The sequence below is a fragment of the Kitasatospora sp. NPDC057692 genome, from assembly GCF_042799475.1.
Classification (GTDB): Bacteria; Actinomycetota; Actinomycetes; order Streptomycetales; family Streptomycetaceae; genus Kitasatospora.
Genome location: NZ_JBHVIV010000037.1, coordinates 1 through 57,066 on the forward strand (window position 1 = coordinate 1; position 57,066 = coordinate 57,066).

At 72.6% G+C, this 57,066-nt stretch carries 49 protein-coding genes and 1 riboswitch (1 of these 50 only partly in view); of the genes, 31 read left to right on the forward strand and 18 right to left on the reverse strand.

What is annotated here, in order from left to right; all coding sequences use genetic code 11:
* Window positions 1-31 precede the first annotated feature (31 nt).
* Window positions 32-1,582: an MDR family MFS transporter gene (locus tag ACFVFS_RS21395; RefSeq protein WP_380626180.1), complete on the reverse strand. Its 1,551-nt coding sequence runs from the start codon at window positions 1,580-1,582 to the stop codon at window positions 32-34.
* Between the two features lie 119 nt (window positions 1,583-1,701).
* Window positions 1,702-2,187, reverse strand: a complete 486-nt coding sequence (locus ACFVFS_RS21400) for a MarR family winged helix-turn-helix transcriptional regulator (protein WP_380626181.1) — start codon at window positions 2,185-2,187, stop codon at window positions 1,702-1,704.
* Between the two features lie 112 nt (window positions 2,188-2,299).
* Between ACFVFS_RS21400 and ACFVFS_RS21405 the strand changes: the two genes are divergently transcribed.
* Window positions 2,300-3,391, forward strand: a complete 1,092-nt coding sequence (locus tag ACFVFS_RS21405; RefSeq protein WP_380626182.1) for a DUF3533 domain-containing protein — start codon at window positions 2,300-2,302, stop codon at window positions 3,389-3,391.
* 10 nt (window positions 3,392-3,401) lie between these two features.
* Here the strand turns inward: ACFVFS_RS21405 and ACFVFS_RS21410 are convergent, their stop codons facing one another.
* The 4 genes from ACFVFS_RS21410 to ACFVFS_RS21425 form a co-directional block, all read right to left on the reverse strand.
* Window positions 3,402-4,622 carry an ROK family protein gene (locus ACFVFS_RS21410; RefSeq protein WP_380626183.1) on the reverse strand — a complete coding sequence of 407 codons (1,221 nt, stop codon included), beginning with the start codon at window positions 4,620-4,622 and terminating at the stop codon, window positions 3,402-3,404.
* Window positions 4,615-5,193 (reverse strand): GtrA family protein, encoded by a 579-nt coding sequence (locus ACFVFS_RS21415; protein ID WP_380626184.1) that lies wholly within the window; start codon window positions 5,191-5,193, stop codon window positions 4,615-4,617. The genes ACFVFS_RS21410 and ACFVFS_RS21415 overlap by 8 nt, the downstream gene beginning before the upstream one ends.
* 78 nt (window positions 5,194-5,271) lie before the next feature.
* Window positions 5,272-7,686: an endopeptidase La gene (lon, locus tag ACFVFS_RS21420; protein ID WP_380626185.1), complete on the reverse strand. Its 2,415-nt coding sequence runs from the start codon at window positions 7,684-7,686 to the stop codon at window positions 5,272-5,274.
* Between the two features lie 137 nt (window positions 7,687-7,823).
* The gene (locus ACFVFS_RS21425; RefSeq protein ID WP_380626186.1) at window positions 7,824-8,612 is read right to left on the reverse strand and encodes a rhomboid-like protein; all 789 of its coding nucleotides are present in this window, start codon (window positions 8,610-8,612) and stop codon (window positions 7,824-7,826) included.
* Window positions 8,613-9,161: 549 nt separating this feature from the next.
* Here ACFVFS_RS21425 and ACFVFS_RS21430 point away from each other — a divergent pair.
* The 7 genes from ACFVFS_RS21430 (at window position 9,162) to ACFVFS_RS21460 (ending at window position 19,961) form a co-directional block, all read left to right on the forward strand.
* Window positions 9,162-9,899, forward strand: coding sequence for a response regulator transcription factor (locus ACFVFS_RS21430; RefSeq protein ID WP_344337269.1), 738 nt, complete (start codon window positions 9,162-9,164; stop codon window positions 9,897-9,899).
* Between the two features lie 84 nt (window positions 9,900-9,983).
* Window positions 9,984-11,114 carry a sensor histidine kinase gene (locus ACFVFS_RS21435; protein ID WP_380626187.1) on the forward strand — a complete coding sequence of 377 codons (1,131 nt, stop codon included), beginning with the start codon at window positions 9,984-9,986 and terminating at the stop codon, window positions 11,112-11,114.
* A 334-nt stretch (window positions 11,115-11,448) separates the two neighbouring features.
* Window positions 11,449-15,219: a multifunctional oxoglutarate decarboxylase/oxoglutarate dehydrogenase thiamine pyrophosphate-binding subunit/dihydrolipoyllysine-residue succinyltransferase subunit gene (locus ACFVFS_RS21440; RefSeq protein WP_380626188.1), complete on the forward strand. Its 3,771-nt coding sequence runs from the start codon at window positions 11,449-11,451 to the stop codon at window positions 15,217-15,219.
* A 277-nt stretch (window positions 15,220-15,496) separates the two neighbouring features.
* The gene (locus ACFVFS_RS21445; RefSeq protein ID WP_380626189.1) at window positions 15,497-17,512 is read left to right on the forward strand and encodes a serine/threonine-protein kinase; all 2,016 of its coding nucleotides are present in this window, start codon (window positions 15,497-15,499) and stop codon (window positions 17,510-17,512) included.
* A 48-nt stretch (window positions 17,513-17,560) separates the two neighbouring features.
* Complete coding sequence (locus ACFVFS_RS21450) at window positions 17,561-17,740, forward strand: DUF6104 family protein (RefSeq protein WP_030309148.1); 180 nt, start codon at window positions 17,561-17,563, stop codon at window positions 17,738-17,740.
* A 216-nt stretch (window positions 17,741-17,956) separates the two neighbouring features.
* Window positions 17,957-18,874 carry a DUF4097 domain-containing protein gene (locus ACFVFS_RS21455; protein WP_380626190.1) on the forward strand — a complete coding sequence of 306 codons (918 nt, stop codon included), beginning with the start codon at window positions 17,957-17,959 and terminating at the stop codon, window positions 18,872-18,874.
* Window position 18,875: 1 nt separating this feature from the next.
* Window positions 18,876-19,961 (forward strand): PadR family transcriptional regulator, encoded by a 1,086-nt coding sequence (locus ACFVFS_RS21460; RefSeq protein WP_380626191.1) that lies wholly within the window; start codon window positions 18,876-18,878, stop codon window positions 19,959-19,961.
* A 63-nt stretch (window positions 19,962-20,024) separates the two neighbouring features.
* Here ACFVFS_RS21460 and ACFVFS_RS21465 read toward each other — a convergent pair whose 3' ends face one another.
* A complete protein-coding gene (locus ACFVFS_RS21465; RefSeq protein WP_380626192.1) occupies window positions 20,025-20,987 on the reverse strand; it encodes a zinc-binding dehydrogenase in 963 nt (320 codons plus the stop codon).
* Window positions 20,988-21,110: 123 nt separating this feature from the next.
* Window positions 21,111-22,307 (reverse strand): NADP-dependent malic enzyme, encoded by a 1,197-nt coding sequence (locus ACFVFS_RS21470; protein WP_380626193.1) that lies wholly within the window; start codon window positions 22,305-22,307, stop codon window positions 21,111-21,113.
* Window positions 22,308-22,934: 627 nt separating this feature from the next.
* On the opposite strand from ACFVFS_RS21470, the gene ACFVFS_RS21475 reads away from it, so the two are divergent.
* From ACFVFS_RS21475 to ACFVFS_RS21495, 5 genes are all read left to right on the forward strand, one after another.
* Entirely contained in the window at window positions 22,935-23,861 is a 927-nt protein-coding gene (locus ACFVFS_RS21475) for an ABC transporter substrate-binding protein (protein WP_380626194.1), read from the forward strand.
* Window positions 23,862-24,269: 408 nt separating this feature from the next.
* Window positions 24,270-25,205, forward strand: coding sequence for an ABC transporter substrate-binding protein (locus tag ACFVFS_RS21480; protein ID WP_380626195.1), 936 nt, complete (start codon window positions 24,270-24,272; stop codon window positions 25,203-25,205).
* A 58-nt stretch (window positions 25,206-25,263) separates the two neighbouring features.
* Window positions 25,264-26,214 carry an amino acid ABC transporter permease gene (locus ACFVFS_RS21485; RefSeq protein ID WP_380626196.1) on the forward strand — a complete coding sequence of 317 codons (951 nt, stop codon included), beginning with the start codon at window positions 25,264-25,266 and terminating at the stop codon, window positions 26,212-26,214.
* A complete protein-coding gene (locus ACFVFS_RS21490) occupies window positions 26,211-27,011 on the forward strand; it encodes an amino acid ABC transporter ATP-binding protein (RefSeq protein ID WP_380626197.1) in 801 nt (266 codons plus the stop codon). The genes ACFVFS_RS21485 and ACFVFS_RS21490 overlap by 4 nt, the downstream gene beginning before the upstream one ends.
* Window positions 27,012-27,132: 121 nt before the next feature.
* Window positions 27,133-27,726: a CGNR zinc finger domain-containing protein gene (locus tag ACFVFS_RS21495; protein ID WP_380626198.1), complete on the forward strand. Its 594-nt coding sequence runs from the start codon at window positions 27,133-27,135 to the stop codon at window positions 27,724-27,726.
* Window positions 27,727-27,731: 5 nt separating this feature from the next.
* On the opposite strand, the gene sodX is transcribed toward ACFVFS_RS21495, so the two are convergent.
* Window positions 27,732-28,109 (reverse strand): nickel-type superoxide dismutase maturation protease, encoded by a 378-nt coding sequence (sodX, locus tag ACFVFS_RS21500; RefSeq protein ID WP_380626237.1) that lies wholly within the window; start codon window positions 28,107-28,109, stop codon window positions 27,732-27,734.
* A gap of 297 nt (window positions 28,110-28,406) precedes the next feature.
* Here sodX and sodN point away from each other — a divergent pair, with 297 nt between their 5' ends.
* The 8 genes from sodN (at window position 28,407) to ACFVFS_RS21540 (ending at window position 34,960) form a co-directional block, all read left to right on the forward strand.
* The gene (gene sodN, locus ACFVFS_RS21505; protein ID WP_380626199.1) at window positions 28,407-28,802 is read left to right on the forward strand and encodes a superoxide dismutase, Ni; all 396 of its coding nucleotides are present in this window, start codon (window positions 28,407-28,409) and stop codon (window positions 28,800-28,802) included.
* A gap of 133 nt (window positions 28,803-28,935) precedes the next feature.
* Window positions 28,936-29,011: riboswitch (cobalamin riboswitch) on the forward strand.
* A gap of 116 nt (window positions 29,012-29,127) precedes the next feature.
* Window positions 29,128-30,216 carry a FecCD family ABC transporter permease gene (locus tag ACFVFS_RS21510; protein ID WP_380626200.1) on the forward strand — a complete coding sequence of 363 codons (1,089 nt, stop codon included), beginning with the start codon at window positions 29,128-29,130 and terminating at the stop codon, window positions 30,214-30,216.
* 35 nt (window positions 30,217-30,251) lie between these two features.
* Window positions 30,252-31,022: an ABC transporter ATP-binding protein gene (locus ACFVFS_RS21515; protein ID WP_380626238.1), complete on the forward strand. Its 771-nt coding sequence runs from the start codon at window positions 30,252-30,254 to the stop codon at window positions 31,020-31,022.
* A 35-nt stretch (window positions 31,023-31,057) separates the two neighbouring features.
* Window positions 31,058-32,056 carry an ABC transporter substrate-binding protein gene (locus tag ACFVFS_RS21520; protein ID WP_380626201.1) on the forward strand — a complete coding sequence of 333 codons (999 nt, stop codon included), beginning with the start codon at window positions 31,058-31,060 and terminating at the stop codon, window positions 32,054-32,056.
* 113 nt (window positions 32,057-32,169) lie between these two features.
* Window positions 32,170-32,553, forward strand: coding sequence for a nuclear transport factor 2 family protein (locus ACFVFS_RS21525; RefSeq protein WP_380626202.1), 384 nt, complete (start codon window positions 32,170-32,172; stop codon window positions 32,551-32,553).
* Between the two features lie 10 nt (window positions 32,554-32,563).
* A complete protein-coding gene (locus tag ACFVFS_RS21530; RefSeq protein ID WP_380626203.1) occupies window positions 32,564-33,040 on the forward strand; it encodes a GNAT family N-acetyltransferase in 477 nt (158 codons plus the stop codon).
* 279 nt (window positions 33,041-33,319) lie between these two features.
* The gene (locus ACFVFS_RS21535) at window positions 33,320-33,730 is read left to right on the forward strand and encodes an anti-sigma regulatory factor (protein ID WP_380626204.1); all 411 of its coding nucleotides are present in this window, start codon (window positions 33,320-33,322) and stop codon (window positions 33,728-33,730) included.
* 273 nt (window positions 33,731-34,003) lie between these two features.
* On the forward strand, window positions 34,004-34,960 hold the full coding sequence (locus ACFVFS_RS21540; protein WP_380626239.1) for an RNA polymerase sigma factor SigF: 957 nt from the start codon (window positions 34,004-34,006) through the stop codon (window positions 34,958-34,960).
* A gap of 76 nt (window positions 34,961-35,036) precedes the next feature.
* Here the strand turns inward: ACFVFS_RS21540 and ACFVFS_RS21545 are convergent, their stop codons facing one another.
* Window positions 35,037-35,465, reverse strand: a complete 429-nt coding sequence (locus tag ACFVFS_RS21545) for a hypothetical protein (protein WP_380626205.1) — start codon at window positions 35,463-35,465, stop codon at window positions 35,037-35,039.
* 50 nt (window positions 35,466-35,515) lie between these two features.
* Between ACFVFS_RS21545 and ACFVFS_RS21550 the strand changes: the two genes are divergently transcribed.
* Both ACFVFS_RS21550 and ACFVFS_RS21555 read left to right on the forward strand, forming a co-directional pair.
* A complete protein-coding gene (locus ACFVFS_RS21550) occupies window positions 35,516-36,487 on the forward strand; it encodes a diacylglycerol/lipid kinase family protein (protein WP_380626206.1) in 972 nt (323 codons plus the stop codon).
* Between the two features lie 370 nt (window positions 36,488-36,857).
* Entirely contained in the window at window positions 36,858-37,109 is a 252-nt protein-coding gene (locus ACFVFS_RS21555; protein WP_014138019.1) for a WhiB family transcriptional regulator, read from the forward strand.
* Between the two features lie 450 nt (window positions 37,110-37,559).
* On the opposite strand, the gene ACFVFS_RS21560 is transcribed toward ACFVFS_RS21555, so the two are convergent.
* From ACFVFS_RS21560 to ACFVFS_RS21590, 7 genes are all read right to left on the reverse strand, one after another.
* Window positions 37,560-39,080, reverse strand: a complete 1,521-nt coding sequence (locus ACFVFS_RS21560; RefSeq protein ID WP_380626207.1) for a sensor histidine kinase — start codon at window positions 39,078-39,080, stop codon at window positions 37,560-37,562.
* A 437-nt stretch (window positions 39,081-39,517) separates the two neighbouring features.
* The gene (locus ACFVFS_RS21565) at window positions 39,518-40,570 is read right to left on the reverse strand and encodes an SIS domain-containing protein (RefSeq protein WP_380626208.1); all 1,053 of its coding nucleotides are present in this window, start codon (window positions 40,568-40,570) and stop codon (window positions 39,518-39,520) included.
* Window positions 40,571-40,805: 235 nt separating this feature from the next.
* On the reverse strand, window positions 40,806-42,101 hold the full coding sequence (locus tag ACFVFS_RS21570; protein ID WP_380626240.1) for an extracellular solute-binding protein: 1,296 nt from the start codon (window positions 42,099-42,101) through the stop codon (window positions 40,806-40,808).
* A gap of 444 nt (window positions 42,102-42,545) precedes the next feature.
* Window positions 42,546-44,099, reverse strand: a complete 1,554-nt coding sequence (locus ACFVFS_RS21575; protein ID WP_380626209.1) for a glycoside hydrolase family 3 protein — start codon at window positions 44,097-44,099, stop codon at window positions 42,546-42,548.
* Between the two features lie 6 nt (window positions 44,100-44,105).
* A complete protein-coding gene (locus ACFVFS_RS21580; protein WP_380626210.1) occupies window positions 44,106-44,933 on the reverse strand; it encodes a carbohydrate ABC transporter permease in 828 nt (275 codons plus the stop codon).
* Window positions 44,930-45,892 carry a carbohydrate ABC transporter permease gene (locus ACFVFS_RS21585; protein WP_380626211.1) on the reverse strand — a complete coding sequence of 321 codons (963 nt, stop codon included), beginning with the start codon at window positions 45,890-45,892 and terminating at the stop codon, window positions 44,930-44,932. The genes ACFVFS_RS21580 and ACFVFS_RS21585 overlap by 4 nt, the downstream gene beginning before the upstream one ends.
* 155 nt (window positions 45,893-46,047) lie before the next feature.
* Window positions 46,048-47,346 carry an extracellular solute-binding protein gene (locus ACFVFS_RS21590; protein WP_380626212.1) on the reverse strand — a complete coding sequence of 433 codons (1,299 nt, stop codon included), beginning with the start codon at window positions 47,344-47,346 and terminating at the stop codon, window positions 46,048-46,050.
* 337 nt (window positions 47,347-47,683) lie between these two features.
* Between ACFVFS_RS21590 and ACFVFS_RS21595 the strand changes: the two genes are divergently transcribed.
* From ACFVFS_RS21595 to ACFVFS_RS21610, 4 genes are all read left to right on the forward strand, one after another.
* The gene (locus ACFVFS_RS21595; RefSeq protein WP_380626213.1) at window positions 47,684-48,475 is read left to right on the forward strand and encodes a GntR family transcriptional regulator; all 792 of its coding nucleotides are present in this window, start codon (window positions 47,684-47,686) and stop codon (window positions 48,473-48,475) included.
* Window positions 48,476-48,766: 291 nt separating this feature from the next.
* Window positions 48,767-49,048, forward strand: coding sequence for a DUF3311 domain-containing protein (locus ACFVFS_RS21600; protein WP_380626214.1), 282 nt, complete (start codon window positions 48,767-48,769; stop codon window positions 49,046-49,048).
* Between the two features lie 59 nt (window positions 49,049-49,107).
* The gene (mctP, locus tag ACFVFS_RS21605; protein WP_380626241.1) at window positions 49,108-50,658 is read left to right on the forward strand and encodes a monocarboxylate uptake permease MctP; all 1,551 of its coding nucleotides are present in this window, start codon (window positions 49,108-49,110) and stop codon (window positions 50,656-50,658) included.
* A 166-nt stretch (window positions 50,659-50,824) separates the two neighbouring features.
* Window positions 50,825-51,640 (forward strand): histidine phosphatase family protein, encoded by an 816-nt coding sequence (locus ACFVFS_RS21610; protein ID WP_380626215.1) that lies wholly within the window; start codon window positions 50,825-50,827, stop codon window positions 51,638-51,640.
* 71 nt (window positions 51,641-51,711) lie between these two features.
* Here ACFVFS_RS21610 and ACFVFS_RS21615 read toward each other — a convergent pair whose 3' ends face one another.
* Window positions 51,712-52,683 (reverse strand): helix-turn-helix domain-containing protein, encoded by a 972-nt coding sequence (locus ACFVFS_RS21615; RefSeq protein ID WP_380626216.1) that lies wholly within the window; start codon window positions 52,681-52,683, stop codon window positions 51,712-51,714.
* A 440-nt stretch (window positions 52,684-53,123) separates the two neighbouring features.
* Between ACFVFS_RS21615 and ACFVFS_RS21620 the strand changes: the two genes are divergently transcribed.
* The 4 genes from ACFVFS_RS21620 to ACFVFS_RS21635 form a co-directional block, all read left to right on the forward strand.
* A complete protein-coding gene (locus ACFVFS_RS21620) occupies window positions 53,124-53,618 on the forward strand; it encodes a GNAT family N-acetyltransferase (protein WP_380626217.1) in 495 nt (164 codons plus the stop codon).
* 99 nt (window positions 53,619-53,717) lie between these two features.
* On the forward strand, window positions 53,718-54,746 hold the full coding sequence (locus ACFVFS_RS21625; RefSeq protein WP_380626218.1) for a DUF2510 domain-containing protein: 1,029 nt from the start codon (window positions 53,718-53,720) through the stop codon (window positions 54,744-54,746).
* Between the two features lie 199 nt (window positions 54,747-54,945).
* Window positions 54,946-56,940 carry a glycosyltransferase family 2 protein gene (locus ACFVFS_RS21630; RefSeq protein WP_380626219.1) on the forward strand — a complete coding sequence of 665 codons (1,995 nt, stop codon included), beginning with the start codon at window positions 54,946-54,948 and terminating at the stop codon, window positions 56,938-56,940.
* A protein-coding gene (locus ACFVFS_RS21635) for a glycoside hydrolase family 26 protein (protein WP_380626220.1) crosses the window boundary here: on the forward strand, window positions 56,940-57,066 show its 5' end (the start). Its footprint extends 1,265 nt past the window's final position; the window shows 127 of its 1,392 coding nt (coding positions 1-127); it begins with the start codon at window positions 56,940-56,942; its stop codon lies beyond the right edge, outside the window. Before ACFVFS_RS21630 ends, ACFVFS_RS21635 begins: the two co-directional genes overlap by 1 nt.

Here is a 57,066-nt window from a genome sequence, read left to right on the forward strand (position 1 = left end):
CCCGGCCCTCCGGCGTTCCGCCGCGCCCCGCTCAGTCCTGACCGGTGCGCAGCACCGTCTCGCGGATGAACAGCACGGTGAAGAAGGCCAGCAGCGCGAACGGCGCCGCGACCAGGAAGACCACGCCGACACCGTGCCCGAAGGCGTCGGTGACCAGCGGCACCAACGGCGCGGGCAGCCGGTGCAGGTCCGGGATGCCGCCGCCGAGCGAGCCGCCGCCCGCCGGGACGTGCGCGGCGGCCAGGTTCTCGGCGAGGTAGTGGCCGACCCGGTTGTTCATCAGCGCGCCGAGCGCCGAGACGCCCATCGCGCCGCCCATGGTGCGGAAGAAGGTGACCACCGAGCTGGCCGCGCCGAGCTCCGCGCGCGGCACGGTGTTCTGGACGGCGAGCACGAGGTTCTGCATGGTCAGGCCGAGGCCGACGCCGGTGACCGCCATGTAGACGGAGAGCAGGCCGTAGTTCGTGTCGGCCCGGGCGGTGCCGAGCAGGCCGAAGCCGACGGCCAGCAGCAGCGTGCCGCTGACCAGGTAGGCCTTCCACTTGCCGTACTTGGTGATCATCTTTCCGGCGACGGTGGAGGAGACGGCCAGGCCGAGGATCATCGGCAGGGTCATCAGGCCGGCCACGGTCGGGGACTTCTCCCGGGCGAGCTGGAAGTACTGGCTGAGGAAGGTGGTCGCGCCGTACATCCCGATGCCGACCAGGACGCTGGCCAGCGCGGCGAGGGTGACCGTCCGGTGCTTGAACAGGTGCGGCGGGATGATCGGCTCGGCCGCGCGGCGCTCGACGACGACGGCGATCGCGCCGAGCAGCAGGCCGCCGCCGACCATGGCCGCGGTCTGCCAGGAGAGCCAGGCGTAGTTCTTGCCGGCCAGGGTGATCCAGATCATCAGCAGGCTGACCGCGCCGGTGATCACCAGCGCGCCCAGGTAGTCGATCTTCACCGTGCGCTTGACCACGGGCAGCTTCAGGGTGCGCTGCAGCACCAGGATCGCGGCCAGCGCGAACGGGATGCCGACGTAGAAGCACCAGCGCCAGCCGAGCCAGGAGGTGTCCACGATGACACCGCCGATCAGCGGGCCGCCGATGGTGGCCAGCGCGAAGACGGCGCCGAAGTAGCCGCTGTACCGGCCGCGCTCGCGCGGCGGGACCATCGCGGCCAGGCAGATCTGGGCGAGGGCGGTGACACCGCCGGCGCCGATGCCCTGGAGGGCGCGGCAGGCGATCAGCTCGCCGGTGTTCTGGGAGAGGCCGGCCAGCGCCGAGGACGCGATGTAGATCACCAGGGCGATCTGCAGCAGCAGCTTCTTGCTGGCGAGGTCGGAGAGCTTGCCCCAGATCGGGGTGGAGGCGGTCAGGGTGAGCAGGGTCGCGGTGATCACCCAGGTGTAGGCGGACTGGCCGCCGTGCAGGTCGGTGAGGATCCGCGGCAGCGCGTTGGAGACGACGGTCGACGAGAGCACGGCGACGAAGAGGCCGAGGAGCAGGCCGGAGAGCGCCTCCATCACCTGCTTGTGCGTCATCGGTTGGTCGGTCGTGTCGGCGGCTCCGGTCGCGGCAGGCGTGGCGGTGACGGTCATCGAGGTCCTTCGAATAGTTGCCTGTAGCAACCATAGGGCCGATGGTTGACTTAGGCAACATTCGTCAAGAACAAGTAAAGCCCGGACCGGAACCGGCCCGGGCCCCGCACGCGCATCGCTCAGACGGCGGGTACCGCCGCCTCGCCGACCACGTCGTTGAAACGGTGCAGCAGCTCGGCGAAGCGGACCACGTCCTCCTCCGGCCAGTCCTCCATCAGCTCCCGCACCCGGCCCATCCGGGCGGTCCGGGCGGCCAGGAACCGCCGCCGGCCGTCCTCGGTGAGCGAGACCCGCGCGGAGCGGCGGTCCTGCGGGTCGGCCTCCCGGGCCAGCAGGCCCAGCTCCTCCAGCGCCCGGATCTGCCGGCTGACCGTCGCCTTGCCGACCGCGAAGTGCACGCCGACGTCGGTCACCCGGACCGACCCGGTCTGCTCGATGTGGCTCAGCAGGCTGTACGCCATGCCCTCCAGCTGCGGGTGGACCCGCCGGGACAGCTCGGACATCCGCGCCCGGCCGCGCCGGAACAGCACCCCCACCTCGCGCTCCACCGCCAGCAGCGGGTCCTCGTCCAGATCCTCGGCGCGATCCTCGTTCGGCGTACTCACCGCGCCAGTATCCCGCAGCACACCCGGGCCGCCCCCGGCGCGGGAGAAACCTCCACGAAACTAGTTCATGCTATTAAGTACCCGGTTTCCCCCGATACGCAAGGAGATGTGCATGACCGCCCCAGGGCAGCAGGGACCAGAGCCCGTCGCGGCGCCGGAGCACGCCGCCGAACCGGCACCGAGGAAGGGCTTCGCGGCCGAGCTGAAGGGCGCGGTCACCCCGCGCGCGGCGCTGCTGGTGATCGGCGTGCTGCTCCTCCAGCTGGGCTTCGTCACCTCGTACGTGGGCGCGCTGCACCAGCCGAAGCCGCACGAGCTGTCGATCGCGGTGGTCGCCCCGCCGCAGGTCGCCCCGAAGCTCGTCCAGGGCCTGGAGTCGGTCCCGGACGAGGCCGTGAAGGCCGTGACCGCGCCGGACGCGGAGAGCGCCACCCAGCAGATCAAGGACCAGAAGATCTACGCCGCGCTGGTGGTGAACCCGGCGTCCACCGAGGACGTGCTGATGGTCGCCAACGCGCGCGGGCCGTCCGCCGCCCGGGCCGCCGAGACCATCGTCACCGGCCTGGAGAAGACCCAGGGCCGCACCGTCGTGGTCCAGGACGTCGTGCCGCTCGCCAAGGGCGACGCCAACGGGCTCTCCTCCTTCTACCTGGTGATCGGCTGGTGCGTCGGCGGCTACCTGGTCGCCTCGATCCTCGGCGTCAGCGCCGGCGCCAAGCCCGCCAACGCCAACCGGGCGCTGATCCGGCTCGGCACCCTGGCTCTGTACTCGGTCGCGGCCGGCATCGGCGGCGCGATCATCGTCCAGACCGCCCTGGACGCGCTGCCCGGCCCGTTCTGGGCGCTGTCCGCCGTCGGCGCGCTGGTGGTCTTCGCGGTCGGCGCGTTCACCATGGCCCTGCAGTGCCTGTTCGACATCATCGGCATCGGCATCGCGGTGCTGATCTTCGTGGTGCTCGGCAACCCGAGCGCGGGCGGTGTCTTCCCGCCGCCGATGATGCCGCCGTTCTGGCGCGCGATCGGCGCCTGGTTCCCGAACGGCGCGGGCACCGACGCGACCCGCTCGATCGCCTACTTCGACAGCACCAACCTGACCCAGCCACTGCTGGTCCTGCTGGCCTGGGCGCTGGTCGGCGTCGGCATCACCTTCGCCGCCGTCCTCGGCCGGCCCTCGCACCTGAGCCGCGAGCTGGTCAAGGACTGACCGGAGGCGGTCACGGCTCCTCCAGCCGGCCCGGGTCGGCGAGCAGCGACCGGACCACGCCGACCGCGGCCCCCAGCAGGGGGCCGCGGCGGCCCAGCCGGGAGACCGTCAGCCGCTCGTCCGACCAGGGCCGGACGGTCACCCGGGCGGCCAGCTCGGCCCGCATCGCGGGCAGCAGCCAGGGCGCCAGCCCGGCGTAGCCGCCGCCCAGCACCACCTCGGCCGGGTCCAGCAGGTTGACCGCCCCGGCCGCCGCGATGCCCAGCGCGGCCCCGGCGCCCGCGAGCGCCGCCCGCACCTCCTCGTCCCCGGCCCCGGCCCGCTCGGCGAGCAGCGCCACCCAGTCGCCCCGGACGCCCTCCAGCCCGGCCGCGCGCAGCACCGCCGACTCCCCCGCGTACTGCTCCAGGCAGCCGTGCGCCCCGCACGCGCAGCGCGGCCCCTCCGGATGCACCGGGACGTGGCCCAGTTCGCCCGCGTAGCCGCTCGCCCCGCGCAGCAGCCGACCGTCGACGACGATCGCCGAGCCGATCCCGGCCTCGGCGGAGACGTGCAGGAAGTGCTCCGCCCCGCCGCCCAGCCAGAGCTCGGCGAGCCCGCCGAGATTGGCCTCGTTGTCGGCCCGCACCGGGAGCTCGGCCAGGTCGCCCGCACTGGCGGCGCGCAGCGCGAGCCGCAGCTCGGCGGCGACCCCGACGTCCCGCCAGCCCAGGTTGGCGGCCCGCTGGAGCAGCGCGCCGTCGGCGCCGACCAGTCCGGGCACGGCCAGCGCCAGTCCGGCCGGGCGCAGTCCGGCGTCGGCGGCGGCCCGGCGCAGCAGTTCGGCGAGGTCGGCCATCACGGCGGCGGGCAGTCGGCCCCGGTTGCGGATCTCCTGGCGGCGCCAGGCGCGGACCTCGCCGCGCAGGTCGACCACGCAGGCGCCGAGGTGCTCGACCCCGATCTCGGCGCCGAGGCCGGCCGGACCGTCCCGGTTGAGCCCGAGCGCGGTGCCGGGCCGGCCGACCTTGCCGCTGGGGGCGGCCGGGCCCTCCTCGACCACCAGTCCGGCCGCGATCAGCTCCTCGGCGAGCGAGGAGACGGCGGCCCTGGTCAGCCCGGTCCCGGCGGCCACCTCGGCGCGCGAGCGCGGGGTGCGGGAGATGGCCCGGAGCACCAGGGCCAGATTGCTCCGGCGCATCCCCTGCTGGCTCGCCGGCCCGCCCGCCCCCGGACCCCGGGGCTCACGCATCGCGCTCCCCCGCCCCGGCCTCCGCCGACCGCACCCGCGCGCCCAGCGACGGACCCGGCTGCGGGCCGGCGGCGGCGCCCCTCGCGCCGGGCTGCTCCGTCCGGGTGAAGACCCAGCGCTGCATGGCCCAGAAGCGGAACAGCATCGCCACGAAGGTGCCCAGCACCATCCCGCTCAGGAAGTCGGCGAGTTCCTGGGTGACCGGGCTGACCCACGGCTCGCGCAGGTCGAGCAGGTAGCGCGAGGCGATCAGCGGCAGCACGTTGACGGCGATGGCGGCGGCGCTCACCAGCAGGAACAGCAGCGGCTCGCGCCGCCGCCAGGAGGAGCGGAAGCTCCACCGCCGGTTGAGCAGGTAGGAGACGGCGGTGCCGACCACCGTCGCCGCGGTGAGCGCCACCACCGGCTTGCGCTCCAGCACGGTGAGCCGCAGCGCGTAGTTGATCACCAGCGTCAGGGCGAAGCAGCCGCTGCCGACCAGCAGGAACTTCACCAGCCGCCGGTGCCGGACCAGGAGGGGGCGCACCCCCTGCGGCACCCGGGCCAGGACGCGCTGGGTCAAGGACGGCACCTTCGCAGTCTGGCACGCACCCCGCGGCCCGTCCCGTCCGGCGGTCCACCGGACGGGACGGGCCGCGGGCCGCCGCCGTCAGGCCGCCGCCACCAGCACGCCGGCCGGCTCCAGGGCCAGCTCCAGCACCTCCCGGACGTCCGCGACCGGGTGGACGGCCAGCCGCTCCAGCACCTCGGCGGGGACGTCGTCCAGGTCGGCCTCGTTCCGCTTGGGGATGATCACCGTGGTGATCCCGGCCCGGTCGGCGGCGAGCAGCTTCTGCTTCACCCCGCCGATCGGCAGCACCCGCCCGGTCAGCGACACCTCCCCGGTCATCGCCACGTCGGTGCGCACCTTGCGCCCGGAGAGCAGCGAGGCCAGCGCCGTGGTCATGGTGACGCCGGCGCTCGGCCCGTCCTTGGGGACGGCCCCGGCCGGGACGTGCAGGTGCACGCCGCGGTCGCGCAGCGAGGTGACCGGCAGCTCCAGCTCGGCGCCGCGCGAGCGCAGGTAGGAGAGCGCGATGTGTGCGGACTCCTTCATGACGTCGCCCAGCTGGCCGGTCAGGGTCAGCCCGGTGCCCCCGGTCTCGGCGTCGGCGAGCGAGGCCTCGATGTAGAGGACGTCGCCGCCGGCCCCGGTGACCGCCAGGCCGGTGGCCACGCCGGGCACCGCGGTGCGCCGCTCGGCGGGTTCCTGGGCCGCCTCCGGGACGTGGTGCGGCCGGCCGATCAGGGCGCGCAGGTCCTCGGCGCCGATCGCGGCGGGCAGCTCGCGCTCGCCCAGCTCGTTCTGCGCGGCGACCTTGCGCAGCACCCGGGCGATCGCCCGTTCGAGGTTCCGGACGCCGGCCTCGCGGGTGTACTCGCCGGCCAGCCTGCGCAGCGCCGGCTCGTCGACCGCGACCTCCTCGTCCTTGAGCCCGGCCTTCTCCAGCTGGCGCGGGAGCAGGTGGTCGCGGGCGATGACGACCTTCTCGTCCTCGGTGTAGCCGTCCAGGCGCACCAGCTCCATCCGGTCGAGCAGCGGCTCGGGGATGGCCTCCAGCACATTGGCGGTGGCGAGGAAGACCACGTCGGAGAGGTCCAGCTCGACCTCCAGGTAGTGGTCGCGGAAGGTGTGGTTCTGCGCCGGGTCGAGCACCTCCAGCAGGGCGGCGGCCGGGTCGCCCCGGTAGTCGGAGCCGACCTTGTCGATCTCGTCCAGCAGGACGACCGGGTTCATCGAGCCGGCCTCCTTGAGGGCGCGGACCAGCCGGCCGGGCAGCGCGCCGACGTAGGTGCGCCGGTGGCCGCGGATCTCCGCCTCGTCCCGGACGCCGCCGAGCGCGACCCGGACGAAGGAGCGGCCCATGGCGCGGGCCACCGACTCGCCGAGCGAGGTCTTGCCGACGCCGGGCGGGCCGACCAGGGCCAGCACCGCGCCGCCGCGGCGGCCGCCCACCAGCCCGAGCCCCTGGTCGGCCCGGCGCTTGCGGACCGCCAGGTACTCGACGATGCGCTCCTTCACGTCGGCCAGGCCGGCGTGGTCGGCGTCCAGCACCGCGCGGGCGCCCGCGATGTCGTAGGAGTCCTCGGTGCGCTCGTTCCAGGGCAGCTCCAGGACGGTGTCCAGCCAGGTGCGGATCCACGAGCCCTCGGGCGACTGGTCGCTGGAGCGCTCCAGCTTGTCGACCTCCTTGAGCGCGGCCTCGCGGACCTTCTCGGGCAGGTCGGCGGCCTCGACCCGGGCTCGGTAGTCGCCCTCCTCGTCGGCCGGGTCGCCGTTCAGCTCGGCGAGCTCCTTGCGGACGGCCTCCAGCTGGCGGCGGAGCAGGAACTCCTTCTGCTGCTTGGCCACGCCCTCCTCGACGTCCTTGCGGATGGTGTCGTTGACCTCCTCCTCGGCGAGGTGGTCGCGGAGCAGGCCGAACGCGTACTCCAGTCGCGCGACCTGGTCGGCCTCCAGCAGCACCTTGAGCTTCTGCTCGGCGGTGACGAAGGAGGCGTAGCCGATGTTGTCGGCGAGCTCGCCGACGCCCTCGATGGCGGCCACCCGGTCGACGATCTGCCAGGCCCCGCGCTTGCGCAGCCACTGGGTGGACAGGCTCTTGTACTCCCGGACCAGCTCGGCGGCGCGGCCCGCCACCGGGGTGCCGACCGAGGACTCCCGGAACGGCGTGGTCTCCACCCAGAGCGCGGCACCGGGGCCGGTGGTGCCGACGCCGATGCGCACCCTGCGCACCGCGCGGACCAGCGCGGCCGGCTGCCCGATCGCGTTGGGGCCGTCGGCCAGCCGGCCGACCTGCTCGACGGTGGCGAGGGTGCCGACCGCCGCGTACGAGCCGTCCACCCGCGGGACCAGCAGGACCTGGGGCTTCCCGGTGCTGCCAGTGGCGGCGGCGCGCGCGGCCTCGACGGCGGCGCGGACCTCGGTGTCCTTCAGGTCCAGCGGAACGACCATGCCCGGCAGGACGACCTCGTCGTCGAGCGGCAGCACGGGCAGGGTGAGCGGAGTGGACGTCGATGCCATGATCTCTCCCCGGTCAGCGAACTTGAGTCGACCTGACTAAGGATTTGCGGGCGCCGGATGTTCCCGGGCTTCCGTTCGCCGTGAGCGAACGGTGAAGAAGTCCTGGGGAGCCTGTCAAAACCGGGGCCGAACCGGGCTCAGAGCCGGTCCAGCACCGCGGCCCGGCGCGGCGCGGACGCCCGCGCGGACGCGGACCGGGGGCGCGCGACGGATACCCCGAGCCGGGTGCGGCACGACCCGCGCCCGTCCCGGCGGCGCAGCCACCGCCACAGCGCCACCCCGGCGAGCAGCGCCGCCGGATGGCCGACCCCGGTGACGAGGTCCCGGTCCTCGGCGATCTGCCCGGCGATCAGCGCCGCGGCCAGCCCGAGCGCGACCACCCGCCCGGCCGGCCGCAGCAGCCCGGCCAGCGCGCCGAGGCTGGCCAGCACGCCGTAGCTGACGCCGATGTCCAGGTAGTCCATCGCGGCCGGCTCCAGCCGCCCGCTCTCCACCCCGGCGATCACCACGCCCTGGGACAGCAGGGTGGCGCCGATGTGCCCGGCGGCGAAGACGGCCGCCGCCCGGGCGGGGCCGACCCGGCGCTCCAGCGGGGCGACGGTGAGGGCGAAGGCCCACAGGTAGGGCACCCAGTCCGGGCCGGCCACCCAGAAGCCGCTGAGCAGCAGGGCGCGCAGCGGGTGCTGCAGCAGGTTGCGCCCGTCCGAGCTGGAGGCCTCCTGGAGCCGGAGCACGAGGTCCGGGTCGGCCAGCCCGGCGAAGGTGGTGGTGGCGCCGACCACGGCGAGGTAGCCGAGCGCGAAGGGGTTGCGCCGCGGGGTCGGCACCCGGGCGAGCAGCCAGTCGACCGCCCCGGCGCGCAGACCGTGCCGGAGCAGCCCGTACGGCGGCCCGCCGCGCCCGGCGCGCGCCTGTCGCTCCGTCATGCCGCCTCCGCTCCAACGCCCGCGGCCGTCGCCTCCGGCGTGTCCAACGTACCGGTGCGTACCGGAAATCCCACCCCCCGTGATTTGTCGTGGCCACGGTACGGCCGGCTCCTGGGAGCCGGCTGGGAGAACGCTGGGCGCGGGGGGATCGGAGGGTGGCCGAATTGGTCCAGACCTTCTCCGCCTATATGTGCGCCCATCCCTGCTGACCGGCGGCTTGGCGCGAACCGATGTGCATACGTACCGTTACGGAGTGAAAAAACGCCGGGTAAGGTATCGGCCCGTGCCCACTTCCGAGTGGGCCCGACAGTCGGCCCGGCAAGCCGGTCCGCGGGCCGGAAATGCCCGGTCCACCTGCCGGGAATCACCCGCTGTCCGTACGCTGCGAGGTGTGCGGGAGAGGTGAGCGGCGCACACCCGCTCGCCCGACACCGCGCACGCGACGGGACGGCGGACCCGGCACAGTCCACGACGGAACAAGACTACGAGCGGAGCCTTCGCCATCCCCACAGATGGCCGGCCCGCAGCCCTGGGGGCGGTGGCGTGACCGTGACAGAAATTCAGCAGGACAACCAGAACGCCGGCGGCACGGTGAGCAGTCAGCGCAGAGTGCTGGTGGTCGAGGACGAGCCCACGATCGCCGAGTCCATCGCGGCCCGGCTGGGCGCGGAGGGCTTCAAGGTCGCCGTGGCCCACGACGGCCCGGGCGCCGTCGACGGCTTCCACACCTGGCAGCCGGACCTCGTCGTCCTCGACATCATGCTGCCCGGCTTCGACGGCCTGGAGGTGTGCCGCCGGATCCAGGCCCAGCGCCCGGTACCGGTCCTGATGCTCACCGCGCGGGACGACGAGACGGACCTGCTGGTCGGCCTCGGCGTCGGCGCCGACGACTACATGACCAAGCCCTTCTCCATGCGCGAACTGGCCGCCCGGGTCAACGTGCTGCTGCGCCGCGTCGAGCGCGCCCAGCAGGCCGCCCGCACGCCCGCGCTGGGCAGCCTGCGCTTCGGCGAGCTGGAGATCGACCACGTGCAGCGCCGGGTCCGGCTGGCCTCGGGCGACGTCCACCTGACGCCGACCGAGTTCGACCTGCTCGCCTGCCTGGCCGCCCAGCCGCGCGCCGTGCTCACCCGCGAGCAGCTGCTGGCCGAGGTCTGGGACTGGACCGACGCGTCCGGCACCCGCACCGTCGACAGCCACGTCAAGGCACTGCGCCGGAAGATCGGCGCCAGCTGGATCCGCACCGTGCACGGCGTCGGATACGCGCTGGAGGCCCCGCTCTCGTAGCGGCGCACCTTCGGACACCGGGCCGCCGGGGGGCCCGTGTCCCGGACCGCCGTGCGCACCCACGCGGGGGATCACAGGGGACCAATGACCTTTCCACAGCAACGCAACGGGGACCTCGACGGCAGTCGGCCGCCCACGCTGGCCGCCCGCGCCGCGAAACGGGTCTGGGCCGACATCCGGCCGCTCGACCCGGTCCGCTCGATCAAGGGCAAACTCGCCCTCCTGGTGATCGTGTCCGTCTTCCTGGCCACCGGCATGGTGGTCGTGGCGATCCGGTCCGAGACCCAGATCCGGATCATCATGATCTTCTCGATGATCGCCTCGCTGCTCTTCATGCAGTTCCTCGCGCACGGGCTGACCGCCCCGCTGCGCGACATGACCGCCGCCGCCCGCGCGATGGCCTCCGGCGACTACAGCCGCCGGGTCGAGGTGAACTCGCGCGACGAGATCGGCGAGCTGGCCGCCACCTTCAACCAGATGGCGGCCGACCTGGGAGCGGCCGACCGGCACCGCCGCGAGCTGGTCGCCAACGTCTCGCACGAGCTGCGCACGCCGATCGCCGCGCTGCACGCCGTGCTGGAGAACGTGGTCGACGGCGTCGTCCAGCCGAACCCGGCGACCCTGGGTGCCGCGCTGGAGCAGACCGAGCGGCTCGGCCGGCTGGTCACCCACCTGCTGGACCTCTCCAAGATCGACGACGGCGTGGTCGACCTGGACGCCCGCCCCTTCGAGGTGCGCGAGTTCCTGGACGGCGTGCTGCGCGGGGTCACCGTGGACGGCGCGACGGCGGGCGGGGCGTTCTCCCGGCGCGGCGACGTCCGGCTCGCGCTGGAGGTGAGCCCGGCGGGCCTGACCGGCGTCGCCGACCCGGAGCGGCTCCACCAGGTGGTCGCCAACCTGGTCGACAACGCCTGCAAGCACTCCCCGCCCAACGGCACCGTGACCGTCCGCGCCCGGCCCGGCGAAGGGCCCGGCGCACTGCTGCTGGAGGTCGAGGACGAGGGCCCCGGCATCCCCGCGGCGGACCGGACCCGGGTCTTCGAGCGGTTCGGCCGCAGCGGCACCGCGACCGCCTCCGGCCCGGGCTCCGACGGCGGGACCGGACTGGGCCTGGCCATCGCCCGCTGGGCGGTGGACCTGCACGGCGGGCGGATCGAGGTCGCCGAGGCCGCCCGCGGCTGCCGGATCGAGGTCCGGCTGCCCGGCCCGCGCTGAGCACCGCGCGGACCGGGCGTCCGGCCCGGCCGCAGTGCGGGCGGCGGGCCGGACGCCGGGGAAGAGGACAAATGTCACAGATCCGACACAGAGCCGGTCGCGGGGCGCATGCCCCACCTTGTCCGCTTTTACCTGCATTTGGGTGGCGGTCGGAACCGGTCGGTTCCCCTCCGATGCGCGTTTCTAACGCACATTTTCAGCCAAACCGCAGGTCAGGACTGTGATCTGGGCGACGCCTGCCCCCCGGGGACTGCGCGATCACTGGTCGGAGGCGTAGCCTTAATCCCCGCTGTCCAAACATCCCAAAAGGAAGCGGAAGAGGGCGGTTGCCGCCGTGTCGCCACAGTCCCCTGAACACCCCAACAGCTCGGCAAGCTCCACTGGCTTCGGCCCCAATGAGTGGCTCGTCGACGAGATCTACCAGCAGTACCTCCAGGACCCGAACTCGGTCGACCGAGCCTGGTGGGACTTTTTCGCCGACTACAAGCCCGGTACCGAGGTGACCCCAGTGACCCAGGCCGCGACCCCGGTCGGCGCTACGCCGACCCCCGCCGCCGCCCCCGCGCCAGCTGCCGCTCCGGCCGCCCAGGCCCCCGCCGCTCCGGCCCCCGCGCCGGTGCAGCCGGCCCCGGCCGCCCCGGTGACGCCCGCCCCGGCCCCCGCGCCGCTCGCCGCCGCTCCCGCCGCCCCGCCGGCCCCCAAGGCCGCCGCCCCGGCGCCCGCGCCCGCCGCCGTGCCCGCCGGCCCCGAGCTGGTGCAGCTGCGCGGCCCGGCGAAGGCCGTCGCGACCAACATGGACGCCTCGCTCGAGGTGCCGACCGCGACCTCGGTGCGCGCCGTTCCGGCCAAGCTGTTGATCGACAACCGCATCGTCATCAACAACCACCTGCAGCGCGCCCGCGGCGGCAAGGTCTCCTTCACCCACCTGATCGGCTACGCCCTGGTCCAGGCCGTCAAGGCCTCGCCGGGCATGAACCACAGCTACAAGGTGGAGGACGGCAAGTCCTACCTGGTCAAGCCCGAGCACGTGAACCTCGGCCTGGCCATCGACCTGGTCAAGCCGAACGGCGACCGCCAGCTCGTCGTCGCGGCCATCAAGAAGGCCGAGACCCTCGACTTCTTCGGCTTCTGGCAGGCCTACGAGGACATCGTCCGCCGGGCCCGCGCCAACAAGCTGACCATGGACGACTTCACCGGCGTCACGGTCTCGCTGACCAACCCCGGCGGCATCGGCACCGTGCACTCCGTGCCGCGCCTCATGCAGAACCAGGGCACCATCGTCGGCGTCGGCGCCATGGAGTACCCGGCCGAGTTCCAGGGCTCCGCCCCGGAGACCCTGGCCCGCCTCGGCGTCTCCAAGATCATGACGCTGACCTCGACCTACGACCACCGCGTCATCCAGGGCGCGGCGTCGGGCGAGTTCCTGCGCACGATCCACCAGCTGCTGCTCGGCCAGAACGGCTTCTACGACGAGATCTTCGAGTCGCTGCGGATCCCGTACGAGCCGGTCCGCTGGGCCACCGACGTCGCCACCACCCACGACGACGAGGTCAACAAGACCGCCCGCGTCATGGAGCTGATCCACTCCTACCGGGTCCGCGGCCACCTCATGGCCGACACCGACCCGCTGGAGTACAAGCAGCGCAAGCACCCCGACCTGGACGTCGTCCAGCACGGCCTCACCCTGTGGGACCTGGAGCGCGAGTTCGCGGTCGGCGGCTTCGGCGGCCAGCGGATGATGAAGCTCCGCGACATCCTCGGCCTGCTGCGCAACACCTACTGCCGCACCGTCGGCATCGAGTACATGCACATCCAGGACCCGAAGCAGCGCAAGTGGCTGCAGGAGCGCCTGGAGAAGCCGTACACCAAGCCGGAGCGCGAGGAGCAGCTGCGCATCCTGCGCCGGCTGAACTCCGCCGAGGCCTTCGAGACTTTCCTGCAGACGAAGTACGTCGGCCAGAAGCGCTTCTCGCTGGAGGGCGGCGAGTCGCTCATCCCGCTGCTCGACGCCACCATCGACGCCGCCGCCGAGCACCGCCTCGACGAGGCCGTCATCGGCATGGCCCACCGCGGCCGCCTGAACGTGCTGGCCAACATCGTCGGCAAGCCGTACGGCAAGATCTTCGGCGAGTTCGAGGGCAACCTCGACCCGAAGTCGATGCACGGCTCCGGCGACGTGAAGTACCACCTGGGCTCCGAGGGCACCTTCACCGGCCTGGACGGCGAGACCATCAAGGTCTCGCTGGCCGCCAACCCCTCCCACCTGGAGGCCGTGGACCCGGTCGTCGAGGGCATCGCCCGCGCCAAGCAGGACATCCTGGACCAGGGCGGCACCACCTTCCCGGTGCTGCCGATCCAGATCCACGGCGACGCGGCCTTCGCCGGCCAGGGCGTCGTCGCGGAGACCCTGAACATGTCGCAGCTGCGCGGCTACCGCACCGGCGGCACCGTGCACATCGTGGTGAACAACCAGGTCGGCTTCACCGCCGCCCCGGCGTCCAGCCGCTCCTCGATGTACTGCACCGACGTGGCCCGCATGATCGAGGCCCCGATCTTCCACGTGAACGGCGACGACCCGGAGGCCGTGGTCCGCGTCGCGCGGCTCGCCTTCGAGTTCCGCCAGGAGTTCCACAAGGACGTGGTGATCGACCTCATCTGCTACCGCCGCCGCGGTCACAACGAGGCCGACAACCCGTCGTTCACCCAGCCGCTGATGTACGACCTGATCGACAAGAAGCGCTCGGTGCGCAAGCTGTACACCGAGGGCCTGATCGGTCGCGGCGACATCACCATGGAAGAGGCGGAGCAGGCGCTCCAGGACTTCCAGGGCCAGCTGGAGAAGGTCTTCGCCGAGGTCCGCGACGCGGCCCAGGCCCCGGCCGCCGCCACCAGCGGCAAGCCGGTCGCCGACTTCCCGGTCACCATCCGGACCGGCATCTCCCAGGAGATGGTCAAGCGGATCGCCGCCTCCCAGGTCAACCTGCCGGACTGGCTGACCGTCCACCCGCGCCTGCTGCCGCAGCTGCAGCGCCGCGCCGGCTCGGTCGAGGACAACACCATCGACTGGGCGATGGGCGAGACCCTCGCCATCGGCTCGCTGCTCATGGAGGGCCACCCGGTCCGCCTGGCCGGTCAGGACAGCCGCCGCGGCACCTTCGGCCAGCGGCACGCCGTCCTGATCGACCGGGCCACCGGCGAGGACTACACCCCGCTGCAGTACCTCACCGAGGACCAGGCCCGCTACACCGTGTACGACAGCCTGCTGTCCGAGTACGCGGCGATGGGCTTCGAGTACGGCTACTCGCTGACCCGCCCGAACGCGCTGGTCATGTGGGAGGCGCAGTTCGGCGACTTCGTCAACGGCGCGCAGACCATGGTGGACGAGTACATCGCCTCCGCCGAGCAGAAGTGGGGCCAGCACTCGGGCGTCACCCTGCTGCTGCCGCACGGCTACGAGGGCCAGGGCCCGGACCACTCGTCCGCCCGCCCGGAGCGCTTCCTCCAGCTGTGCGCGCAGAACAACATGACGGTCGCCATGCCGACCCTGCCGTCGAACTACTTCCACCTGCTCCGCTGGCAGGCGCACAACCCGCACCACAAGCCGCTGGTCGTCTTCACCCCGAAGTCGATGCTGCGTCTCAAGGCCGCGGCGAGCGCCACCGAGGAGTTCCTGTCCGGCTCCTTCCGCCCGGTCATCGGTGACACCACCGTCGACCCGGCGCAGGTCCGCAAGGTGGTCATCACCGCCGGCAAGTTCTACTACGACGTCGAGGCGGCCCGCACCGAGCGCGGCGTCACCGACACGGCGATCGTCCGGGTCGAGCGGCTCTACCCGCTGCCGGTGGCCGAGCTCCAGGAGGAGCTGGCCCGCTACGGCGACGACGTCCAGTTCATCTGGGCGCAGGAGGAGCCGGCCAACCAGGGCGCCTGGCCGTTCATCGCGATGAACCTGGTCGACCACCTGCAGGTCGTCGTCGGCCGCAGCGCCAACGGCGCCCGGCTGCGCCGCGTCGCCCGCACGGCCTCCTCCGCCCCGGCGGTCGGCTCGGCCAAGCGGCACGGCGCCGAGCAGCAGCAGCTGCTGGAGGAGATCTTCACGATCTGACCCCCGGTCGGCCGCGTGATCCACGGCACCACGGCCCCCCGTTCCCCCGACCCCGGGGGAACGGGGGGCCGCCGCCGTTCCCGGGCCGGTGCGGTCCGGTGCGGTGTGCGCCGGATGTGTGCGAAGGTCCCAGCTCTGCAACCAAACGCGCACCCACCTGCGCGCCCTCCTGACGGGTCGATAGGTTAGGGCCCGCCGGACCGCCGCCCGGGCGCCCCTCGCGCGCCCGCCGTCGGCGGTCGGTGGACCTCACCGCTCTCCCAGGGGGATCAACCGCATGACCGCCGACACGCCGCCCTCCGCACCGCTGCCACCGGTCTTCCAGCCGCTGCTACCGGACGACCCGCGGGAGGTCGGCGGCTACCGGCTGTTCGCCCGGCTCGGGGCCGGCGGCATGGGCCGGGTCTACCTCTCGTACACGCCCGGCGGCCGGCCGGTGGCGCTCAAGGTGGTCCGCCCGGAGTTCGCCGAGGACGGCGAGTTCCGCCGCCGGTTCGCCCAGGAGGTGTCCAACGCCCAGCGGATCCACGGCCTCTACACCGCCCAGGTGATCGACTCCGGCGGCCTGGACGGCGACGCCCCGTGGCTGGTCACCGCGTACGTCCCCGGCCCCTCCTTGCAGCAGGTGGTGCGGGAGAACGGCGCGCTGCCGGTCCGCACCGTGCTGCTGCTGGTGGGCGGCATCGCCGAGGCGCTCCAGGCGATCCACAGCGTCGAGGTGGTCCACCGCGACCTCAAGCCGGCCAACGTGCTGGTGGCCGGCGACGGCCCGCGGGTGATCGACTTCGGCATCGCCCGGGCCGCCGACGCCACCGCGCTCACCGGTACCGGCTACCGGATCGGCTCGCCCGCCTTCATGTCGCCCGAGCAGGCCCAGGGCCGCCCGGTCACCCCGGCCACCGACGTGTTCGCGCTCGGCGCGCTGGCCGCGTACGTGGCCGGCGGCGCCGCTCCGTTCGGCGACGGCCCGGACACCGCCGTGCTCTACCGGGTGGTGCACGAGCAGCCCGACCTGGACGCCGTCCCGGCCGGACTGCGCGAGCTGGTCCTGCGCTGCCTCGCGAAGTCCCCCGAAGACCGGCCCCGGCCGGCCGAGATCATCGACATCGCCCGCGACCACCCGGCCGTCGGCGGACAGCTGCGGTTCTCCGACGACTGGCTGCCCAAGCAGGTCAACACCGAGATCACCCGCCGCTCGGACCTCCCGAAGACCCCGCCCACCCCGCTGCCGGCCGCGCCCGCCGCCCCGCCCGCGCCCCCGGCCGGTCCGCCGACCGGCGCGCACACCGCCGCGGTGCCGCCGCCGGCCGCGGCACCGGTCCACCAGCCCGCCGCGCCGTCCTTCGGTCCGCCGCCGCCCGGCTTCGGCCCGGCCCGCCCGGACACCCCGCCGCCCGGCTTCGTCCCGCCGCCGCTGGGCGCGTACGGCGCCGCGCAGACGCCCGACGAGGCGCCGACCGGCCCGCTGCTCGGCACCCCGCCCACCGTCCAGCTGCGCTCGGAGCCGCCGTCCTACGACACCCCGCCGCCCGGGCCGGTGGTCACCGACACCCCGGCCCCCGCCCCGGAGCCGGCCCGCAGGGGCGGCGTCTCCTGGAAGGTGCTGCTGACCGTCGCCCTGGTGATGGCGCTCGGCGGCACGGTGGGCGGGGTGGCGCTGTCCAAGATGGGCAAGGACGACGACACGCAGAGCTCCGCCCAGAGCGCCCCGTCGGCCACCCAGCCCGCCGCCGCGCCGCCGGCCACCACCCCCGCGGCGGCCGCCACCACGCCGTCCGCCGCGGCCGGCTCCCCGACCTCGGCCCCGGTGGTCGCATCGCCGAGCAAGTCGGCCACGGCCGGCGGGGTCACCGCGCCGGCCCGGCCGGTCGGCTACCAGCCGGTGATCGACAAGAAGGCGCTGGCGATCCCGGGCGCCGAGTACTCCAGCGAGGCGTACCGGATCGACCTCACGGCCGGCACCGTGGTGCCGCGCGGCGGCGACCTGAAGTGGGGGCTCGGCCTCAGCCGGGAGTCCACCTCCAGCGGCAGCCGGGCCGACTCCTTCGAGAGCGCGGGCGACAACAAGTCCGACTTCGCGGTGATCACCGACGCCGCCGTCACCCCGGAGCAGTGCGTCGCCGCGATCGACTCCCGGCCGGACACCGACCTGACGTTCAACCGGGTCACCCCGGGCCGGCTGCTGTGCATCCGCGACCGGACCACCCGCAACATCGCCATCGCCGCCGTGGAGGTCGCCGACCCCACCACCGGCGCCGCCAAGGTCACCCTGTCCACCTGGCGGGCGAGCTGACCGGGTCTATCCTGACCAGGTCGAATCCCCATCGGACCGGAGCGAACCGTGTACTTCACCGACCGCGGCATCGAGGAACTGGAGAGCCGGCGCGGCGACGAGGAGGTCACCTTCGAGTGGCTCGCCGAGCGCCTGCGCGAGTTCGTCGACCTCAACCCGGACTTCGAGGTCCCGGTCGAGCGGCTGGCCACCTGGCTGGCGCGGCTCGACGACGAGGACGACGAGTGACCGGCTGACCCGGTGAACGGCCGCCGTGAGGGCCCGGAGGCACCCGCCTCCGGGCCCTCGCGCGCGCTCCGGGCGCGCTCCCCCGTAGGGGCGGACCTCCGGGTCCGCTCCGGGTCGGCCTCGGGGTAGGGATCCCTTGACTTCGCCGTCACGCGATATATCGTCTTTGAGGAGAGAACGCGATACATCGCGAGTCCGAAACGGGAGGCGGCAGAGATGAGCCAGTGGACGGTCGAAGGACCCGACAGGATCACCATCGAGGAGACGGTCCGGACCCTGCAGGTGCGCACCGTCGACGGCGCGGTCAACGTGGTCGCCGCCGAGGGCCCGGCCCGCCTGGAGGTCACCGAGCTCAAGGGCGAGCCGCTGCACGTCACCCTGGTCGACGGCGTCCTCACCGTCACCTACAAGGACCTCAGCAGCTGGAACGACTTCGGCGACGTCCTCAAGTCGGTGGACTCGGTGAAGGGCTTCCTCTCCTCCTTCAAGCGCAAGCGGACCGCCGAGGTCACCCTGACCGTGCCGGCCGGCACCGAGGTCAAGGTCGGCGCCGTCTCCGCCACGACGACGGTCTCCGGGATCACCGGGCACGTCTCGGCCCAGACCGCCAACGCCGACATCACCCTGGTCGGCCTGACCGGCCGGACCGACGCCAGGACCGTCACCGGCGACGTGGACGCCCAGTCGGTGGCCGGCCAGCTGCGGCTCAACACCGTCTCCGGGCGGCTCACCGTGGTCGCCGCCACCGCCGAGAAGGTGTCCGCCAACGCCGTCACCGGCGCGGTCACCCTGGACCTCGCGGCCGCCGCCCCGACCGAGATCAAGGTCAACACGGTCAGCGGCGCGGTCGGTGTCCGGCTCCCCTCGCTGGCCGACACCCGGGTCGAGGCCGGCACCACCAGCGGCGACCTCTCCTCCAGCTTCGAGCAGCTCAAGGTCGGCGGCAGCTGGGGCACCAAGCGCCTCTCCGGCCAGCTCGGCGACGGCAAGGGCAGCCTCTCGGTCACCACCGTCTCCGGCGCGGTCACCGTGCTGCACCGGCCCGACGCCGAGGACGACGCCCAGGCGGCCGTCCGGGAGCTGCCCGCCGGGGACGGCCCGTCCACCGGCCCCGACCTCACCAAGGAGGCCTGACATGACCCCCGTCTTCGGCCACGGCCGGCTCCGGCTCTACCTGCTCAAGCTGCTCGACGAGGCCCCGCGCCACGGCTACGAGGTCATCCGCCTGCTGGAGGAGCGCTTCCAGGGCCTGTACGCGCCGTCCGCCGGCACCGTCTACCCCCGGCTGGCCAAGCTGGAGCAGGAGGGGCTGGTCGCGCACAGCACCGAGGGCGGCCGCAAGGTCTACCGGCTCACCGACGCGGGCCGCGCCGAGCTCGCCGCCCGGCAGGGCGAGCTCGACGAGCTGGAGCTGGAGATCCACGACTCGGTGACCCAGCTCGCCGGGGCGATCCGCGAGGACGTCCGGGACAGCGCCCAGGACCTGCGCGAGCAGCTCTGGGGCGCGGCCGAGCAGGCCCGGCGCAACGCCCCGCAGCCGGAGGACGGGGGCGGGGACGGGGACGGGGGGACCGGCAGCCCGTGGGCCGGGCCGTGGGGCGACCAGGCCGCCTGGCAGCGCGCCAAGGAGGAGTTCGCCCAGTTCAAGCGGCAGGCCAAGGAGCAGGCCAAGCGGGCCAAGGAGCAGGAGAAGGCGGCCAAGGCCAAGGCCAAGGCGGCCGAGGAGGAGGCCCGCCGGCTGCGCGAGCAGTCCAGGGCGGCGCGGACCGCGGCCCAGCAGGAGGCGCTGCGGATCAAGCGCCGGGTCGAGCAGCAGGTGCGCGACCACGCGGCCCGCGGCGACTGGTCGACCGGGCTGGCCGAGGGGCTCTCCGAGCTGACCAAGGGCCTGGCCGGGCTGGCCGACGCGGCCCGCTGGGGCCACCCGGCCGACGAGCCGGCCGGGCCCGCCGCCGGTGCGCCGGCCGCCGAGCGGGTCACCGTCACCCGGATCGACCTGGACAAGGACGAGCCGGCCGGCGGGGCCGCCGCCGACCTGCCGCCGTGGGCCGCCACCGACCCGGCCGGCGACCCGGCCCGGGAGCTGGAGCGGCTGCTGGACCGGTTCCGCGACCAGGTCCGCGACGCGGCCCGGGACGGCGGAGTGACGCCCGAGCACCTCGCCGCGGCCCGCGCCGTGCTGGGCGCGGCCGGGGAGCGGCTGAAGCGCCTGCTCGGCTGAGCCGGACCACGGACGCCCGGTACCCCGCGCGGGGTACCGGGCGCCGCCGTCCCCGGGGGCTCGTCAGGGGGTGAGGACCAGCTTGCCGAAGACCTCGCCCGCGGCCAGCCGGGCGAGCGCGTCCGGCGCCGCGGCCAGCGGCAGCACCGAGTCGATCACCGGCCGGACGCCGGTGGTGGCGCAGAACGAGAGCAGCCCGGCCAGCTCGTCCTTGGTGCCCATGGTCGAGCCGACCACCTTCAGCTCCAGGAAGAAGATCCGGTTCAGCTCGGCCGCCGGCGGGTTGGGGCCGGAGGTGGCGCCGGAGATGACGACGGTGCCGCCCGGGCGGAGCGACTTCACCGAGTGCGACCAGGTGGCCGCGCCGACCGTCTCCATCACCGCGTCCACCCGCTCGGGCAGCCGCGCCCCGCTCGGGAAGGCCGCGTCGGCACCCAGCTCCACCGCCCGGGCGCGCTTGGCCTCGTCCCGGCCGGTCACCCAGACCCGCAGGCCCGCCGCCTTGGCGAGGACCACCAGCGCGGTGGACACCCCGCCGCCGGCGCCCTGCACCAGCACGGTGTCACCGGGCTTCACCCCGGCGTTGGTGAACAGCATCCGATAGGCCGTCAGCCACGCGGTGGGCAGGCAGGCGGCCTCCTCGAAGGAGAGCCCGGCGGGCTTGGGCAGCAGGTTCCAGGTGGGGACGGCCACCTGCTGGGCGAAGGTGCCCTGGTAGCGCTCGGTCAGGATCGAGCGCGGCTCGTCCGGGCCGACCCCGTGCCCGCTCTGGCCGATCACGGAGTGCAGGACCACCTCGTTGCCGTGCTCGTCGACGCCGGCCGCGTCGCAGCCGAGGATCATCGGCAGCCTCCCCGCGGGCAGGCCGACCCCGCGCAGCGACCAGAGGTCGTGGTGGTTCAGACTCGCGGCCCGGACGGTGACCACGCTCCACCCGGGGCGGGCCTCCGGCTCGGGGCGCTCGCCCAGCTCCAGCCCGCTCAGCGGGTCGTCGGCGTCGATTCGTGCGGCGTAGGCAGCAAACATGCCCCGGACGATAGCCAGAAGGGCCCCGGGCCCGGAACAACGCGAAGCTGTGACGCGTGTCCCGGGGCTGTGCCCCCCTGGGCCGAAGGGCGGCCCAGGGGGGGGCTACGGTCCTCCGAAGGGCTACCGGCGCGCGACGCCCTCGGCGCGGGCGGCCTCGGCGACGGCCTTGCTGACGGCCGGCGCGACCCGCTCGTCGAACGGCGAGGGGATGACCTTCTGCGGCGTCAGCTCGTCGGCCACCACGCCGGCCAGCGCCTTGGCGGCGGCCAGCTTCATGCCCTCGGTGATCCGGGTGGCCCGGACCTGCAGCGCGCCCGCGAAGATGCCCGGGAAGGCCAGCACGTTGTTGATCTGGTTCGGGAAGTCGCTGCGCCCGGTGGCCACCACGGCCGCGTACTTGTGCGCGACCTCGGGGTGGATCTCCGGGTTCGGGTTGGCCATGGCGAAGACGAACGCGCCCTCGGCCATGGTCGCGACGACCTCCTCCGGCACGGTCCCGCCGGAGACGCCGATGAAGACGTCGGCGCCGGCCAGCGCGTCGGCCAGGCTGCCCTCGATGCCGGTGCGGTTGGTCAGCCCGGCGATCTCCGCCTTGACGTCGGTGAGGTCCCCGCGGCCCTCGTGCACCACGCCCTTGCGGTCGCAGACGGCCACGTCGCCGATGCCCGCGGCGAGCAGCATCTTGGCGATGGCGATGCCGGCCGCGCCGGCGCCGGAGATGACGGCCCGCAGCGCGCCGATCTCCCGGCCGGTCACCTTGGCCGCGTTCCAGAGCGCGGCGGTGGTGACGATGGCGGTGCCGTGCTGGTCGTCGTGGAAGACCGGGATGTCCAGGGCCTCCTGGAGCCGGCGCTCGATCTCGAAGCAGCGCGGGGCGGAGATGTCCTCCAGGTTGACGCCGCCGAAGGAGGGGGCCAGCCGGACCACGGTCTCGACGATCTCGTCCACCTCGGTGCAGGCCAGCGCGATCGGCACCGCGTCCACGCCGCCGAACTGCTTGAACAGGATCGCCTTGCCCTCCATGACGGGCAGCGAGGCCTCCGGGCCGATGTCACCGAGGCCCAGCACGGCGGTGCCGTCGGTGACCACGGCCACCGTGTTGGCCTTCCAGGTGTAGTCGTTCACCAGCTCGGGCTGCTCGGCGATGGCCGTGCAGACGCGGGCGACACCGGGGGTGTAGGCGAGGGACAGGTCGTCCGCGTCGCGCACCGGGACGGTCGCCCGGACCTCCATCTTGCCGCCGCGGTGGAGCGCGAACACGGCGTCGACCGGGTCGTCGGTGTCCTGGGTAGTGCTGTGGATGATCTCCGCTGCCACGATGACCTCTTCGTCATTGATCGAGCGAGGACACCCGGCCGACGACGGAGCGGACGACCCGGCCGCCCACCGGCATCCGGTGACCGTTGGCCGGTAACCGGAACCCGGGAACGCCGAAGCGCCCCCGGGGGGAGGACTGGGTCGGGGCGCCGCCGTCGGACGAGCGCCCTCGGATGAGGGTTTATGGATTTGTCTGCGTCTGGTCCGCGCTGTGCTTCCGGGCCGAGCGTAGGTCGGACGAGGGCATCGCACCCATGCCTTTTCGTCCAAGTCACATGGTTGTCATACGCCTCACAGCCACCTGGTGGCACCAGGCGCCGTGAGAACCGGGCCCCGGCTACGGCAATGGCGAACGCGCACGCGCACTCGCAGGAGTGAACGCAGACACGGAGGGGAGGCCGGTGCCTCGGATACGGAGTCGTCGTCCTGGACTTCCGTTCCTGCGCACCCCGAGCCTGTTTGCGGCCCGGCGGTCTGGTTCGAGCGTCGGGGATCACCCGGTACCGAATTCTGACACACCCGGCCACGGGCCCGGCAGGTCGGGATGGGAGGATCCGTTCTTCCGCCATCTCGCGTACACCTCCGCGACGCCGCGGCGCCTCCCCCTCCCTCCCACAGGAGCAACCGATGCACCACCGTGCACAGTCCCGCCGTCCGGCCGTCGCAGCACTCGCCCTCACCACCGCCGGAGGGCTGTTGCTGAGCGGCTGCGGAAGCGGCGGCGGGACCGCGGCCCAGGACCCGGTCCAGGAGCTCCGGGCGCAGCTCCCGAAGGCCCAGCAGTCCGCCAAGGTGCTCCGCATCGGCATGGACGTCAACTACCCGCCGGTCGAGTTCCGGGGCGCCGACGGCAAGCCGGACGGCCTGGACCCGGACCTCGCCGCGGCGCTCGGCCGGATCCTGGACCTGCGGATCGAGTACGTCGACACACCCTTCGACAAGCTCCTACCGGATCTCCACAACAAGCAGTACGACGTGGTGATGTCCGCGCTCAGCGACATCCGCCAGCGCCGGGAGGGCGTGGACGAGACCGGCAAGGTGACCGGGCCGGCGGTGGACTTCGTCGACTACTTCATCGCCGGCACCTCGATGGTGGTCGCCAAGGGCAATCCGAAGGGCATCCGCACCCTGGACGACCTCTGCGGCAAGACCGTCGCGGTGCAGTCCGGCACCACCCAGGACGAGATCGTCGCCCGCCAGGTCACCGCCTGCACCCGGGCCGGCAAGCCGCTCACCGTGCACAAGTTCGACACCGACGCCAAGGCGCTGGCCGAGGTGGCCGCCGGCGGCGCGCAGGTGGGCCTGAACGACTTCCCGGTGGCCGCCCACGCGGCGAAGAACACCGACGGCGGAAACCGCTTCGAGGTGACCGGCTCGCAGTCGCGCTCCAACCCGTACGGGATCGCGCTGCGCAAGGAGGACGCCGCGCTGCGCGACGTGCTGGCGAAGGCGGTCGACCAGCTGATCCGCAGCGGCGAGTACGACAGGATCCTCGCCAAGTGGAACGTCACCGCGGGCGCGGCCCAGAACGCGGTGGTCAACGGGGGCATCTGAGCGGGGCCGGGCCGGACACCGGGCGGGGTCCGGCCCGTCGCGCGGCGGATGGCGGAACGCTCCGCATACCTATGCGCAGAGTGACAGGGACACGGTATTCGTCCGAATAGCGGACAGCACGACCCCTCGTTATCCGATTTTGATCTGAATCAGGGCCACCCGACCGTTCTCAGATGGCAGGATTCCCCCCATCTCGGATCGAGCCGGCCACTGGTCGAGGCGGCTCGGTCGACGCCCACCTCGGCGGACGGTGGCGGAGACGCAGTACCCGGATCCACCCCTGTACCCGGAACCACCCCTGCGCAGTTCTCCCAGCCCCACCCGTACAGCGCCGTACGGCTCTGCTGCCCCTGCACGCCGCTCCCCCGCGGCTCCCCGCCCGACCTCTCCCTCAGGAGGAGATCCCCCATGACCGTCCGTACCCAGCGCACCCGCCTCCTCGCCACCGCGGCGGTGCTCGCGTCCGCGTCGCTCGTGCTGACCGCCTGCGGCAGCAGCAAGTCCTCCTCCAACAGCGGTGCCGCCGGCGCCAATCCGAGCGCCAGCGTCGCGGCCGTGACCGCCGACCCGGCGCTGGCCACGCTGGTCCCGGCCGACGTCAAGAGCTCGGGCAAGCTCATCGTCGCCGCCGACGCCTCCTACGCGCCCAACGAGTTCAAGGACGACAAGGGCAACATCGTCGGCCTGGACGTCGACCTCGCCGACGCGATCGCCAAGAAGCTCGGCCTGACCGCCGACGTGCAGAACGCCGACTTCACCTCGATCATCCCGGGCATCACCGCGAAGAAGTACCAGCTCGGCATGAGCTCCTTCACCGACACCAAGGAGCGCGAGCAGACCGTCGACATGGTCACCTACTTCAGCGCCGGCAGCGCCGTCGCGGTGAAGAAGGGCAACCCGGACAAGATCGACCCCAAGGACCTCTGCGGCAAGAAGGTCGCCGTCCAGACCGGCACCACCCAGGCCCAGGAGATCACCGACGTCCGCAACCCGGACTGCGCCAAGGCCGGCAAGCCGACCATCCCCAACGACGGCGACAAGTTCACCCTGCAGACCGACGTGACCACCGCGCTGGTCTCCGGCCGCGACCAGGTGATGATGGCCGACTCCCCGGTCGTCGACTACGCGGTCAAGCAGACCAACGGCCAGCTGGAGAAGCTCGGCGAGACCTACGACAGCGCGCCCTACGGCGTCATCGTCGACAAGGGCTCGCCGCTCGCCCAGGCCGTCCAGGGCGCCGTCCAGTCGCTGATCGCCGACGGCACCTACAAGCAGATCCTGGCGAAGTGGGGCGTCGAGGCCGGCGCGATCGACAAGTCCGAGATCAACGCCGCCAAGAGCTGACCGCCGCTCCACCACACCCCCCTGAGGCCCCAAGGTGAAATCTTCCGAGCAGGGGGCGGTGAAATCGCGACGGCCCGAGACCATCAAGGCCGTCCCGGTCCGCCACCCCGGACGCTGGGCCGGAGCCGCCGTCATCGCCGTCCTCGCGGCGATGCTGCTCCACGCCCTGATCTTCAACCCCGCGTTCCAGTGGGACGTCGTCAAGGACACGCTGCAGAACGAGCAGATCCTCCGCGGCATCGTCACGACGCTGGAGCTGACCGTCCTGTCCATGCTGATGGGCGTGGGCGGCGGCGTACTCCTCGCGATCATGCGGCTCTCGCCGAACCCGCTGCTGTCGGGCACGGCCTGGTTCTACATCTGGGTCTTCCGCGGCACGCCCGTCCTGGTCCAGCTGGTGTTCTGGAACTTCCTGGGCGCCCTCTGGCCGAGGCTCTCGATCGGCGTCCCCTTCGGCCCCGAGTTCTGGTCCGAGTCGACCAACACCCTGATCCCCACCTTCACCGCCGCCCTGCTCGGCCTCGGCCTCAACGAGGCGGCGTACATGGCGGAGATCGTCCGCGGCGGCATCCAGTCGGTGGACGAGGGGCAGACCGAGGCCGCCCACGCCCTGGGCATGAGCCGCGCGGCCACGCTGCGCCGGATCGTGCTCCCCCAGGCCATGCGGGTCATCATCCCGCCGACGGGCAACGAGACCATCTCGATGCTGAAGACCACCTCGCTGGTCCAGGTGATCTCGCTGTCCGAGCTGTTCACCGCCGGCCACGACATCTACTCGCGGACCTTCCAGACCATCCCGGTCCTCGTCGCGGTCAGCATCTACTACCTGCTCATGACCTCGATCCTCACGGTGGGGCAGTACTACATCGAGCGGCACTACGCTCGTGGTGCGAACCGGACGCTGCCGCCCACCCCGCTCCAGCGGCTGCGGCTGCTGTTCGGCGGCAGGCCCGCCCCGAAGGCCAAGAACGACGTGGTCCCCGGACTCGAGGGAGGCGGCCACGTATGACCGACCTGACCAAGACCCCCGCCACCGCCCGCCCCGGCGGCCCCATGGTGAAGGCCGAGGCCGTCCACAAGTCGTACGGCCAGGTCGAGGTGCTCAAGGGCATCGACCTGGAGGTCAAGCAGAACGAGGTCTTCTGCCTCGTCGGCCCCTCCGGCTCCGGCAAGTCGACCTTCCTGCGCTGCATCAACCACCTGGAGAAGATCAACGGCGGCCGCCTCTGGGTCGACGGCGAGCTGGTCGGCTACCAGCAGCGGGGCGACAAGCTCTACGAGCTCAAGGACCGCGAGGTCGCGCTCAAGCGGCGGGACATCGGCATGGTGTTCCAGCGCTTCAACCTCTTCCCGCACATGACCGCGGTGGAGAACGTCATGGAGGCGCCGGTCCAGGTCCGGAAGGAGTCCAGGGCCGAGGCGAAGGAGCGCGCCATGGCCCTGCTGGAGCGGGTCGGCCTGGCCGCGAAGGCCGGGAACTACCCCTCCCAGCTCTCCGGCGGCCAGCAGCAGCGGGTGGCCATCGCCCGGGCACTGGCCATGAAGCCCAAGCTGATGCTGTTCGACGAGCCGACCTCGGCGCTCGACCCCGAGCTGGTCGGCGAGGTGCTGGACGTCATGCGCGGGCTCGCCGAGGAGGGGATGACCATGATCGTGGTGACCCACGAGATGGGCTTCGCCCGCGAGGTCGGCGACGCGCTGGTGTTCATGGACGGCGGCGTGGTCGTCGAGTCCGGCAACCCCCGCGAGGTCCTCACCAACCCCCGGCACGAGCGCACCCGCGCCTTCCTCTCCAAGGTGCTCTGAGCGCACCGCTCCGCGGCGCCCGGCAGGCCGGTCCTGCCGGGCGCCGCCGCTTTCCCGCTTTCGCCCCGCGGGTAATAGGCTTGAGGCAGTAAGCCTGTTACCGAACTCTGGAAGGACCACCGTGGAGCTCGCCTCGTACGCCGATCTGGCCGTCCGGCTGGTGAACACCGAGGAGCCCGAGCGCGGCACCGACTCGCTGACCTCGGTGGACGCGGTGCGCGGCCTGTTCTCGGACGCCGCCCGGGCCCGCGACCTCGCCGACGAGTCCGACCTGCCCCGGCTGCGGGCCGTCCGCACCCGGCTGCGCGGGGTCTTCGAGGCCGCCGCCGAGGGCGAGGAGATCCGCAGCGTCGACCTGCTGAACAGCCTGCTGATGGAGTTCCCGGTCAGCCCGCTGGTCTCCGGCCACGACTACCTGGACGAGGCCGGCCGGCCCCGCTGGCACCTGCACCTCGCCGACAACTCCCCCACCGCCACCGCGCACTTCAGCGCCGTCGCCTGCATGGGCCTGGCCGTCCACCTGACCGAGCTGGGCGCCGACCGGCTCGGCATCTGCCAGGCCGCGCCCTGCCGCAACGCCTATCTGGACACCTCCACCAACCGCTCCCGCCGGTACTGCTCGGACCGCTGCGCGACCCGCGCCAACGTCGCCGCCTACCGCGCCCGCAAGCGCCTGGAGGCCGCCGCCGCGGCGGCCGGCGACCCGCAGGAGTAGCACCGTCAGGAGCCCGGCAGCTCCTCCGGGCGCACCCAGACGCCGAGGCGGCGGGCCAGCCCGGGGACCCGGGCCAGCGGGCCGGAGAGCAGCAGCCGCTCCAGCCGGGGGCCGGGCGCCAGCCAGGCCGGGCGCGGGCGCAGCCGCAGCAGCACCCGGCCGAGCACCAGTTCGTCCGGCACCGCGCCGTAGCTGCGGCTGTCGCTGTCCACCGGCCGGTTGTCGGAGAGCAGCCACCAGCCCTTGGGCCGCCGGCCGTCGGCCCGCTTCACCACCAGCAGGTTCTGCTGGAACGGGTGGCGGAAGACCACCACCGCGCCGGGCCGGATCCGCGCGCCGTACCGCACCAGCAGCTGGTCGCCGTCGCGCAGGGTCGGCACCATCGAGTCCCCCGCCACGTCGATCAGTCCGAACGGCGCGCCGCCCGCTGACGCCCCGTCCTCCGGTTCCTCCGGATCCGCGCTCCGTGCCACGACTCCTCCTCCTGGCCCGTGTGCCGCCGTGTCCCGCCGCGTCCCGCGGTCGCACACCAGTCTGCCGCACGGACCGTCACCCGCCGATGTCCGGATTCACCCGGTTCCGGCTCCGCCTTTTGCCCTAGGCCCGCCGCCCGGCCGAGAAACCGGAAGGCCCGAGGGGTAACCTCGGGCGCGGGAAGACGATCTAAGGAAGGACTCCCCATGCTCTCTCGTCTGTTTGCGCCGCGTGCCACCGCCCACGCCCACTGTGACCTGCCCTGCGGCGTGTACGACCCGGCCCAGGCCCGCCTCGAGGCCGAGTCCGTCAAGGCCACCCAGGAGAAGTACCAGGCCAACGAGGACGCGCACTTCCGCGCCCGCGCCATCATCATCAAGGAGCAGCGCGCCGAGGCCGTCAAGCACCACATCTCGGTGCTGTGGAGCGACTACTTCAAGGCCCCGCACTTCGAGAAGTACCCGCAGCTGCACCAGCTCGTCAACGACACCCTGAAGGCCGCCTCGGCCGCCAAGGCGTCCACCGACCCGGCCACCGGCCAGGCGCTGCTCGACCTCATCGCTGAGGTCGACAAGATCTTCTGGGAGACCAAGCAGGGCTGATCCCCGCACACTCCCGCCGAGCGCCCCCCGTCCGCACCGCGAACGGGGGGCGCTCGCGTGTGTGTCCGTCGCCACACTCCGGCGAGTAAGGGTTGCCTGCCCTCAGTGCTTGTTATGCTGCCAAGGCGTCCCGAGGGGGAAGCCGGTGCGAATCCGGCGCTGACCCGCAACGGTAAACGGTGCCCCGCGCCCCGTGAGCCCGATCGCCCGAAGACGCCGACCTCCCGACAACTCGCCGCGGACTGCGAGGGGATGGCGCCCCGGCGGAGCCGTGCCCGGGCGCGCCGCCCCGCGCCGTCCCCGGCCCGAGGCAAGGCGTGCCACCGTGAGCAGCACCGCGACCGCACCGGTCACCGCCGCGGCCCCACCCGGCCCGCGCCGCACACCCGCCGTACCGCTGGCCGCCGTCCTCGCGGCGGCGCTGCTCGCCTCCCTGGTCTGCGCCGTCTCCGTCGGCTCCTCCGGACTCGGCTGGGGCCGGGTCCTGCGGCTGCTGCACGCGGGGCTGACGGGCGGTCGGCTGGAGGCCGACGAGGCCGCCGCCTACGCGATCGTCTGGGAGATCCGGCTGCCACGCGCCGTACTGGCCGCCGTGGTCGGCGCCGGACTCGCCGCCACCGGGGTCGCCGTCCAGGCGATGGTCCGCAACGCGCTCGCCGACCCCTTCGTGCTCGGCATCTCCTCCGGCGCCTCGGTCGGCGCCAACGCCGTGCTGATGCTGGGCGCCTTCGCCTCGCTCGGGGTCTGGGCGATCTCCGTCTCCGCCTTCGCCGCCGCCCTGCTCGCCATGGTGCTGGTCTACCTGACGGCCCGTACCACCCACGGGCTCACCCCGCTGAGGCTGGTGCTCACCGGCACCGCGATGTCCTACGGCTTCTCCGCGCTGACGGCGCTGATGGTGTTCGCCGCCGCCCGCGGCGAGGCCGCCCGCTCCGCCATGATGTGGCTGCTCGGCAGCCTCGGCGGCGCCACCTGGGGCTCGGTGCCGATCGCCGCCGCCACCGTGCTGGCCGGCCTGGCCTACCTGGCCTGCGCCGCCGGGCGGTTGGACGCGCTGGCGATGGGCGACGAGACGGCGGCCTCGCTCGGCGTGGACCCGGACCGGCTGCGCCGCGAGCTGTTCGTGGTCACCGCGGCCGTCACCGGCACCGTGGTCGCGGTCAGCGGGGCGATCGGCTTCGTCGGGCTGATGGTCCCGCACCTGGTGCGGATGCTGGTCGGCGCCGGCCACCGCCGGGTGCTGCTGGTCGCCCCGCTCGCCGGGGCGCTGCTGCTGGTCTGGGTGGACATCGTCTCCCGCACCCTGCTGGCCCCCGCCGAACTGCCGGTCGGCGTGGTCACCGCGGCCGTCGGGGTGCCCTGCTTCCTGCTGCTGATGCGCCGCCGCGGCTACACCTTCGGCGGCGGCCGGTGACCGCCCCCGCCACCCCCGCCGCCGGCCCCGCCGCGCTGGACCTCGCCGTCGACCGGGTCTCGGTCGACCTGGCCGGCGTCCGACTGGTCCACGACGTCACACTGAGCGCCGCCGCCGGCCAGGTGGTCGGCCTGATCGGCCCGAACGGCAGCGGCAAGTCCACCCTGCTGCGCTGCGTCTACCGGGCGCTGCGGCCCGCCGCCGGCACCGTCCTGCTGGGCGGCGAGGAACTGCACGGGCTCTCCCCGCGCGAGGCCGCCCGGCGGGTGGCGGCGCTGCCGCAGGAGCACTCCGCCGAGTTCGACTTCACCGTGGCCGAGGTGGTCGGCATGGGCCGGCTGCCGCACCGGCGCGGCGCCCTGGCCGGGCCCTCCGCCGGGGACGGGGAGCGCTGCGCCGAGGCCCTGCGCCGGGTCGGCGCCGCGCACCTGGCCGCCCGGGGCTTCCTGAGCCTGTCCGGCGGCGAGAAGCAGCGGGTGCTGATCGCCCGCGCGCTGGTCCAGGAGCCCAGGGTGCTGGTCCTCGACGAGCCCACCAACCACCTGGACATCGCCCACCAACTGGAGGTGCTGTCGCTGGTCCGGGAGGCCGGGCCGACGGTGCTCACCGCGCTGCACGACCTCAATCTGGCGGCCGGGCACTGCGATCTGCTCCACGTGATCGCGGACGGCCGGATCGTCGCCTCCGGGCCGCCCGCCGAGGTGCTCCGCCCGGAGCTGCTGGCCGAGGTGTTCAAGGTCCGCGCGACGCCCGTGCGGCACCCGGTCACCGGTGCCGTCCAGCTGCTCCTCGACCGCCTGCCGTGACCCCCGCCCCGCCCGTCCCGACCCCGAGGATCCCCATGCGCACCAAGGCCGTTGCCGCCGCCGCCCTGCTCGCCCTCGCGCTCACCGGCTGCGGCGCCGAGATCGCCCCGAGCGGCGACGGCGCCGCCACCGCCTCCGCCCACTACCCGGTGACCGTCACGAACTGCGGCGCCGCGGTCACCTTCAAGGCGAAGCCGGCCCGCACGGTCACCAACGACGTCGGCATCACCGAACTGATGTTCGCCCTCGGCCTGGAGGACCGGATGGCCGGCTACGTGATGCCCGACGACAAGGGCCAGGTCGACAAGGTCGCCTGGAAGGACGGCTACCAGCGGGCCACGTGGCTCTCCAAGGACCAGATCACCAAGGAGACCGTGCTGGACGCCAGGGCCGACCTGGTCTTCGCCGGCTGGCACTACGGCTTCGACGAGGGGAAGGGCTTCACCCCGCAGACGCTGTCCGGCCTGGGCATCGGCTCCTACGTGCTCACCGAGTCCTGCCGCAGCGGCAAGGGCACCGAGCGCGGGGTGATGTCCCCGCTCGACGCGCTGTACACCGACCTCGCCAACCTGGGCGAGATCTTCGACGTCCGGGAGCGGGCCGACCGGCTGGTCGCCGAGTTCAAGGCGCAGATCGCCGCCGTCCCCGAGCCCGCGCACCGCCCGGGCGTCTTCCTGTACGACAGCGGCGAGGACAAGCCCTACACCTCCGGCCGCTTCGCCGCCCCGGAGGAGATCATCGCCAAGGCGGGCGGCCGGAACGTGATGGGCGACATCGCCGACTCCTGGACCACCGTGGGCTGGGAGAGCGTGGTCCAGCGCGACCCCGAGGTGATCCTGATCAACGACTACGGGACGCCCGACGCCGAGGCGAAGCGGAGGTTCCTGAAGTCCTTCCCGCCGCTGGCCGGCGTCTCGGCCGTCCGCAACGACCGGATCTTCGTGCTCGACTACGTCGACCTGGTCGAGAGCCCGCGCAACCCGGCCGCGATCACCGCCCTGGCGGAGTACCTGCGGACCGTCCCGGCGCGCTGAGCCGAGGCCGCCCGGCCCGCTCCCGGCCCTCGCTCCGGCCCGCTCTCCGGCCGGTTCCGACCGGCGTACGCTCAACAGTACGAGCCGTCGGAACCGACCGGAGGAGCGAGAACATGACCACCATGGCCGCACCGTCCGCCTTCGACGTCCGGGCCCTGCGCGAGGGCATCGAGCGCGCCGACGCCCGGGCCCTGCTGGCGCTCTACGCGGACGACGCCGAACTGCGCGTGGTCGACCGCAAGACCCAGCCCAGCCACCCCCTGGTGATGCACGGCCGGGACGAGATCGGCGCCATGCTGGACGACCTCTACGCCCGCGAGACGAGCCACACCCTGGAACAGGTGGTGGTCCAGGCCGACCGCCTCGCCTTCCTGGAGTCCTGCCGCTACCCGGACGGGGTCCGGGTGCTGGTCAGCTCCACCGCCGAGCTGCGCGACGGGCGGATCGTCGACCAGACCTCCGTCCAGGCCTGGGACGAGAACGAACCGGCCCAGTAGGCTCGGAGTCATGATCCGCACCGCCCTCCCCGCCGACGTCCCCGTCGTCCACGCCATGATCCGCGAACTCGCGGACTACGAGAAGGCCCTCGACGAGGTGGTCTCCACCGAGGAGCAGCTGCACGCCGCGCTCTTCGGCCCCGCCCCCGCGCTGTTCGGCCTGATAGCCGAGGACGACACCACCGGCGAGCCGGTCGGCTTCGCCCTCTGGTTCCTCAACTACTCGACCTGGCGCGGCACCCACGGGATCTACCTGGAGGACCTCTACGTCCGCCCGACCGCGCGCGGCGGCGGCCACGGCAAGGCCCTGCTGCTGGAACTCGCCCGGATCGCCGTCGAGCGCGGCTACGCCCGGTTCGAGTGGTCGGTGCTGGACTGGAACCAGCCCTCGATCGCGTTCTACAAGGCGCTCGGCGCCGTGCCGATGGACGGGTGGAGCGTCTACCGGCTCGCCGGGGACGCGCTCACCGCCGCCGGCACCCGCTGAGACCCGGCGCGCGGTCGGCGCGCGCAGGAGGCGTGCAGGGGCCCTGCCGGGACCACTGCCACCCTGTGTCGCGATGCCTTACCATGAGTGACTCCCGCACCGGGGCAGGAACGCGGTAACGTCTCGGGCGGACGGCGGCGTCCGGCCACCCCCCGAGGGGTATGACCGGTACGTACCGCACCACCCCTCTGGACAGTTGGGGCGAAGCAGTTGAGCCAAGCAACAGACAGTGCCGCGGCCACCGGCCCGGAAGCACAGCGCGTCACCCAGGAGGTGAGGGTGTCCCAGATCGACGGCGAGCCCGGAGTGCAGGACTTCGTGGAGGTCCGGCTGCCCGCGGCCGGGGCCTACCTCTCGGTCCTGCGGACGGCCACGGCGGGCCTCGCGGCCCGGCTGGACTTCACGCTGGACGAGATCGAGGACCTGCGCATCGCGGTCGACGAGGCCTGCGCCATCCTCCTCCAGCAGGCCGTCCCCGGCTCGGTCCTCTCCTGCGAGTTCCGGCTGGTCGGCGACTCCCTGAAGGTGATCGTCTCGGCGCCCACCACCGACGGCCGGGCGCCCGAACGGGACACCTTCGCCTGGACGGTGCTCTCCGCGCTCGCGGGCGAGGTCGAGTCCGCGGTCGCCGAGGACAGGACCGTGTCGATCAGCCTGCACAAGAAGCGCGGCGGCCCGACCGCCCACTAGGTCCGCGGCAGCGCGGCAGCAGCACCGAACAAGGGCCGTCCGCCCGGCACCACCGGGCCGGACGGACGGCTCCCGGTACCGCCCACCCGGCGGTACGACCAACGAGACGAACCGGGACCGACGGTCCCGGTGCTCCCGGAACGGAACGGGGGAATGGCCGTGAGTGATCTGGACCGTACCGGCCTCGCGACGGCGGGCCCTGCCGTACCGACCCAGGCGAGCGTTCCCGGCCTCGCCGCCAACGACGAAGCGCACCCGAAGGACGCCCACCGGATGAGCCAGCCGACCGAGCCGACGCCCCAGTCGTCGCCCGATCCGTCGCCCCCGCCCGTGCCGTCGGCCGCGGACCTCCCGGACGCCGAGGACACCCGGGATCCGGCGGACGCCGAGGACGCGGAGGAGGCCGAGAACGCCGCCGAGGCGGCCGAGGCGCTGCGCGCGGCGGTGCCCGCCCAGGGCCCGCAGCGCTCCGGCGCACCGGACCGCGAGGCGGCCCGGGCCCTGTTCGTACGGCTCTCGGCGCTGCCCGAGGGCTCCCCGGAGCGGGTCGAGCTGCGCAACCAGCTGGTGCGCATGCACATCCCGCTGGTCGAGCACCTGGCCCGGCGGTTCCGCAACCGGGGCGAGCCGCTGGACGACCTGACCCAGGTCGCCACCATCGGGCTGATCAAGTCGGTGGACCGGTTCGACCACGAGCGCGGGGTCGAGTTCTCCACCTACGCCACGCCGACCATCGTCGGCGAGATCAAGCGGCACTTCCGGGACAAGGGCTGGGCGGTCCGGGTGCCGCGCCGGCTCCAGGAGCTGCGGCTGTCGCTGACCACGGCGACCAGCGAGCTCTCCCAGCGGCACGGCCGCTCCCCCACGGTGCACGAGCTGGCCGAGCACCTGGGGATCTCCGAGGAGGACGTCCTGGAGGGGCTGGAGTCCGCCAACGCGTACTCCACGCTCTCGCTGGACGTGCCGGACAGCGACGACGAGTCGCCGGCCGTCGCGGACACCCTGGGCGCCACCGACGAGGCGCTGGAGGGCGTCGAGTACCGCGAGTCCCTCAAGCCGCTGCTGGCCCAACTTCCGCCCCGCGAGCAGAAGATCCTGGTGCTGCGGTTCTTCCGGAACATGACGCAGTCGCAGATCGCCGCCGAGGTGGGCATCTCGCAGATGCACGTGTCCCGGCTGCTCGCCCGGACGCTGGCGCAGCTGCGGGAGAAGCTCCTCGTGGAGGAGTAGGAACGCGAAGACGACTGACGGCCGCTCAGCGGCGGCCGTCCGGTCGTGAAGGTCCTGCGGCGGCGGTCCTCCGCGCTCAGCCCTCGTGCGGAGCGTAGAGGGCCGCCGTCGCCTTCGGGCTGAGCAGGGCGCCGATGCCGACCAGGCCGAGCAGGCCGACGCCCACGCCGACCCCGGCCATCGCCCCGCCGCTCTGCCACATGTAGTACGCCACCGGCAGGCAGATCGAGTTGGTCAGCACGGCGGGGCTGCGGCCCCAGCGGCGGCCCCTGAGCAGCGCCCGGGCGGCCAGCAGCGGCAGCACGCCGAGCAGCACGATCACCAGGCCGCCGAACTCGTTCAGGGCGAGCTGCTTGGACTGGCCGGACAGGGCGGCGACCATGTCCCAGACGCCGACGACGGCCAGCGCGGCGCCCTCCACGGCGGTGATGGCGGCGCCCAGGGCGAGGGCGGCCGGCCGGTCGGCGCCGGGCGCGGGTACGGGTGCGGAGGATTCTGCGGTCACTCCAGCAGGGTAGCCGCCGACCGGTCCGTACCGACCCGTAGGCTGGGCCCATGCGCGCTCTCCTGGTCGTCAACCCGAAAGCGACCACCACCAGCGGTCGCACCCGGGACGTCCTGATCCACGCCCTGCGGAGCGACCTCAAGCTGGAGGTGGCGCAGACCGAGTACCGCGGCCACGCGCGCGACCTGGCCCGCGAGGCGGTGGAGGACGGCGCGGTCGACCTGGTGGTGGCGCTGGGCGGGGACGGCACCGTCAACGAGGTGGTCAACGGACTGCTCTCGCACGGCCCGGGCGACCGGGTCCCGCGGCTGGCCGTGGTCCCCGGCGGGTCGACCAATGTGTTCGCCCGCGCGCTGGGCCTGCCGAACGACCCGGTGGAGGCGACCGGCGTCCTGCTGGACGCCCTGGAGCACCGGAGCGAGCGGCCGATCGGGCTCGGCAAGGCGATGACCGAAGGGCTGCCGGACCGCTGGTTCACCTTCACCGCCGGCCTGGGCTTCGACGCCGGAGTGGTCGGCCGGGTCGAGGAGCAGCGCCGGGCGGGGCGCAAGTCCACCCACGCGCTCTACGTCACCCAGGCACTCCGCCACTTCGTCACCCAGCGTGAGCAGCGCAGATCAGGCCCGGTCTCGCTGCTGCTCGCGGGCCGCGAGCCGGTGCCGGGCCTGGCGCTGGCGATAGTCAGCAACACCTCGCCGTGGACGTTCCTGGGCAACCGCCCCGTCTACCCCTCCCCGCGCGCCTCCTTCGACGCGGATCTCGATGTCTTCGGCATCACCCGGATGACGGCGTTCGGCATCGCTCGAACGGTCCGTCAGATCCTGCGGTCGCACGGCTCTTCGACCAACGAGGGCGTGCCGACCGGCCCTTCCGGGAAGCATGTCGTCTCCTATCACGACGTCCGCCACTTCACCTTGGTTTCAGAGGAACCGGTCCCGTTCCAGGTCGACGGCGACCACCTTGGATCCAGGAGTCGCGTCAGTTTCACAGGCGTACGGCGGGCACTGCGTGTGATTGTGTGACTAGAAGGGCCCTTCCTCCTTCTTCTCGAACGCACAAGCCCCCTTCACTCCATAGAAGTACCGGCTGTGAGCTAGGCGACACCGAAGAATCCAAAATTCCTCCCTGAAGGGGGTTGTATCCGGGCCCGAGGTTTGCGAACCTCTACATGGCGATCGGGACACATCGCAGCGACGGCAACCCTCGAAACCTGGGGGGCCGACCGCGGGGTGTCCCTCGAATCGCGCGAATCCCTCCCCAGCACAGACCTCCCGGGCCCGATGGGCCTTTGGTCTCTTTTGCTGTTGCGGGATTCGTGAAAGCGTTCACATTCACAAGGACCATCGATGTGCCGATCGGGCAACCCCCGCCGGCAGGAGGAGTTGGACGACCATGGACTGGCGCCACCGCGCTGTCTGCCGCGAAGAGGACCCGGAGCTGTTCTTCCCGATCGGGAACACCGGTCCTGCTCTGCTGCAGATCGAGGAAGCCAAGGCCGTGTGCCGCCGCTGTCCGGTCATGGAGCAGTGCCTCCAGTGGGCCCTCGAGACCGGCCAGGACGCCGGCGTCTGGGGCGGCATGAGCGAGGACGAGCGCCGCGCCATGAAGCGCCGTGCCGCCCGCAACCGCGCCCGCACCGCCTGATCACACGCCGTAGTACCAGCAGTAACCACAGCACCGATCAACACATGATCACAGGCTTCCCCTGCACCTCCTGGTGAAGCCTTCCGCACAAAGGGCCTTGCTCGTCGAGGTCCCGCGACACCGGCCCGCCCAGCCACTTGATACTGTTCACTTAGAGCAATATTGTGGAGCTGTGGCGCTCACCGTGTGCAACGCACCGGCTGGTGTCGCACCACTCAGAGCCCCCGTTCCGGCCGACTCCCCCCGACGGCCGGAACGGGTTGAGAGGCCCTGTCGACCCACCCCCCCCGGTCGACAGGGCCTCGTTTCTGTTTCCGCCCGTTCCGCTCCGCCCGTTCCGCTCCGACCGGGCCGCCGGCCGAGTGAAGCCGACTGGTGAAGTCGGCTGGTGCGAAGAAGCGTGCGCCCGGCGCTCACGCCGGACGCACGCCCCCTCTACACCTCCGCGCTTCAGCGCACCGGGATCTCCAGGACCACCTTGGTGCCGCCGTTCGGGCCGGCCACCATGTCGAAGGTGCCGCCCAGCTCCCCCGTGGCCAGGGTCCGGACGATCTGCAGCCCGAGGTTGCCCGCCTGCTGCGGGTCGAAGCCCTCCGGCATGCCCCGGCCGTCGTCCTGCACCGTGATCAGCAGGTACTCCTCCGGCCGCGCCCCGCCGTTCCAGCTGTCCGACCAGCCCATGCCGGTGGCCGGTGCCCGGCCGCGCAGCGCGCTGACCTCCAGGTTGCCGGAGGCGCTCGGGCCGAAGGCGTGTTCCAGCGCGTTCTGCAGCAGTTCGGTCAGCACCATCGCCAGCGGGGTGGCCACCTCGGCGGAGAGGATGCCGAAGCTGCCGCTGCGGCGGGTCGCCACCCGGCCGTCCTGGGACAGCTCCATCACCATGGCCAGCACCCGGTCGGCGATCTCGTCGAAGGCCACCTGCTCGTCCAGCGCCTGGGAGAGGGTCTCGTGCACGATCGCGATCGAGCCGACCCGGCGCACCGCCTCGTCGAGCGCGGCCCGGCCGGACTCCGACTCCATCCGGCGGGACTGCAGGCGCAGCAGCGCGGCGACGGTCTGCAGGTTGTTCTTCACCCGGTGGTGGATCTCCCGGATGGTGGCGTCCTTGGTCATCAGCTCGCGGTCGCGCCGGCGCAGCTCGGTGACGTCCCGGCAGAGCACCAGGGAGCCGGTCAGGACGCCCTTGGGCTTGAGCGGGATGGCCCGCAGGGTGACCACGCCGCCCTGGGCCTCGATCTCGGTCTGCCGGGGCGCCCAGCCGCTGGCCAGCTTCACCAGCGCCTCGTGCACGGCGGCCCGGGAGGGCGGGGCGAGGTCGGCGGTGGTGCGGCCGAGGTGACTGCCGACCAGATCGGTGGTGAGGCCGAGCCGGTGGTAGGCGGAGAGCGCGTTGGGGCTGGCGTAGGTGACGGTGCCGTCGGCGTCGAGGCGGATGAGGCCGTCGCCGACCCGCGGCGCGGCGTCCATGTCGGCCTGCTCGACGCCCGGGTAGGGGAAGGTGCCGGCGGCGATCATCTGGGCGAGGTCGGAGGCGCTCTGCAGGTAGGTGAGCTCCAGCCGGCTGGGGGTGCGCACGGTCAGCAGGTTGGTGTTGCGGGCGATCACGCCGAGCACCTTGCCCTCGCGCCGCACCGGGATGGACTCGACCCGGACCGGCACCTCCTCGCGCCACTCCGGGTCGCCCTCGCGCACGATCCGCCCCTCGTCGTAGGCGGCGTCCAGCAGCGGGCGGCGGCCGCGCGGGACGAGGTGGCCGACCATGTCGTCCTGGTAGGAGGTGGGACCGGTGTTGGGGCGCATCTGGGCGACCGAGACGTACCGGATGCCGTCCCAGGTGGGGATCCAGAGCACCAGGTCGGCGAAGGACAGGTCGGAGAGCAGCTGCCACTCCGAGACCAGCATGTGCAGCCACTCCACATCGGCACCGGTCAGGGTGGTGTGGCGGCGGACGAGTTCGTTCAGCGAGGGCACAGGGCGAGCGTAGCCCCAGGGGGGTGCGGACGGGCCCCGCGTACCCCGCGGACGTGCGGCGCGCGGCCCTCCCCCCAAGTTGTCCAGACCAATTTTCGGGGAGGCCTGGACAACCCAGATTGGTCTAGTCCACAATGAAAGGGCACCAAGGAGAGGCACCCGCGCAACTGCCCTGACCGCGCGATGCCGCTCCTCGGTCGGACGCCGCCGAACGAGGACCCCGCACAGTTCTCGATCGTCACCGGCGCCCGACGACAGCTCCGGGCCGCGGAGCCGCATGGGTTGAGGGTCCCGTGTCGGCGCCGTGGCCCGTAGTGTTTCCCGGACCCGTTTCCCGGACCCGCCTCCGCCCGCCGCGGACCGGAGGGGAACGAGCGGAGAACGACGGAGCCCCCGTCCACAGGCTGTGGACGGGGGCTCGTGCGTCGCGGGGCGCGTCAGTGGGTCTCGGTGACCTTGGCGAGCGCGCGGGGGGCGTCCGGGTCCTGGCCGCGGGCGATGGTGACCTCGTAGGCCAGCAGCTGGAGCGGCAGGATCTCCAGGATCGGCTGCACCTCCTCGGGCACGCCGGCCGGCAGCGCGAAGCCCGCCGAGGCGGCCTCGACCTGCGCCTGCTGGCCGACCACGACCAGGTCGGCGCCGCGGCCGCGCAGGCGGTCCAGGACCGGCTGCAGGGCCTCGCCGCCCTTGCCGTCCGGGACGATCGCGATGACCGGGGAGACGTTGTCGACCATGGCCAGCGGGCCGTGCAGCAGGTCGGCGCCGGAGAACGGGGAGGCCGGGATGTAGGTGGTCTCCATGAGCTTCAGCGCCGCCTCGCGGGCGGTCGGGTAGCCGTAGCCGCGCGAGGTGATGACCAGGCGCTGGGCGAAGCGGTAGCGCTCGGCCAGGGCCTTGACCTCGTCCTGGCGCGCCAGGACGCCGGCGGCCAGCTCCGGCAGGCCCTTGGCGGCCGCGCCGTCGCCGCCGCGCAGGCCCTCGATCAGCAGGTAGAGGGCGAGCAGTTCGGCGGTGTAGGTCTTGGTGGCGGGCAGCGCCTTCTCCGGGCCGGCCAGCACGTCGATGTGGAACTCGGAGACCTCGGCCAGCGGGGAGCCGGCGTTGTTGGTCACCGCCAGGGTGATCGCACCGGCCTCGCGGGCCGCCTTGGTGGAGGCGACGAGGTCCGGCGAGCCGCCCGACTGGCTGACGGTGATCACCAGCACGTCGGTCAGGTCCGGCTTGGCGCCGTAGGCGGTGGTGGTGGACATCGAGGTCAGGCCGGCCGGCTTGCCCAGCAGGATCTCGATCAGGTACTTGGCGTACAGCGCGGCGTTGTCCGAGGTGCCCCGCGCGGTCAGGAGGACGAACCGCGGCTTGCGGGCGGCGATCCGGGACGCGATCTCGAAGATCTTGGGGGCGCCCTCGTCGAGGATGCGCTGCAGGACGGCCGGCTGCTCGGCCATCTCCGCCGCCATGATCCGGCCAGGGACGGTCTGCGTGTCGGACATCGTGTGGGGCCTCCGATGAGATGGTTCCACCCCGGCCGGACGGGAATGCCCGGCGGGGACCTCTACGGCGGCGAGTCCGCACACTCGCTGCGGTGAATACTGCGGCAATCCTACGGGGGCCACCCGTCCGGGGCACATCCGAGGAGGCGGTCACCGCGGGTGCCGCCGGCCCCGGCGTGCGCGGAGCCCCTCCCGGCGGTGCGGGGAGGGGCTCCGGCGTCCGGGGGACGGCGGCTCAGCCCGCCTTGTTGATCAGCTGGTCGATGGCGGCGTCCGCCTCCTTGGTGGCCTGGTCCACCGGCTTGCCCTTGAGGATCGCGGTCAGCATGTCGGGCAGGATCTTCTGCTTCTCGACCGCGCCCCAGCCGGGGGCCAGCGGGGTGAACCAGGCGTCCGGCACCGCGTTGGCCGCGGCGGCGGTGGCCGGCTTGCTCTTCAGCGGGTTCAGCTGGTTCAGGTTGTTCGGCAGGATGTCCTTGTCGGCGAGCGCCTGCTCGGACTTGGCACTGGTGAACATCCGGACCCAGTCGGTGGCCAGGGCCGTCGCGGGCGACTTCGCGGTGACCGCGAGGGCCGAGCCGCCGATGAAGGTCGGCAGCGGCTTGCCGCCCGGGCCGGGCATGGTGGCCAGCTTGACCGCGTCCTTGAGGCTCGGGTCACCGGTGACCGGCGCGACGACGCTGGCCGACTCGTAGCCGTTGCCGTAGAAGGACGCCGCGTGGCCGCGGGCCATCGCCTCGAACTGGTTCTGCTCGTTGAGCACCTGGTCGCCCTTGTTGTACTTGCGCACCAGGTCGATGAAGTGGTTGATGCCCTGCTGGGACTTGGGGTCGCTCAGGGTGCCGTGCCAGTTGCCGCCGCTGTCGAAGCGGGCGATGGCGCCGCCGTACGCGGAGACGTAGCTCATCGCGGCGTACCAGAACGCACCGGGCATGTAGAGCGCGGAGAAGGTCCGGTCGTTCTTGTTCTTCTCCGCGATCTTGTCGAGCGCCGCACGCAGCTCGTCCTCGGTCTTCGGGAAGTCGGCGCTGCCGGTGGCCTGCTGGAAGGCCGCCGAGTTGTAGATGGCGACCCGGGCGCCCGCGTAGTACGGAACGCACCAGAGCTTGTCCTGGTAGGTGCAGGTGTTGGCGAGCGCCTTGATCCAGGTGTCGGAGTTGTCGAAGCTGGTGCGCTCCACCGGGGCCAGCGCGCCGGAGAGCACGTACTTCATGGTCTCGGTGTTGCCGAGCTCCACCACGTCCGGGGCGTTGCCGTCGGCGATCGCCTTGTCGAGCTTGGCCACCTTGTCGGCCCAGCCCTGGTAGGCCAGCTTGAGGGTGGCCTTCGGGTACTTGGCGGCGAACTCGTCGTTGACCCGCTGGACGAGGTCGGGCCAGTTCTTCTGGGCGTCGTCCATCAGCCAGACCGTGACCGTACCGGTCTCGGACTTCGGGTCCGCCGAGGCGGTCTTGGCGCCGTCCGACGCCGTGCCGCCCGAGGAACACGCCGTCAGTCCGGCGGCCAGCGCCATGATGCCGACCGTCGCCATGAACCGACGCTTTCTCACGCCATCCTCCGAGGGTTTAGTGCTTGTGCCCGCCGGCGGCGCGCCGGCGCCCGACGGGACGGTGTCCGGGGAGGGGCGGCGAAGAGCTTCGGGGTGGGCCAATACCACATCCGGCTAAATTGAAATTCGAACCGGATGGACTGGAGCCTGGCCTAGACCACAGTTGCTGTCAACGCCAAATTGCCTGGCGGCCAAGGCCGTTGCAGACCTGTTGTACCGCGTGGCGATCAGTCGTCCGACGATCACCCTAAGTAGAACTTAAGGCTGTCTTAAGGGCGATTTGAGGGAACACCGTCAGGTTGCGAAGCCGCAGGTCACACGGCGCCCAACGGCCGGAGAACACGGCGGGCCCGCCATGCGACATGCGCATGACGGGCCCGTTCGGACGGATGCCCCGGGCACCCGGTGTGACGGTCCTACGAGGACTCAGCCGACCGCCACCGACTGGCCGGTGAGCACCTCGACGGCGGCCAGCCCGCAGACCCGGGCGGCACCGTGGGTGGCGATGTGGAGGGCGCCGACCGGCTCGGACTGCGGCAGGCCCATCTCGACCACCGCGGCGTCCGGACGGGCCGCCAGCAGGCGGTCCAGCGCGGCCGCCATCCACTCGTGCCGGTGGGCGTCGCGGACCACCAGCACCAGGTGGCGGTCGGCGGCCCCGGCCAGCACCTCGGACACCGTCGCGTCCAGCACCGCGGCCTCGGCGGCCTCCGGGCCGACCTCGCGGGTGCGGGTGCCCGGGAAGCGGTCGGCCAGCATGCCGGCCACGCCCCACGGGGTGACGTCGCCGACGGCGATGTTCGGCTCGGCGGAGAACGAGGCCACGAACGGGCGCTCGGTCACCGGCAGGACCTCCCGGCCCGGCGCGCGGACCACCCGCAGCGCCCGGCGGGCCGCCCGCAGGCCGACCGCGAGGTCCGCCTCCGGCCGCTCGCCCTGGGCCGCGATCCGGCCCCAGCTGCCGAGCGCGCGCACCCGGGCGGCCGCGTCGGCGAGCCGCTCCTCCGGGAGCCGGCCGGACTGCACGCCCGCCACGATGGCGTCGCGCAGCATCAGCACGGTGTCCTCGTCGGCCAGGCCGCCGCCCACGCAGATCGCGTCCGCTCCGGCCGCCAGGGCCAGCACGGTGCCCTCGCCCATGCCGAAGGTGTCGGCGATGGCGCCCATCTCGATCGCGTCGCTGACGATCAGGCCCTGGTAGCCGAGGCCGCCGTCCTGGGGGGCCGCGCGCAGCAGGTCGCGCAGCACCGCGGGGCTGAGCGTGGCGGGCAGCTTGGGGTCGAGCGCCGGGACCATGATGTGGGCCGTCATCACGGCCTTGGTCCCGGCGGCGATCGCGGCCTGGAACGGCACCAGGTCGCGGGCGCGCAGCACGTCCAGGTCGACGTCGATGACCGGCAGGCCGTGGTGCGAGTCGACGGCGGTGTCGCCGTGGCCGGGGAAGTGCTTGGAGCAGGCCGCGACACCGGCCGACTGCAGGCCCTCCACCCAGGCGGCGGTGTGCCGGGCGCACAGCTCCGGGTCGGCGCCGAACGAGCGGACGCCGATGACCGGGTTGCGCGGGTTGGAGTTGACGTCCGCGGTGGGCGCCCAGTTGTAGTTGACGCCGGCGGCGGCCAGTGCGCGGCCCAGCTCGCGGGCGACGTCGCGGGTCAGCGCCGGGTCGTCGATGGCGCCGAGGGCGAGGTTGCCCGGCCAGGACGAGCCGGAGCCGGCCTCCAGCCGGGTGACGTCGCCGGACTCCTCGTCGATGGCGATCAGCAGGTCGGGGTTCTCGGCCCGCAGGGCCGCGGTGAGCGCGGCGAGCTGGCCGAGGTCGGCCACGTTGCGGTCGAACAGCGCGACCGAGCCCAGGCCGGCCGCGAGGTGGCGGCGCAGCCACTCCGGCGGCTCGGTGCCGACGAAGCCGGGCTGCAGGACGGTCAGCGCGTCACGGTGCAGCTGGTCGGAGGCCGGGAGGGTGGGAACGAGGATGCTCACGGGGGATCAGCCCTTCACGGCGCCGTCGGTGAGCCCACCGACCGCCTTGCGCTGCAGGAAGACGAACAGGATCAGCACCGGGAGGGCGAACAGCGTCGACGCCGCCATCGTGGCGCCCCAGTCGTTGCCGAAGGCGGTCTGGAAGGAGGACAGCCACAGCGGCAGGGTCTGGCCGTCGGTCTTGTTGACGATCAGGACGAGGGGGAACTCGTTCCAGGCCGTGATGAAGCCGAACAGCGAGGTGGACATCAGGCCCGGCGCCAGCAGCGGGAAGATCACCTTCACGAAGGCCTGGGTGCGGGTGCACCCGTCGACCATCGCGGACTCCTCCAGCTCCTTCGGCACCGCGGCGATGAAGCCGCGCAGCGTCCAGATGGTGAAGGGCAGCACCATCATCATGTAGAAGGCGGTGAGCGGGACCAGGCTGTTCAGCATGCCGTTGTCGCGGGAGATCAGGTAGACCGCGATGGTCATGACCTCCCAGGGCGCCATCTGGGCGGCCATGATGACCAGCACGAAGGTCTTGCGGCCGCGGAACTTCATCCGGGCGATGGCGAAGGACGCCAGGGTGGCGATCACCAGCGACATCACCACCGCGAGGACGGTGACGATGAAGCTGTTGGCGGTGTACGTCCAGAACTTCGGGACGTTGACCGCGGTCTTGAAGTGGTCCAGGGTCGCGTCGAACGGGATGAACACCGGCGTCGAGCTGGCGATGTCCTTCGTCGGCTTGAAGGCCGTGCTGATCATCCAGTAGACGGGGAACGCGAAGAAGACGAAGAGGACGACCGCGACGACGTTCGGCCAGGCACGTCCGATGAGCGAGCGCCTCACAGCTCGTCCTCCTGCTTCAGAATGATCCGGAAGTAGTACGCCATCAGGACGCCCAGGATCAGGATGGTGAGCACCGCGATCGCGGCACCGGTGCCGTAGTGCTGGCGGCCGGAGCCCTCCAGGAAGGCGTGGATCGGCAGCGTGCGGGTGAGACCGTCGGGGCCGCCGGCCTTGATCGCGTAGATCTGGGTGAAGGCCTTGAAGATCCAGATGACCTCGAGGAAGGTCGTGGCCAGGAAGAAGGGCTTCAGGTTGGGGAACATCACCGCGGTGAAGATCTTGACCGGGCCGGCGCCGTCCATCCGGGCCGCCTCGTAGAGCTCCTTCGGGATGGTGGTCAGCGCCGCATACATGTTGAACGCCACGAACGGGATCGAGCCCCAGACCAGCAGCAGAAGGATCACGAAGAAGGTCGAGTACTGGGTGCTGGTCCAGTTGTAGGCGGCCATCGAGTGCCAGCCCAGGGCGTCCAGGATCCAGTTGACGACGCCGAAGCGGGCCTCGAACAGCCAGGTGTAGACGGTGGTCGAGGCGACCACCGGCATCGCCCAGGCGAGCAGCAGGCCGATCGACAGCAGCAGCCGCATCTTCTTGCCGAGGCGGTTGAGCAGCAGACCGACCAGCGCGCCGCCCGCCATGATCAGGAAGACGTTGAGCGCGGTGAACACCACGGACCGGCCGGTGACCGACCAGAACCCGGGGTCGGACAGCTGCTCGGTGTAGTTCTCGAAGCCGTTCCACTCGGTCAGGTGCTGGACGAGCTGGCGCGCGTTCAGGTTCTGGAACGAGACCAGAATGGTCTTCAGCAGGGGCCAGCCCAGTAGGGCCAGGGTGGCCACGGTGGCAGGCAGGAGCAGCAGGTACGGCGCGAACCGGGAGCCGATGCTCCGCCCGTCCGCCGGTCTGGCGCTCTTCTTCGGGGTGCCGGCGCCGCCACCGCGCACGGCGTCCGTCTTCATAGTGGCCACAGCAGCCTTCCCTGAATCCGGGGACTGTGTCTGCACCCGCTCCGAATGCACAGCCATCGTTCTCTCTTCCTCACAACCCGACCACGACGGACAGGCGCCGCCCACCGGCCCCCCGCCGGGAGCCGGTGAGCGACGCCGCTCGACTGCTACTGCTTGGCGTTGAGGCGCTTCGCGATCTCCTCGTCGGCCTTCTTCGCGGCGGCGTTGTAGTCGCCGGTCAGGGCCGCGGTCAGGAACTCCTTGATCGGGTTCGGGTCGTTCTCGACCGCGGACCAGTTCGGAGTGGTCGGGGTGATGCCACCGACCGAGGAGGCGGCCTTCGCCGCGATGGCGAAGTCGCCGGCGACCTTGTCGTTGAGCGAGGCCTTGTTCGGGATGTTGCCCGCGGCCGCGATCGCGCCCTCGTTCTTGTCGTTCAGGGCGATCTTCAGGAAGTCCTTGGCCATCTCGGTGTTCTTGCTGGCCGAGGCGATGGCGATGTTCGAGCCACCGAGGAAGACGCCGGAGGGCTTGTCGGCGGTCTTGCCCGGGAGGGCGAAGTGGCCGATCTTGTCCTTGGTCACCGGGGACTTCTCGTCCGGGACCTCCCAGCCGAGGCCGATGATGGTGCCGATGCCGCCACCGCCGAAGACGTCCTTCTGCTGCGGCTTGGCCTCGTCCTTGTCCTTGAGACCGGTGACCGAGTAGCTCTGGAGCTTCTTGTAGACGTCGAAGGCCTTCTGCGCCTCGGGGGTGGACAGGCCGCCCACCCACTTGTCGCCGTCCTTCTTCGCCAGCTTGCCGCCCTCGCTGGTGAGGAGGCCGAAGTAGACGTACCACTCCTGGCCCGGCATGTAGATCGGGTCGGTGACGCCCGCGGTGGTCTTCAGCTTCTCCAGGGCGGCGTAGAACTCGTCCAGCGTCTTCGGGATGCTCAGCCCGGCGGCGGCCCAGAGGTCCTTGTTGTAGGTGACCGCGCGGTTGGTGACGAACCACGGGGCGGCGTACTGCTTGCCGTCCAGGATCGCGGACTCGCTCTGGTTGGCGGCCCAGTCGGCACCGCCGAGGGCGGCCTTGTCCTTGGTGATGTCCAGCAGACCACCGGTGGCGGCGTAGCCCGCCGTCTGGGTGTTGCCGATCTCCAGGACGTCGACGGAGCCCTCGGACAGCGCGGCGGTGACCTTCGGGCCGATGCCGGTCCACTCCTGGACCTGGTACTCGACCTTCGAACCCGGGTAGGTCGACTCGAACTCGGTCTTGACCGCGTCGTCCCAGCCCTTGGGGGCGGAGCCGGACATCAGCCACACCTTGAGCGTCTTGCCGTTGTAGTCCTTCTTACCGGCAGCAGCGGACGAGTTGCCCGACGCGTTGTTGGTGTTCTCGTCCTTCTTGGCGTCCGAGCCGCAGGCCGCGAGACCAACAACCATGGCCGCGACACCGACCGCCGCGATGAGCTGACGCTTCACGCCATCCTCCTGAGGGATGCCTTGGTTACCCCCGTCGGGTGGCAGCGGCATACCCACGCAAGGTGGGAGGAATGGTGCCGCGGACTCCATCGAACGGGTGGGGGGATTCATAGTGACCGGCCTAGTGGTGTAGACCAGATGCCTGGAGCTTGGCCTAGACCAATGGGCCTGTCAACGGCTGTTCGACCGATCCGGACCACCCGTTATCAAGCCGACACCGCACATCGTTCATCGCGTGATGAGGTATTCGTTCCGTAGCCATACATGCAACGATGTGAGCCGTTAATCATGTGGTGGGGCTCCCCGGGGGCCCTGCGAGAAGCGGGAGACAGGTCCGATGAGCAGCGACGGGGGCAGCACGGCCCAGGTCAACGACCCCCAGGTGAAGAATCCCGCCGCCCAGGCGGGCGCGGACCCCACCGCCCGGGTGCCGAAGTACTACGGCCTCAAGCGCCACCTGCTGCAGCTTACCGAGACCCAGCCCGCCGGCACCCCGGTTCCGCCCGAACGAGCCCTGGCCGCACAGTTCGACACCTCCCGCACCACCGTCCGGCAGGCCCTCCAGGAGCTCGTCGTCGAGGGCCGGCTGGAGCGCATCCAGGGCAAGGGAACCTTCGTCGCCAAGCCCAAGGTGGCCCAGGCCCTCCAGCTCACCTCCTACACCGAGGACATGCGCGCCCAGGGCCTGGAGCCCACCTCCCGGCTGATCGAGATCGGCTACATCTCCGCCGACGACCGGCTGGCCCCGCTGCTGGACATCAAGCCCGGCGGCCGGGTGCTGCGGATCGAGCGCCTGCGGCTGGCCAACGGCGACCCGATGGCCATCGAGGTCGCCCACCTGTCCGCCAAGCGCTTCCCCGCCCTGCGCCGCAACCTGGCCAAGCACAACTCGCTGTACACCGCGCTGCGCGAGGTCTACGGGGTGACCGTGGCCGAGGCCGAGGAGACCATCGAGACCACCCTGGCCAACCCCCGCGAGGCCGGGCTGCTCGGCTCCGACCTCGGCCTGCCGATGCTCCAGCTCTCCCGGCACTCCTTCGACCCGGACGGGGACCCGGTCGAGTGGGTGCGCTCGATCTACCGCGGCGACCGCTACAAGTTCATCACCCGCCTCAAGCGGCCGGAGTAGTCCGGCCCGGCGCCCGCGCACTTCCGGGCCCGGCGCGCGGGGGGCGCGCGCCGGGGCCCGTTGCGTCGGGACGGCGCGCGAGAAGTGCGGATGGCGGGGAGTTCTCCCGGATCCGGTGACACGGATCACCCGATGCTCTAGATTCCGCATCCGTACTGACTGCCGATCACCAGTGGTGCTGCTCGGCGGACCCACGGGGGCGTGCGGCTCCCCGGGGGTTGCGGCGCCGGCGAGGTGAACCCTCCGGAGCGGAGCCGAACCATGTCGTCAGACCTCACCGACCAACCTGTCATGCCCGAGCCAGAAGAGCCCGGCGGCCCCGGCCTTCCGGCGGTCACCCCCGAGCGGGTGCTGGCCGCGCTCGCCCTGCTGGTGCCGATCGTCGCGATGCTCTGGGTGGGCTCGTACGACAAACCCGAGCCCGAAGCCGGCGGCGTCCCCTTCTTCTACTGGTACCAGCTGCTCTGGGTGCCGGTCTCCGCCGTCTTCACGGTCGCCGCCTACCTGCTGGTCGACCGGGACGAGAAGGCCCGCCGGGCCGCCCGGGCGCGGAAGGCGGGTGGCGCCCGGTGAACGGGGTCAACGTGCCCGCGCTGGCGGTCTTCGTCCTCTTCTTCCTGCTGGTCACCGTGATGGGCTTCCTCGCGTCCCGGTGGCGGCGCGCCGACAACGCGCTCCACCTCGACGAGTGGGGCCTCGGCGGGCGCAGCTTCGGGACCTGGATCACCTGGTTCCTGCTCGGCGGCGACCTCTACACCGCGTACACCTTCGTCGCCGTCCCCGCCGCCGTCTACGCGACCGGCGCCGCGGGCTTCTTCGCCGTCCCCTACACGATCATCGCCTACCCGCTGGTCTTCCTCTTCCTTCCCCGGCTCTGGTCGGTCTCCCGGGTGCACGGCTACGTCACCCCGGCCGACTTCGTGCGCGGGCGCTACGGCTCCCGGCCGCTGTCGCTGGTGGTCGCGCTGACCGGCATCCTCGCCACCATGCCGTACATCGCGCTCCAGCTGGTCGGCATCCAGGCGGTGCTGGACGTGCTGGGCGTCGGCGGCGGCGAGAGCGCCAACTGGTTCGTCAAGGACCTGCCGCTGTTCATCGCCTTCGGCGTGCTCGCCGCGTACACCTACTCCTCGGGGCTGCGCGCGCCGGCGCTGATCGCCTTCGTCAAGGACGCCCTCGTCTACGTGGTGATCATCGTCGCGGTGATCTACATCCCGATCCGGCTCGGCGGCTACGGCCACATCTTCGACGCGGTCGGCGAGCGGTTCGGCACCCCGAAGTCGGGCGGCTCGCTGACCCTGCCGGAGAACAGGCAGTGGACGTACGCGACGCTGGCGCTCGGCTCGGCGATGGCGCTGTTCCTGTACCCGCACTCGGTGACCGGCGTGCTGGCCAGCAAGTCCCGCAACACGGTGCGCCGGAACATGGCGATCATGCCGGCGTACTCGCTGATGCTCGGGCTGCTGGCGCTGCTCGGCTTCATGGCGATCGCGGCCGGGATCGGCAAGGGCGACAAGGGCTTCAACACCCAGCTCGCGGTGCCGCAGCTGTTCGAGGACATGTTCCCCGACTGGTTCACCGGCGTCGCCTTCGCGGCCATCGGCATCGGCGCGCTCGTCCCGGCGGCGATCATGTCCATCGCGGCGGCGAACCTGTTCACCCGCAACGTCTACAAGGAGTACCTGAGGCCCTCCGCCACCCCGGCCGACGAGACCCGGGTCGCCAAGCTGGTCTCGCTGCTGGTCAAGGTCGGCGCGCTGGTCTTCGTGCTCGGCATGGACAAGCAGGCCGCGATCAACCTCCAGCTGCTCGGCGGCCTGTGGATCCTGCAGACCTTCGTCTCGATCGTCGGCGGCCTGTTCACCCGCTGGTTCCACCACTGGGCGCTGCTCGCCGGCTGGGCGGCCGGCATGGTCTACGGCACCTGGGAGGCCTACGGGATCGCCAGCCCCAAGACCCGGCACTTCGGCGGGAACGCCGCCGAGATCCCCGGCATCGGCGAGATCGGCTACATCGGGCTCACCGCCTTCGTCCTCAACCTGCTGGTCGCGGTGGTGCTCACCCTGGTCCTGCGCGCCGTGAAGGCGCCGGACGGGCCGGACGAGACCCGGCCGGGCGACTACAGCGCCGACGGCGGCGAGGAGGAGCCCGAGGACGCGCCGGAGCCCGTGGCGGCGCACTGATACGCCCCGCGCGCCCTGTGGTCGCGCCGTCTCCCCGGTCAACACTGGAGGGGGCGGCGCGATCATATGTATGAACAGCCGGGCGCATGGAGCACCACACTCAGGGCACCAACCAGACCGGACCGGCAACCGGCCGGCAACTGATCGACCCACGGGGAGCGGCGGTATGGCAGAACTCGGCACCACCCTCAACGGCCAGCACCACACCGACGGACGGCACCGGCAGGCCGCCCCGCACCGGACCGCCGGCGCCGCCGCGGCGGTCGCGGCCGCCGGGCCGCCCCCCGTCCCCTCCGTCCTGATCGCCACCCGCCACGGCGAGTCCACCGCCAACGTCGAGTTCCAGCTCGCCGAGGCGGCCGGCGCGCTCAGCGTGCCGATCAGCAGCCGGGACGCGGACATCCCGCTCTCCCTGCACGGCCAGCAGCAGGCCCAGGCGCTCGGCCGCTGGTGGGCCGGGCTGCCCAGCGCCGACCGGCCGCGCAGCGTCTGGTGCTCGCCCTACGTCCGCACCGCCGAGACCGCCCGGATCGCGCTCGCGCAGGCCGCCGGCCTCGGCGCCGTCCCGGTCTCGCTCACCGTCCGCTACGACGAGCGGCTGCGCGACCGCGAGCTCGGCGTGCTGGAGATGCTGCCCAAGGCCGCCATCGAGAACGACCACCCCGCGGAGGCGGCCCGGCGGCGGAAGATGGGCGAGCTGTACTACCGCCCGCCCGGCGGCGAGTCCTGGGCGGACGTGGCGCTGCGGGTGCGCAGCGTGCTGCGCGACGTCTGCGCGGAGGAGGCCGGGCGGCCGGTCCTGCTGGTCGCGCACGACTGCACGGTGCTCATGCTCCGGTACGTGCTGGACCGGCTCACCGAGGAGCAGCTGACCGCGCTGGAGCCGGTGCGCAACTGCTCCGCCAGCGTCTGGCGGGCCGAGGGCGGCCGGCTGCGGCCGGACCGCTGGAACCAGACCGGGCACCTGGAGGACGCGGGCTGATCCGCCGGGCGCCGGACGCGGCTGTCCGTGCGGGTGCGGACGCCGCACTCGGCGCGGCGGGGCGCCGGTGCTCAGACCCGGACGGCGACGGTGGCGGCGGGCTCGGCGAAGCAGCGGCGGTAGGCCAGCGGCGTGGTGCCGAGCCGGCGGCCGAAGTGGTGCCGCAGGGTGGCCGCGTTGCCGAAGCCGCAGCGGGCGGCGATGGCGTCCACCGGCTCGGTGGTCGACTCGAGCAGCCGCTGGGCGAGCAGCAGCCGCTGGCCGATCAGCCAGCGGTGCGGCGTGGTGCCGGTCTCCTGGTGGAAGCGCCGGGCGAAGGTGCGCGGCGACATGTGGACCCGGGCGGCCAGCTGCTCGACGGTCGACTCCTCGTCGAGGTGGTGGCGCATCCAGTCGAGCAGCGGGGCCAGCGACTCGCCGTCGCCCTCCGGCAGCGGCCGGTGCACGAACTGGGCCTGTCCGCCCTCCCGGTGCGGCGCCACCACCATCCGGCGGGCGATCCCCCGGGCCACCTCGGCGCCCTGCACCTTGCGCACCAGGTGCAGACAGGCGTCGATGCCGGCCGCCGTGCCGGCGGAGGTGATCACCGGGTCGTCGTCCACGTAGAGGACGTCCGGCTCGACGGTGGTCCCCGGATGGCGGGCACCCAGTTCGGCGGTGTACCGCCAGTGCGTGGTGGCCCGGCGGCCGTCCAGCAGGCCGGCCGCGCCGAGCACGAAGGCGCCGCTGCAGATGGACAGCACCCGGGCGCCGCGCTCGACGGTCGCCCGCAGCGCGTCCAGCAGCGGGGCCGGGTACTCGGCGCGCATCGAGCTGGCGGTGACCACCACCAGGTCGGCGGCAGCGAGCCGTTCGGGCCCGTGCGGGACGTCGACGGCGAAGCCGGCGTGGGTGCGGTGGAGGCCCGACCGGGCACCGGCGAGCGCGAAGTCGTAGGCGGGCAGCCCGTCCTCGCTCCGGTCGAGTCCGAACACCTCGCAGGCGACCCCGAGTTCGAAGGGGTGGACGTCCTCCATGACCACGGCCACGACGTTCTTCAGCATGCCGCCAGGGTAGCCCGAGTGCTGGCAGTTTTTCGATGCAATCGGGCGTTCCTGCCACTCGCCGCCGCGCGGCGTTGCGGCGAAGGTGGAGCCATGGATTCCGACACGCTCGCCAGCACACTCGCCCTGCTCGGGGCCGTCGGCGGGTTCGGCCTGCTCGGCGGACTGATCGGGCGCGAGGTGGCGCGGCAGAAGGCCACCGGACGCGACAACTGGCACCGTCCGGGTGGCTACCCCCGCGATCCCGCCCTGCCCGACCGGCTCTACGGCACCCTGCCCGCCGCCTCGCTCCGTCCGGCCGCCGACCCCGCCACCGCCGCCCCCGTCGCCGCCACCACTGCCACCGCCCCCGTCGCCGTCGCCGTCGCCGTCACCGTCGCCGAAACGGAGGACCGCCCCCCGCTCAGCGCCGTCCGGCGGGATTCCGGCACACTGGCCGGATGGACATCGCCATCCGCCCGGCCCGCGCCGAGGAGTACGAGGAAGCCGGCCGCATTACCGTCGAGGCCTTCGTCGGCGACGGCTTCACCTCGCCCGACAGCGTCTACGTGGACCGGCTGCGCGACGCGGCCACCCGGGCCGCCGAGGCCGAGCTCCTCGTCGCGGTGGACGCGGCCGACGGGACGGTCCTCGGCTGTGTCACCTTCGCGGTCGGCGGAACCGAGTGGGCGGACATCGCCACCCCCGAGGAGGGCGAGATCCGGATGCTCGCCACCGCCGCGGCCGCCCGCGGGCGCGGCGCCGGCGAGGCACTGGTGCGCGCCGCGCTCGCCCGCAGCCGCGAGCTCGGCCTGGCCGGCATGGCGTTCTCCACCCAGCCGGCGATGACCACCGCGCACCGGATCTACGAGCGGGTCGGCTTCCGCCGCGCCCCGGAGCGGGACTGGTCGCCGGTCCCGGGCATCGACCTGATGGTCTACAGCATGGCCTTCTGAGCGCCCGTCAGGTCTCTCGCCCACCGCCTCCCGGGCCCAAGAATGCGATCCTCCATCGGATATGACGATCGCATTTAGCCGACTGCTAGGATCCGCCGCATGACGACGGGGAGCACGCCGGCTGGCTGGTACGACGATCCTTCCGGCCAGCCCAACACGGAGCGCTGGTGGGACGGAGCCGCGTGGAGCGGCCGCACCCGGCCGACCACCGCCGACGCCGCCACCGTGACGGCCGGGACCCCCGCCGGCGCCCCCGGCCAGGGCGCCCCGGGCGCCTTCGGCCCCGCCCCCTCGGTCTCCGCGACGCCCACCGTGACCGCGCCCGCGGCGTCCGCCGCCCCGGCCGCGCCGAAGCCGTTCACCCCGACCTCCGTGGTCTTCGAGACCGTCGAGCCCAACAGCACCCGCCGCCGGGTGCTGATCGGCGTCGGCGCCGTGGTGCTGTCCGTGGTCATGGCCGGCGGCGGCTACGTCGTCGGCAACCGCACCGCGGACAAGACCGCGGTCTCCCCCTCGGCCGGCGGCACCGCGAGCCCCACCGCCGCGGCCGCCGACCCGAAGAGCCCCAACGGCTTCATGGGCACCGCCCTGACCGGTGGTCAGCAGCTCCCCGGCGGGAAGCAGGTGACCGGCCAGGAGTCGAAGATGAACTTCATGCTGCCGGCCGACTGGCAGGTCCAGAGCGACGCCAAGAACCCCGCCGACGTGCGCTACGCGGTCTCCCCGTACGCCTGCGTCGGCCACGGCAGCGGCGCCTGCACCCGCGGCCTGGTCGTGCAGAACCTCCGGGTGTTCAACGGCGGTTGGTCCGACCCGAAGTCCATGGTCCTCGGCATGGGCCAGCTGCTGTACAACGCCCGCTTCGGCTCCGACGCGCCCACGCCGCCCGAGCCGGTCAAGCAGTCCACCGTCAAGATCCAGGGCATGGACGGCTATCTGGCGCTCTGGCACGTGCCGATGTCCAGCGGTTCCTCGACCCCCGACTCCTACTGCGGCGTCCTGGAGGTGACCCCGGCCGCCGGGGCCACCACCGTGCCGGTGCTGCAGATCTGCCTGGACCAGTCCCCCGAGGCCCCGGCGCTCGCGCTGATGGACCAGATCGCCAACTCGGTGAAGATCACCCCCTGATCCGGGAACAACCGGACGAACAGCGTCCGGCGGTCGCCCCCGCCCCCCGATGATCCGTCAACGGGGGGTGCCCTTATGCTCACTAGCGGCCACCAGGTCCGCCGCCCACACGGCGGGCCCCACGCGACGCGCGGGCCACGACGAGCACGACAACAGCCGCCCCTGGGCAACCGGGCGGCCCACAACGGGGGACGGGCTGGTGGACTCCACCGAGGAACGGACGACGCACGCCGCCGGCCGACGCGGACGAGGACGCCACAGCCGGCTCCTCCCCGAGGCCCCGCACGAGCGGCGCGCCACCCGCAGCCAGTCCCGCAACGCCTCGGCCCGGCGGGCCTACCTGGCCTGCGCCGACACCACCGGCCCGCTGGAGGACGGCGAGGGCGTCGAGACCGTCCGCTACCGCAGCGCCTCCTCACTCGGCGTCAAGATCGTGCTGACGCTGCTGGTCTCCCTCAACGCGGCGGCCGGCCTGGTGTTCGTCGGCTGGCTGCTGCTGCCCTCGCACATACCCGGGCCGGGCGTCGGCTGGTCCCCCGACTGGCGGATCAACGTCGCCCGGATCTGCTTCTGCGCCGTGGTGGCCGTCGAGGTGGTGCGGCTGGTCCAGAACCTCGCGGTCTGGGTGTTCGCCTTCCGCGCCAAGGACCCGGTTCCGGTCACCGCGCGATCCGGCCTCAAGGTCGCGGTGCTCACCACGATCGTGCCGTCCAAGGAGCCGATCGCGATCGTCGAGCAGACCCTCGCCGCGATGCTGGAGATCGAGTACGACGGCGAGGTCGACGTCTGGATCCTCGACGAGGGCGACGACGACCGGGTCAAGGCCATGGCCGCCCGGCTGGGCGTGCACCACTTCAGCCGCAAGGGCCGCCCCGAGTACAACCGGGCCGAGGGCGAGTTCCGGGCGAGGACCAAGTCCGGCAACCACAACTCCTGGCGGGCCGAACACGAGCACAAGTACGACGTGGTGGCCCAGATGGACCCGGACCACGTCCCGCTGCCGTGCTTCCTGGAGCGCACCCTCGGCTACTTCCGCGACCCCGACACCGCCTTCGTCGTCGCCCCGCAGGTGTACGGCAACATGTACGACAACTGGGTCGCGCACGGCGCCTCCGTGCAGCAGTACCTCTTCTCCGGCCTGGTCGAACGCGGCGGCAACGGCATGGACGCCCCGCTGCTGATCGGCACCAACCACCTCTACCGGCCCGCCGCCTGGCAGCAGATCGGCGGCTACCAGGACTCGATCATCGAGGACCACCTCACCAGCATGCGGGTGCAGGCCACCGAGAACCCGGCCACCGGCCGCCGCTGGAAGGGCGTCTACACCCCGGACGTGCTCGCCGTCGGCGAGGGCCCGACCTCCTGGACCGACTACTTCAACCAGCAGAAGCGCTGGGCGTTCGGGATCTGGGAGATCCTGCTCAGGACCCGGCTGCGCAAGGGCATCAAGCTGCGGCTGCGCCAGCGGGTGCTGTACGGGCTGGTGCAGTTCTACTACCCGAGCGTCGCCGCGACCACCGTGCTGGGCGGCCTCGCCACCGCCGTCTACCTGGCCTGCGGAATCACCTCGATCAAGCTCGACACCGTGCTCTGGACCTCGCTGTGGGGCGCCAGCATGGGCAGCTGGTTCCTGCTCTGGCTGTGGCTGCGGCGCTTCAACCTGGCCGCCCACGAACGGCGCGAGATCGGCATGGCCGGCATGGGCCTGGCCCTGTTCGCCGGGCCGGTGTACGTCGCCGCCGCCGTCGCCGCGCTGCTGCGCCGCCCGCTCGCCTACGCGGTGACCGCCAAGGGCGACCTGCGCAGCGCCGAGCGGCTGTCGACCTTCCGGCTGCACCTGCTCTGGGCCGCCGTCGCCGCCGCGCTGCTCGGTGCGAGCTTCACCCTGCACCACGACATCTGGCTGCTCCGGTTCTGGGCCGGGCTCAGCATGTTCACCGGCATCGCGCCGCCGGTCATCTCCTTCGTCAGCGCGCGCCGGATCGCCCGGGCCGAGCGGCGGGCCGAGCGGCGGACCCCTGCCCGGCTGCCCGCCCCGCGCCGCCCGGACACCGCCGCGGCCACCGCCGGGACGCACGGCGCGGACACGGCGGCGGACGGCACCGGGGCCGACCCCGGGGCCGACCCCGGGCCGGAGCTGGCGGACCTGCTGGAGCCGGCCCCGGCCGGCGGCGGCCGGAAGGGCGGCCGCTGATGCTGCGGATCACCGTGCCCCGGCTGGTCGGCCTGCTCGCGCTCGCGCTGATGGTCAGCTACACCTTCGTGCTGGCGCCGAAGTACAACGCCCGCAACGCGCCCGCCCCGTACGCCTTCGCCGGCG

What these genes read in the sequence shown, in the direction of transcription:
- ACFVFS_RS21395 (WP_380626180.1), bottom strand. Translation starts at nt 1,582, where the DNA reads ATGACCGTCACCGCCACGCCTGCCGCGACCGGAGCCGCCGACACGACC.
- ACFVFS_RS21405 (WP_380626182.1), top strand. Translation starts at nt 2,300, where the DNA reads ATGACCGCCCCAGGGCAGCAGGGACCAGAGCCCGTCGCGGCGCCGGAG.
- ACFVFS_RS21410 (WP_380626183.1), bottom strand. Translation starts at nt 4,622, where the DNA reads ATGCGTGAGCCCCGGGGTCCGGGGGCGGGCGGGCCGGCGAGCCAGCAG.
- lon (WP_380626185.1), bottom strand. Translation starts at nt 7,686, where the DNA reads ATGGCATCGACGTCCACTCCGCTCACCCTGCCCGTGCTGCCGCTCGAC.
- ACFVFS_RS21425 (WP_380626186.1), bottom strand. Translation starts at nt 8,612, where the DNA reads ATGACGGAGCGACAGGCGCGCGCCGGGCGCGGCGGGCCGCCGTACGGG.
- ACFVFS_RS21435 (WP_380626187.1), top strand. Translation starts at nt 9,984, where the DNA reads ATGACCTTTCCACAGCAACGCAACGGGGACCTCGACGGCAGTCGGCCG.
- ACFVFS_RS21445 (WP_380626189.1), top strand. Translation starts at nt 15,497, where the DNA reads ATGACCGCCGACACGCCGCCCTCCGCACCGCTGCCACCGGTCTTCCAG.
- ACFVFS_RS21455 (WP_380626190.1), top strand. Translation starts at nt 17,957, where the DNA reads ATGAGCCAGTGGACGGTCGAAGGACCCGACAGGATCACCATCGAGGAG.
- ACFVFS_RS21460 (WP_380626191.1), top strand. Translation starts at nt 18,876, where the DNA reads ATGACCCCCGTCTTCGGCCACGGCCGGCTCCGGCTCTACCTGCTCAAG.
- ACFVFS_RS21465 (WP_380626192.1), bottom strand. Translation starts at nt 20,987, where the DNA reads ATGTTTGCTGCCTACGCCGCACGAATCGACGCCGACGACCCGCTGAGC.
- ACFVFS_RS21475 (WP_380626194.1), top strand. Translation starts at nt 22,935, where the DNA reads ATGCACCACCGTGCACAGTCCCGCCGTCCGGCCGTCGCAGCACTCGCC.
- ACFVFS_RS21480 (WP_380626195.1), top strand. Translation starts at nt 24,270, where the DNA reads ATGACCGTCCGTACCCAGCGCACCCGCCTCCTCGCCACCGCGGCGGTG.
- ACFVFS_RS21490 (WP_380626197.1), top strand. Translation starts at nt 26,211, where the DNA reads ATGACCGACCTGACCAAGACCCCCGCCACCGCCCGCCCCGGCGGCCCC.
- sodX (WP_380626237.1), bottom strand. Translation starts at nt 28,109, where the DNA reads ATGGTGCCGACCCTGCGCGACGGCGACCAGCTGCTGGTGCGGTACGGC.
- sodN (WP_380626199.1), top strand. Translation starts at nt 28,407, where the DNA reads ATGCTCTCTCGTCTGTTTGCGCCGCGTGCCACCGCCCACGCCCACTGT.
- ACFVFS_RS21520 (WP_380626201.1), top strand. Translation starts at nt 31,058, where the DNA reads ATGCGCACCAAGGCCGTTGCCGCCGCCGCCCTGCTCGCCCTCGCGCTC.
- ACFVFS_RS21525 (WP_380626202.1), top strand. Translation starts at nt 32,170, where the DNA reads ATGACCACCATGGCCGCACCGTCCGCCTTCGACGTCCGGGCCCTGCGC.
- ACFVFS_RS21530 (WP_380626203.1), top strand. Translation starts at nt 32,564, where the DNA reads ATGATCCGCACCGCCCTCCCCGCCGACGTCCCCGTCGTCCACGCCATG.
- ACFVFS_RS21540 (WP_380626239.1), top strand. Translation starts at nt 34,004, where the DNA reads ATGAGCCAGCCGACCGAGCCGACGCCCCAGTCGTCGCCCGATCCGTCG.
- ACFVFS_RS21550 (WP_380626206.1), top strand. Translation starts at nt 35,516, where the DNA reads ATGCGCGCTCTCCTGGTCGTCAACCCGAAAGCGACCACCACCAGCGGT.
- ACFVFS_RS21555 (WP_014138019.1), top strand. Translation starts at nt 36,858, where the DNA reads ATGGACTGGCGCCACCGCGCTGTCTGCCGCGAAGAGGACCCGGAGCTG.
- ACFVFS_RS21565 (WP_380626208.1), bottom strand. Translation starts at nt 40,570, where the DNA reads ATGTCCGACACGCAGACCGTCCCTGGCCGGATCATGGCGGCGGAGATG.
- ACFVFS_RS21570 (WP_380626240.1), bottom strand. Translation starts at nt 42,101, where the DNA reads ATGGCGACGGTCGGCATCATGGCGCTGGCCGCCGGACTGACGGCGTGT.
- ACFVFS_RS21585 (WP_380626211.1), bottom strand. Translation starts at nt 45,892, where the DNA reads ATGAAGACGGACGCCGTGCGCGGTGGCGGCGCCGGCACCCCGAAGAAG.
- ACFVFS_RS21595 (WP_380626213.1), top strand. Translation starts at nt 47,684, where the DNA reads ATGAGCAGCGACGGGGGCAGCACGGCCCAGGTCAACGACCCCCAGGTG.
- ACFVFS_RS21600 (WP_380626214.1), top strand. Translation starts at nt 48,767, where the DNA reads ATGCCCGAGCCAGAAGAGCCCGGCGGCCCCGGCCTTCCGGCGGTCACC.
- mctP (WP_380626241.1), top strand. Translation starts at nt 49,108, where the DNA reads ATGGGCTTCCTCGCGTCCCGGTGGCGGCGCGCCGACAACGCGCTCCAC.
- ACFVFS_RS21610 (WP_380626215.1), top strand. Translation starts at nt 50,825, where the DNA reads ATGGCAGAACTCGGCACCACCCTCAACGGCCAGCACCACACCGACGGA.
- ACFVFS_RS21615 (WP_380626216.1), bottom strand. Translation starts at nt 52,683, where the DNA reads ATGCTGAAGAACGTCGTGGCCGTGGTCATGGAGGACGTCCACCCCTTC.
- ACFVFS_RS21620 (WP_380626217.1), top strand. Translation starts at nt 53,124, where the DNA reads ATGGACATCGCCATCCGCCCGGCCCGCGCCGAGGAGTACGAGGAAGCC.
- ACFVFS_RS21625 (WP_380626218.1), top strand. Translation starts at nt 53,718, where the DNA reads ATGACGACGGGGAGCACGCCGGCTGGCTGGTACGACGATCCTTCCGGC.